The sequence below is a fragment of the Ruminiclostridium herbifermentans genome, from assembly GCF_005473905.2.
In the GTDB taxonomy this organism is placed as follows: Bacteria; Bacillota; Clostridia; order Acetivibrionales; family DSM-1351; genus Ruminiclostridium; species Ruminiclostridium herbifermentans.
In genome coordinates this window covers 1-57,671 of the sequence record NZ_CP061336.1, presented here as the reverse complement: position 1 = coordinate 57,671, position 57,671 = coordinate 1, and the positions used below count along the sequence as shown (strand labels likewise).

Genomic DNA, 57,671 nt, shown 5'->3' with positions numbered 1-57,671 from the left:
CATCAATTTTAACACTATGGATTATGTTTACACTTACTTTCTTTCTAATGCACTTTATACCTGGCAGTCCCTTCATTGGTGATAAAAAGATGACACCAGAAATACTTGCTAATCTAGAAGCAAAGCATGGGTTGGATAAGCCTCTTATTGTTCAATACGGTATATATCTCAAAAATGCATTAGTTGGAGATTTGGGGCAGTCCATTACTCTTATTGGTCAAGATGTAACTACTATTATCGCAAGAAAATTTCCGTACTCAGTTAGGTTAGGACTTTTTTCAGGTGTAATAGCAATATTAATGGGTACTTTTTTAGGAGTTATTAGTGCTCTTAGGAAAAATACAAGCCTAGATAGAATAATTATGCTTATTGTAACAATAGGTATTGCTGTTCCAAGCTTTGTTGTAGCCACAGTAGGTATGATAGTATTTGGTGTTCAATTAAAATGGTTGCCAACTATAAGCTACTTAGATTCATTAAAAAGTTATATTCTTCCGGGATTTGCTCTTTCCTTTTTCCCGCTAAGTTATATAACAAGAATAATGCGTTCGTCTATGCTAGATGTTATAAATCAAGATTATATCAGAACAGCTAGAGCAAAAGGGCTATCTGAAAGGGTTGTTATTTTCAAACATGGCCTAAGAAATGGCATCCTCCCTGTTGTGACTTATGTAGGTCCTATGTTAGCTGGTATATTGACTGGTTCTTTTGTTATTGAGTCTGTTTTCTCAATCCCAGGTTTAGGCAGTTCATTTGTTACTAGCATAACAGCTAGAGATTATCCTACAGTAATGGGTGTAACAATATTTTTTGGTGCATTCCTAATTCTGATGAATTTTATAGTAGATATACTTTACAGATTTGTTGATCCAAGAATCAAAATAATTAATTAAGGTGGATGAAAACAATGTTAGATACAAACAATACTTATGATATAGAAAAAGAATTATTTTTACCAGCCACGGATGAGGAGAAAGCTACAATTGAAACCATGCGCCCATCAATTAGCTATTGGAGAGATGCATGGAATAGATTAAAAGCCAACAAAGTCGCTATGGGTGGTCTGGTTGTTATTATATTAATTTTTATTGCTGCTATCTTGGGCCCAATTTTATCCCCTTATTCGTATGACCAAATAAATAAAGGCTGCGAGAATTTAGCACCAAATTCACAATTTATTTTTGGAACTGATAGTCTAGGAAGAGACTTGTTTACCAGAACAATGATAGGAGCTCGAATTTCCCTTTCCGTTGGACTTGTAGCTGCAGCTATGATATCTGTCATAGGAATCATATATGGGGCTGTTTCAGGTTTTTTTGGAGGTTGGGTTGACATTGTTATGATGAGAATTGTAGATGTAATATATTCAATACCAACGATTCTTATTGTTATTTTGTTACAGGTAGTATTAAAATCTCCTATTGAGAAATTTGTTAATTCCGGTAATGCCCCCACCTTTGTGAGTGGTTTAGGCGTTGGTTTGATTAGTATATTTGTTGTATTAGCACTTTTATACTGGGTTGATATGGCTAGAATTGTAAGAGGTCAAGTTTTAACTATTAAAGAACAAGAATATGTAATGGCAGCAAAAGTTTTAGGAGCTAATAATAAATCTATTATATTTAAGCATCTTATACCTAACTGTATAGGACAAATTATAGTAATTGCCACTCTAAAAATACCAGAGGCAATATTTGCAGAATCATTTTTAAGCTTTATAGGGCTTGGTGTATCATCCCCTATGGCTTCTCTTGGTTCTCTTTCACAGTCTGCTCTCAAAGGAATTTATTCATATCCTTATATGCTTATTTTCCCAGCAGCCACAATAAGTTTAATTATTTTGTCCTTCAATCTTTTTGGTGATGGACTTAGAGATGCTTTAGATCCTCGAATGAAAAATAAATAAAAAGAAGGAATAATAAACCACAAGTACTTTTTACTAGTGTTGCAGAACTCAAAATGTAAATTACACTTACGAAAAAGTTCTCCACAAAGTATTACTACTTAGTTTTCTGCCCGAAATCGGGCTGGGAGGTTTGCATGAATAATAATAACAAATTACTTGAAATAAAAGATTTAGAAGTATCATTTTTTACGCCTGCTGGTGAGGTTAAAGCTGTTAATGGAATTAGCTATTCCCTTGAACCTGGAAAAGTTCTTGGAATAGTTGGTGAATCCGGTTCTGGAAAGAGTGTGTCCTCTTATTCCATTATAGGACTTATAGATAAACCTGGTAAAATAATTGGCGGAAGTATTACTTTTGAAGGTAAGGATATTCCTACCATGACTAAATCTGAAAAACTGAAATTTGCTGGAAATGACGTCGCAATGATATTTCAGGACCCTATGACTAGCTTGAATCCAGTATTCACAATCGGCAATCAGATTGCCGAGTCAATACGTCACAAGTATGGTAATTTAAAAAAAGAAGAAATCAAGAAGCGTTCTATTGAATTGCTTTCCCTTGTAGGAATTAATGAGCCTGAAAGACGATTGTCACAATATCCTCACGAATTTTCTGGAGGCATGAGGCAAAGAGCAATGATTGCTATGGCTTTAGCTGGCTCACCAAAAATATTAATTGCTGATGAGCCTACAACTGCACTTGATGTAACTATTCAAGCGCAAATACTTGAGTTACTAAAAGATATACAGAAGAAAACAGGTATGGCAATAGTACTTATTACTCATGATTTAGGCATTGTTGCTGATATGGCTGACGATATCATTGTAATGTATGGTGGTAAAATTGTAGAGCAAGGCACTGTATATAACATATTTCACAATCCTCTTCATCCATATACAAAAGGCTTAATAAGGTCTTTGCCAGATTTAAATACTAAAGGTTCAAAACTTATTCCTATTCCAGGAAATCCAATTGATCTGCTTCATTTGCCTAAAGGCTGCCCATTTGCACCTAGGTGTGAATATTGTATGAAGGTTTGTATTAACCATATGCCTGCTAATTACGAAGAAGCTGATGGACACACTGCTTTGTGCTGGCTGCTAGATGAAAGAGCAAAAGCCAATGTGGAGGTAACAAAATGACAAATAAGAAAATCTTAATTGAAGTACGTAATTTAAAGCAATATTTTAGCATAAACAATCATCTGGGAGAAAAATCCTTTGTAAAAGCAGTAGATGATGTGACTTTTAATATATATAAAGGTGAAACAGTTGGTTTAGTTGGTGAATCTGGTTCTGGAAAAACAACGTTGGGTCGTTCAATTCTTAGAATTTATGAACCTACTAGTGGTCAAATAAAATTTGATGGCGTAGATATTACAAATTTTAATAGAAAAAAGCTTTTGCCATATAGAAAAAAAATGCAATATATATTTCAGGATCCATATGCATCCTTAAATCCTAGAATGACGGTTTCTGATATTATAGGAGAACCTATAGATATACACAATCTAGCAAGTTCAAAAAAAGAGCGAGCTGATAAAATTCGAGAACTAATGAGTCTTGTTGGTTTAAATACTGAACATGCATCACGTTATGCCCATGAGTTTTCTGGTGGTCAACGCCAGCGAATCGGTATTGCACGTGCTATTGCAGTAGAACCAGAGTTTATTGTTTGTGATGAACCAGTTTCTGCTTTAGATGTTTCTATAAGAGCTCAGATAATAAACACTCTTGAAGAAATGCAGGATAGATTAAAGCTTACCTATTTGTTTATTTCTCATGATTTAGGTGTGGTAAGACATACCTGTGATAGAGTAGGCGTTATGTATTTAGGGCATTTAGTGGAATTAGTTGAGACTGAAGAACTATATAAGAACCCTCTCCATCCTTATACACAAGCATTACTCACAGCAATACCAGAACCTGACCCTGATTCTGCAAAAAAACGCAACAGGATTATTTTATCTGGAGAAATACCCTCACCAGTTAATCCTCCATCAGGATGTACATTTAGAACAAGATGCCCATATGCAAAGGATATATGTGCTAAAAAGGAACCCCATCTTACTGACTACGGTAATGGGCACTTCGCATCATGCCACTTTGCGGGTAAGCTTAAGGAAATATCTAAATAGATTATCCTTTTATATAATGATTACCTCTGTTTAATTAGGTTGCTTCAAAAGGTTATGGCTACAATGAAAAGTACTGATATCCTCTTTTTTATAATCAATTACAATTATTGTAGTTATATATCTTTTGATTACAACCTAAATTAACTTACATAATATTCTTTCACAATTAAACATTATTTGTAATCAAAGGTATTCTGAAGTTTTTTGTCTTAGTTATACAGAATCTAACATTATTAGTTTGTCAGAATAGTTAAATATCCAATTTAATAGACTTAAATTTTATGCTGATGGTTATATTTTTTAGATTGTTGTTCCTTCTATTCTTAAAAATGTATTTCTAAAGTAATGAGGTCGACATTATTTTAGTAAAATTATCAAGGTATTAATGCCTTGATTTAATGAAAAAATACGAATAGTTAGAACTATCAATTTAAATATTTAAATTGACTTTTTCCTATAGCATAACATTTTATGTATATGGGTTAAAGCTACGCCACTGCATTACTTAATATATTGGAGTATCTAAAGCAATGCAAACTAATATTGTTATTAATACTTCTTTTGTTTAAAAAAAATAATAGGGAGAGTTAAAAAAATGAAAAGAATTGTAGCATTAATAGTTTTACTAGCGATTTCCTTAACTATGATTTCAGGTTGTGGAGGCGAAACAACAACTTCTAGTTCAAAGGCAATAGCAGCATCAATTGGTGCAGAGCCAAAAACTCTAGACCCATCTCTTAATAACGCTCTTGACGGAGGCACATATATTAACTGTGCTTTTGAAGGTTTAACAACCTATGACAAAAATTCAAAGGTTGTACCTGGAGTTGCTGAAAAATGGGAAGTAAGTGCTGATGGTACAGTTTACACCTTCCACATTCGTAGTGATGCAAAATGGTCAGACGGCAAGGATGTAACAGCCAAAGACTTTGTTTTCTCATGGCAAAGAGCAGTAGATCCAAAAACTGCAGCTGACTATGCGTACTATTTATATTTCGTAAAGAATGGTGAAGCCATTAATGGAGGCGAAGCCGATATTAGCACTCTTGGAGTTAAAGCTATAGATGATAAAACTCTAGAGGTAACACTTGAAGCTCCTTGCCCATTTTTTACTGAAATAGTTGCCTTTCCTACTCTTGTTCCTTTAAGAGAGGATATTGTTTCTGCAAACTCTGAAAAATGGTCTCTAGACCCTAAAACTTATATTGGTAACGGCCCTTATGTCCTTACAAGCTGGGAGCATGATTCTAAACTAATATTTGAAAAAAGTGATAATTACTGGGGCAAAAAGGATGTAGTAGCAGAAAAAATTGAGTGGTTCTTAATGAATGACCCAAATGCAATGCTTGGTGCATTTAAGAACGGTCAGATTTTACTAGCAAATGCTATTCCTACAGAAGAATATGAGGCTGAAAAATCTGCTGGAAACCTTCAAATTCTACCTATGCTTGGAACATATTACTTGGATTTGGTAAATACTAAAGCACCATTTGATAATCCAAAAGTAAGACGAGCTGTATCCCTTGCTATTGATAGAAACTATATAGTTGAAAAGGTTACTAAGGGTGGTCAGTTACCTGCCTCTGGATATGTGCCATATGGTATCACAGATGTAAATCCATCACCGGACTTCCGTACTGTAGGAGGAGATTTCTACTCAGTTAAGCCCGAAGATCTTGATAAAAATATTGCTGAAGCAAAGGCTCTATTGGCTGAAGCAGGATATCCTGATGGAAAAGGATTCCCTAAGGTTACTTTTGGTGTTAACACAGGAAGTAACCATGAAATCATTGCCGAAGCTATACAGCAAATGCTAAAAACTAATCTCGGAATTGAAGTAGAAATTCAAGCACAGGAATGGAATGTATTCCAGCAATCCAGAAAAGATGCTGTATTTAATATTAACCGTAATGGTTGGATTGGGGATTATATGGATCCTTCAACCTTCTTAGATATGTTTACTACTAATAACGGCCAGAATAATTCTAAGTATAGCAATCCTAATTATGATAATGCTATCAAAGCTGCAAGAACAGAAACAGATAATGCTAAACGTATTCAGTTATTCCATGATGCCGAAAAAATATTAATGGATGATATGGGTATAGTACCTATATACTTCTATACTAATCCGTTAGAAATCTCAAAGAATTTACAGGATTATGTTGTAACTCCACTTGGATTTATATACTTGAGATGGGCATACACCAAATAAGTATAATCGTAAAAAGTGACCTCATATAACGTGAGGTCACTTTTTTATTAAGTGTATATAAACAGGAAGGAAATTTATTCTTCATCTTGTAGGGCATCATATCCTTCTTCGCCTGTACGTACCTTAATTGCGTTTTCTACATCATAAACGAATATTTTTCCATCACCTATTCTACCAGTGTACAATACTCGTTTTGCTGTTTCAATTACTGTTGAAACTGGAACTTTACATATAACAATTTCTACTCTTATCTTTGGTAGTAAGTTTATTTCCATTTCAACACCACGATAGTATTCTTTGTGTCCCTTTTGAATACCACATCCCAAAACATTTGTAACTGTCATACCTGTTACACCAATACTATTCATAGCATCTTTGAGAACTTCAAATTTGGATTGTTTCGTAATTATTTCTACCTTTGTTATTTTTGCATCAGATATATTTGCTGATTCTGATTTTTTAATTACTGTAGGAACTGCAGTATCAATATCAACAGTCGCTCCTTCTCCTGAGCCAGGAGTAGAAAGTATAGGCATAAAGTCTGCATATGAACTTACAAGTCCATGTTCTTCAATATCCAAACCAATAATTTCTTCTTCTTTTGAAACACGTAGTCCGACTGTCTTCTTAATTAAACTAAATATAATTAACATTGTTATAGTAACCCATGCTGCAACTGTTACTACGCCTAATGCTTGAACTCCTAAAAGGTTTACACCTCCACCGTATAGCAGTCCTCCATCAAGAGCGAATAATCCTACTAATATTGTACCCACTGCCCCACATAAACCATGAACACCTATAGCTCCAACTGGGTCATCTATTTTTAAAACCTTGTCAATAAACTCTATACCAAACACAAGCACAAAAGCTGCTATTATGCCTATTATTAATGCTCCAGACGGGCTCACAGCATCACAACCAGCTGTTATTGCTACAAGACCACCAAGTGCTGCATTTAAAGTCATTGATACATCTGGTTTTTTGTATCTTGCCCATGTAATAATCATAGCAACCGTTGCTGCAGCTGCTGCTGATAAGTTTGTGGTTATAAATATGCTACCCATTTGTGTAAGTGTATCATCTCCTGTAGCTGATACTGTAGAACCACCATTAAAGCCAAACCAGCCAAACCATAGAATGAATACGCCTAATGCTCCCAAGGTCAAACTGTGTCCAGGTATCGCTTTTGCCTTTCCATTTTTGTCGTACTTTCCAATACGTGGTCCCAATAATTTTGCACCAATTAATGCTGCAATACCACCAACCATGTGAACTGCTGTTGAACCAGCGAAATCATGGAAACCTAATTCTGAAAGCCACCCACCACCCCATATCCAGTGGCCAGATATAGGATATACAACTGCGCTTATAGCTAAACTATATACAGTACGCTAAGAATTTTGTACGTTCTGCCATAGCGCCCGATACTATTGTTGCAGCTGTAGCACAAAATACAGTTTGGAATATAAGGAATACTGGACCCGGAAGACCTGGATTTACTCCATCTCCAGTAGCAAATAATCTTGGTATACCTATAATTCCATATTGGCTTGCACCAAACATAATTCCAAAGCCTAATACCCAAAATATAATGGAACCAAGAGCGAAATCCATTAAATTTTTCATTATAATATTTCCAGCATTTTTTGCTCTGGTAAAACCTGTTTCTACCATTGCAAAGCCAGCCTGCATAAAGAATACAAGTGCCGCTGCTATTAATGTCCAAATTACATCAACTGATTGAAACATAACCCCCATCTCCTTATCAATAATATTATAATTTTTAAGCAAGTGGATTTCTTTAAATAAATCAAAAAGACGCATACTCGCAGTTTGCTTGCGAATACACGTCATCGTGTTGGCTTCTTATAATAAATATAAACTTAATATTTATTATATTTATTATATTTATTTTATTGAAATCCGTTTTACTCAAATTGTAAAGTAAGTGTACTAATTTTATCTGCAGCACCTTTACTTTGTTAAAATTATATTAGCATATATAAATGCCTAAGTCAATAATTTTTGAAGGATTTTTTTCTATACTTGCAAATTTGTGTTATTTTTGTGCTTTGAAGGTGTTCAAATATATAAAATTTGAATAATTTTAACCATATATATTTCATTTTTTGAATTAAAAATAGCTATAATAATAATAAAATAATATATTAATAATTTAAGTCCCAACATTATGTTATAATTATATTATTATTAATTATTCATTATTCTTATATTTATTATAGTGAACAATAGAAATTAGGAGAGTCAAAAATGTATTTTGAGGATTTTAAGCCATTGTTATATTCTGACACGTCTGTGCCAGATATTTTTATTAGCCAGTATATGCCTTCTATGGATAGCAACAGTGTTAAGGTTTATTTGTATATGCTTTTTTTATGCAAACACAACAAAAAAGCCACAACAGATGAAATTGCAAAAACCTTAAACTTGACTAATGATGAAGTAAAGGCGTCCCTTACTAGCCTTGATAATCTTGAAGTTATTTCTTGGATAGAAGATAAGATTCAGATATTAGACTTGAAGGATGCTGAAGTAAAACGTATATATAAACTTAAATCTGTATCTTCTCCTGAACAGGCAAATGAAAACTTTGAAAAGAACAAAAGCAGGAATAGCACTCTTTCCGCTATAAATTCAAAGTTTTTTCAAGGTCTTATGCCTCCAAACTGGTACTTAACTATAGACAATTGGTTTTCTATCTATAAATTTGATGAAGATGTAATGTATACATTATTTAAATATTGCCATGATAATAACACATTTCACAAGAGTTATATTGAGGCTGTAGCAAATAGCTGGTATCGACGCGGAATTCAAAATTTCTTTGATTTAGAAAAGTATTTTGAAGAAATGACACATGTTCGTGGTATAAAGGGGACAATTATTAAAAAGCTGAGATTAAGAAGAGCATTGACTGAATACGAACATGAATACGTTGAAAAATGGGTTCTTGATTATAAGTATAATATCGACGTTATTGAGATAGCTCTTAAAAAGACAGTTGGAAAAACTAATCCAGACTTCAAGTTTTTAAACAGCCTTTTGACCAAATGGCATGACTTAGGTTTAGTTTCAGCTGAAGAAATAATTAGCTATGAAAATAGTATTAAATCTCAAGGGCAAGCAGCAAAAACAACTCAAAAACCTAAGGATTCACAAAGAAATAATTTTGATCAACGTCAATATGATGATGATTATTTTGATAATTTTTTTACCAATACCCACAAAACGTCTTAAGTATCTAAGGTACTCTACAGATTATTTAATTTCTTAGTGTACTAGCTACTTATTTTAGATTTTAGGTAGAGTTAAAGTGTAGCTTCTCCACTATTATGTAACTAGCAATAGAGTCTAATTGGAGAATAACTTAAATATGCGAAGTTTACATTTCGTGCATCATAATTTCTTTGCATATTAAAAAACTAGCAACTATTTTTGAAGTCAAGTAATTTTTGTACGAGCATTATAAGTTTATTAGTCATAGAAACCACAAGTGGTTTTTGGTGGTGTTTTTAAAATAAAATTCTCACAAGGAGGATATCTCCGCGAAAGCATTTTTATATGTTTTTAGAAACCAAGCAATATTTTATGCTCAAATGTGGCGCGGGAGGTTAGTATGAACAGAGATATTCATAATATAATTATCAGAGAATATGAGAGAAGACAAAAGAAAGCAGCTGATATTGCACAGCAGCATAAGGAAGAAATATATTCAAAAATACCTCGTCTCCAAGAAATAGATAACCAAATTAATCAATTGGGTATTAAATACAATAAATTAATTCTAATGGCTAAAGGTGACGCTGCTGAGCTTTCCTTAGAGCTAACTAATAGAATTGAGCAGCTTAATAAAGAAAAAAACTGCCTTTTAGAAATAAATGGTATTAACATTGAGTATCTTAAACCTCAATATCAGTGCATTAAATGCTCTGATACAGGTTATATGTATGATTCAGGCGAATATAAGCACTGTTCCTGTTACAAGCAACAGATGATTAGTCATTTGTTTTCAGTTTCCAATATTTCTTATGCAGGGCATGAGTGCTTCGAGAATTTTAATGAATTAATATACCCTGACGAAGTCAATCCTGATAAGTATGGAATACCAATATCCCCCCGTGAAAATATAAATAATATAAAAGAGAAGTGCCTTGAATTTACCAAAAATATAGATAATCCAAACCAGAAAAACCTATTCTTTAGTGGGCGAACTGGTGTGGGTAAAACTTTTTTGTCCTTTTGTATTGCCAGAGAACTGCTTAATCAAGGCAGAACTGTGCTATATTTATCAGCACCTATGCTTTTTGATACTATAACTGAATATAAAATGAAAGCTTTTAAAGATGATAATTTTAATGATGATAAATACCAAAGTATTTTTTCTGTAGAATTGCTTATAATTGATGACCTTGGCACCGAAGCCTTGAGCGATGCTAGATATGCAGAACTTTTAAATATTCTAAATACTCGGCAGACGCGAGACTTTGAATCTGCTTGTAAGACTATTATATCAACAAATATGGGGGCAAAAAAACTATTTGAGCTATACTCAGAACGTGTAGTTTCTAGAATAAATGGGCTTTTTGACAGACTTTTACTTGCTGGTAAAGATATTCGTAGTCTAAAATAAAATAAAGTAATGCCTAAACACAACAACTACTTTTTGTGCGCCTGACTCTACAGCCTGAACTGCCACCTTTCGCATAAAGTATTAAGCGTGAAAGCAAAAATAGTTTTTTACAATCACCTTAACCCACGAGAAACTCTCCTATTTCAGCATGGTTTTTATTAAAATGTCTATTTCCATAGAGTTATTTTGTTCCAAATTAGCTGCTGTACAAAAGCATTACTTTTGGCAGGGTAAGCCTTGATTTCTATAAAAGCCTAGTTAGGACGAATTATCCATAAAGCTTCTAATAAATCATATAGCATCCCGCTGTCAACATTCAAAAGTTCTAATAATTGACCCGCAAATATAAGAAAAACTAATATTAGTCCCGGAAGGACAGAGATAAATCCAGCTAGACTTAACTTTTTTCTACTTGCCTTGTCATAAATAAAAGTCTGCTCTATTTCACTTATCGCAGGATCACCTTGCGTTGAATTATATCCTGCTTGCCCTATTCCGTTACTGTTAGCTTCTAAATCATTCTGAAGAATACTTCCTGATATATAATCTTCACCTGTATAATTAGATATAGTTGTATAATTTCCAGATATTATTTCATCCTTATTGACTCTGCAGAATGCATACATTAATGCTGCAAATACAGAAGTACATCCTAAAAAAATCATAAAATAAATTATTATCGAAATTATCAATATTACCCTTGGTATACTTGAAAAATCAAAATTATCTAACTGCGTAATTCCCAGCTTCTCCATTTCCTCTAGTTTGCCTGAAGTTGAAAATAGCATGAACACTACTATTGCATTATTAGTAAAATGGGCTACCATACCTGTATATATACTTTTTGTTTTATATACAATAAAACCTATTAATCCCCCAATTAAAATTAAACCTAGGCTTTTTTGTAAATCCCTATGCAAAATACCAAATAAAATAGAGGTTATAAATAATGAAATTATGACACCATATTTTTCATAACCTTTGCTTATCAGACCTCTGAATAAGGTTTCCTCACATACCGCTGCAGAAACACCAACTACTAATAAAGCAATAAAAAGAGTCGGAACATCTAATACTTTTAGCTGCTCAATTGGAAGTGTTCTTCCAAATACTAGCCTTATTATTCCTAACGACATAGCATTTACTACTGCCACAATTGGTAAAGCAAAAATCATTAATAAAGGAACTATCAAGTAATTAATTGGTTTTGTTCTTCTCAATTGTAAAGTATTCTTAATATCATACCTTCCAATAATCAAAAAAATTAGCGCTGGTACCAATACGAATAAAACTTCACCTAACCCACTTCTTAAATAGTCATTTTCAATGGGTAAAAATATACCTCCATATGTTAAAAGAATTGCTGTTAATGAAAAAAATACACCTGCAGCTATTGGACCAGGAAATTTTTTATTTTTTTCTGCACTATGGCTGTCTACTAACTTCTCATTGATGTTGTTTTCCACGAAACATCCTCCTACGGTATTTAGTAAGTTTTATATACTGTAATAAACATTTTTAATTATTGAGGGCTTGAAATACAATTCCAAATTACCATTATAATACCTCTTAATATTACTATTCAAATTTAATAAATACAATTACTTTATATAATTTTACCCGAAAAAATATAGGTTAATTTACAATGAATAAATTGGGAGTTTAATACTAAGAATCATTGAAAATAATAATATAGTTAGTATTCAGCAGCTAAAAATACATTTTTAAATATATAAGAATAATGCTGAATGGTAACAATAAGAAGCCAATTTATCAAGTGAACAATTGGCTTTATTGAGATGGGATATTGGGCACTAGACAAAAAACAGTCTAGAAAGGGGTGCCCTTATGAATAGCGAAAACAAAATTGTAAAGGTAAAGAAGAATGAGCAAGGTGCTGTTACTGAAGTAATGTTTGAGAATGGTCGTGTTTGTCCCTTGAATTTTGCAATACTAATGGCAAGGAATGGCGGTCTTGACGGGTTTAATGTAGTTAGAGGTAAAAACGGCGGTGAATATCTCAGCGCTGACCCAAATTCTGATGTTGAAGACTTAAATAATTTGCCTAGGTTTAAATAAATTAGTATAAATAAATTAATTTAACTAGCTGCAAAATTTTAAGGAGCAGAAAGCCAAGCGTCTTCTGCCCCCAAACGTGCCTAATATCCCTCTTAATATCCATTTTACCCTCTTCAAAGTTAATAAATTTTTTGTAGATTTCTTTTCCTATAAGTGTATACAAATAAAATAACCGACCCTGCGATAGTTACAAACAATATAGCAAAGCATATTAAAAATGTGCTTAACAATTTCATGCCAAGCCCCCTGCCAATTATTAATACCGCTTCTTCACCTTCTCCCGATTCATATGAGGCATCTAATTCGTATGTACCAGCTTTATCAATAGTAAACCTAAATAAACTCCTTCCTTCCCTTCCATTAACTGAATAACTGGAGTTAACTTTCGAATTTTCTAGCCTTATATACTCCCCTGTATCAATGTTTTTAAGCTTACATACCAAACCATTTATGTTGCTTGTTTCAAAAACCCTTCCATCTACAACACTTCTATACTCAAAGTATATATTATAATCACCAGGTTCAATTATTTCGATATTCCTTTTAGCTGGAACTACAACCTGATTATCAAAACTATTTACACTTGATATAATGCCTGTAACTAATACAACAACAAACGAAATAATACCAATAACAAAAATTATACCTGAAATAGCATACAGCAATTTGCTTGGTACATTACCTTCCCTATTCATCTTATATTACCCCTTTAGCCTATATTTTTTTAATCAAGCTTAGTACATCTTATATCCACTACTTATCCGCATAACGTATATATAATATAGAATGGTTTGTATACTTAAAGGCTTTGTATAATTATAAAGATTTAAAGCATTCTACTAATTTGATTTTATGTTTTGTAACCATTTCATATAGTCCCCATAATTTATCATATGATCTATCATTTTTATGTCAATTACTATATCACATTAGGAAGATAAGACAAATAGCAATACTAAAAAAACAGCTATTATACCCCTGAATGTTGAATATTCGCTATGATTTACAATAGTGTCCTCTTCTCTATCCCATTTTGTTATTCCGTTATTTATCAATGCGTTGTATGAAATAATATATGCAATTGAACATAAAAATGGAAATTTTAACGCACATCCGTATACTAGTACTTTTCCAGTTCTTTTTAGTGCCTTTAAATATGTAAGTCTTTCACCATTTTTGCTTGTTACTTTAGCCTTTAGTATCCATTTACCTAGAGTATATCCAAATTTAGATAATAATAAAGCTTCTATAAATATCCATAAAATATAAATCAATATAATTACTAATGACTTAATCCATAAACTCTGCAATAAGTAATTTTTATAAGTAATAGGTGATAATATTGACCAAGATATGAACACTAGATTTCCCCAGATACTAAAATCAATATATCTAGCAAGGTAACGTACCCAAGGTCTAACTAGCGCAGTATTTGTTTCCTCGTCATCTATAAAATAATGCTTTGCTTTTGGCAAACCATCCATTATAAAAAGTCCACTTTTATCATCAGTCATTTGGGGATATAATGTTTGAAGATTTTTGATGTTTTCTCTCTTCTCTAAACATTTAAAGTTTTCTTGAATTTCATCCTTACTGAACCCCATTGCAGTCATTGCTCTCAAGCAGTACGCGATATATGTCTCAATACCAAACTTTTGAAGCTGTTCTTTTTTAACCTTAAAACCCAGCCATTCTGTTGGATAAAAGTAGTCTAAACAGATTTCATCTTTAGAGTTATCTTCTTTGCCAAATACGTTCCAGTTTTTATTTGCAAAATTCTTACTCGTGTCATCTATTATAATGCTAATATTTGAAGCATCAGTGTTTTCTGCCTGTACCTCAGCATTTATAAGATTATCAATTAATTTATAATACTCCTCTAGTGTGTCATTTTCCTCGGGAAATAATTTCAAAAAAGAGTATATTATCTCTTCATATTCAGCGTATCTTAATAAATCCTTCAAAATTATGTTATCACTCTCCCAAAGATGACCAGCCTCTCTGCTAAACAGTTCGCTTCTTGCTTTATCTATTGCTTCTTGCTCATACTCATTACTTTCAGAATAGATAATTTTCCTCAATTCTTCATCTTTCAAAACTGACAAATTTTCTTTAAATCCACTATTTTCAATAGACATGTCAATTCTCCATTCTATGTAATATTTTAAAACAAGATGCGATTACTAAAATACTAATTAAAGGACGTTATGAAATACAAATATGAATTCACTAAATCTACCTCCATAAATAGTCTATCCGTTCCTTTTGCTAACCTTAAGTATTTCATTTAAAACCATTTGTGATTGTGTATATAACAGCTGAGATTCCTTACTTTTATTTACTTCCCTTAAATCTATATCAATTGAAAAAATTCCAGCCTTAGTAAATAAATAATAAGTGTGGTGATTTTCCTTAGGTAGATCATCAATTCCATCCGCAATCCTAGTAATAGGCAATGCTTGAAAACAGTTTTCTAAAAATGATAATACGGCTTTGTTAACTGATTCATGCTGACCTGCACCAATAATCCCTCCGCCATCTGAAAAGTAAAGGCTAGTTGTCCCATCAATGAAACAAATCATTGTTGCAGTGTTTATATTATCAACTCCCATATCTACTACTGCTCCATACACATGATAGTCATTGCCCATCTTTGCGCCCATGTCTTTATGTGAAAAAGTAAACGCCAGTTTACGCATGGAGGCGTATGTATATTCACCATTCTGAGAATTTTGATTATTTGAATTTTGCTGATTATTCTTATCTTTGTTACTACTCTGTTTATTTGTACTTTCCGCCTTTTTTATTAATCGGAACAAGATAAACACTCCTTTCAATATTGAATATCTATATAACAGTTAATTAATATTGGACAACCTTTTACTGATTAAGCTTCTCAGCAGAGTAAGTTGAACTAGTTATAAATATATTATAGGTTACTTTTACGTTTTGTAAAAGTATTTTACTAAAATACATACGAGTTAATTTTAATTTGCTAGATAAACTAATATACTAGCAAGTTCAAATAGAGTACTAAAATTGTATTCTATACTAAAATTACCCTAGAAAATTTAATTTGTCTACAAATAATTTTTAATTATCGTTAAAAAACAATTTATTATTTACTATTCAGTCTATTAAATTAACTTAGTCTATGAGTTTATAAGTTTATTAAAGCTTGTCCTTTCTATTATCAAAGGACAAATAGTAATTTTTACTATTCTCGTTAAATTATTTAAAGAAGCACTTAAGCAAGTCAGACAAAAACCCCAGAATTCTCAAGTTATATTGTACTGAGTAATTCTGGGGCCAACAGCATATTTATAACTTTTATAAATAACATAGAAGCTTATAATTATTTTATATAAGGCTCAAAGTTATTCCATTTGGTTTAGAATACAATTTAATTAGATATATTACAACATTACATAGTCAGAGTTCCATTATCATCCTCAAGCAGCATTAATATATCCTCTTCTGCTCCAGTCATTGCATTAATGTATATAATAAAATGCCTTTCACCTATTTCACCAATAAATTCGTAACAGTATTTTTCTGTATTAAAATCAGTAGGAATTATAGCTTTTCCTTGACTTAATATTTTTAGTTTTTTATTAATCTGATTTCGAGCCTGCTCTAATGTTAATTTTGGCGCTGGTATTTCTCTTGTTCTATGGTTGTAAAGATATCCTTTGGACTCAATTCCTACAATTTCACCGTTATCAAGAGCTATTTTTACCTTAATTAGGTCAGGGTAAATCATAGTGTCATCTTGAAAATATGCGTAGGATATTACAGCAGTACCGTCTGTTTTTTGATAATACGTATCTTTCATATTTTTGAAGCCATTTTTATTTAAAAAAGCTATAGCTTTTTTCTTTGCCTCATCCATATTTAAAGTATCCTTGCCAAAATCTCTATTTCTAAGCATCCAGTATACTTGTCCGCCCTGCTGTGTTATATCAATCTCTGCCCCTTGTTCATCAGTGGAGTCCTTATATAGTACTTTAAAGCGAAAGGTTTTTATCTTCCCTACCTCATTACTGTCCAATTGCTGAATTTCTTGTACTCTATCCTCTCCAATAAACTTCTTAACAATCTTTTTTGCTTCTTCTACATTAACCTTTTTACTCTTCAATCCTAAAGGCTTAGCATTTAACATATGGTCAGAATATGGTCCATCATAGATAAGAGAAGGATATTCCTGAAAATTCTTATCTATATTCTCAATTGAACTTGACTGGGGATCATTGCTTTTTGCTACACTTACTGCTTTAGCTGCCCTTTCTGTGGCTTTGCTCCAATTCATCTTACCTGCGTTTATTTGCTCTTCAATTCCATGTAAGCTTTTCTTTAAGGATACTGCAAATCCATGTAATTTACTAAGGTTTTCATATTCTTCATCACTTAGAGGTGTACCATTTAAGGTTTTTGTATTTAAGGCATAAGCCAGATCTCCTACTTGGGTTAAATAATTTGAGGTTTTTTCAAGTATTGGAGGTGATACAGGCAGTTGACCCATATTTTCCTGAGCAAGATTTGACTGTCTCCAAACCTCCTCCAGCATTGCAGATGTACTTTTAGGAGTAGATGTAACTAAGGATTTTGCCAATAATACCTCTAAATCATCTACATAGTTGGTCAAATCTAAAAATGCTCTATTGTACTGGTTTTCGTTTTGTATTCTTAGAGCAGTTAGTTGCTTATTCTGATAATACCCCCAAGTTCCAACTCCAAACAGGGCTAATATAGCAATAATTGCAATGGGGACCGACCAAGAACCCCTTCTTCTATCACGCTTATCAGTATAATTATTTATGTTTCTTTTGTATTCATCATGTTCCAATTAAGTCACCTCCATTTTTTAAATTCCAAACCAGTGCTTTCCTATTTTAAGCTGAACCTTCCTTGACCAAATCCATTTGCTTGTTGCTGTTGCTGGATTCCAATAGTACAAACATCCTCCCGTAGGATCCCAGCCTGCTAACGCATCCCTAGCCGCTTTTACAACTGTTGATTTTGGATCAATAGGAACATTTATTTGTCCATCAGCTACAGCTGTAAATGCACCTGGCTGATAAATAACACCTGCAATAGTTTTGGGGAACTTTGAATTCTTAACTCTATTGAGAATTACGGCTCCAACCGCTACCTGACCTACAAAAGGTTCACCTCTTGCTTCTCCATTTATAGCTCTAGCTAGAAGCTGTTCATTAGAAGTCTGCTTGGTAGCAGCGTAAGCCTGCCCTGTTTCAATAATATGCCCTAGTCCCATTGTAAGAAGAGTAGTTTCATCTGCAATTCCATTTGCATTAAGTCCATATGTTCTCTGGTATCTGAGTACAGAAGCAAATGTGTTTGAATCAAATATTCCGTTAACTTTTCCATCATAATAGCCCCAGTTTTTTAATTCCTGTTGCATATCCTTTACTTCCTGACCCTTATCGCCTATTTTCAGAGATTGAGCGGTACTTACATAGTACTGTTGATCTTGCCCAATAGCTGTTACACTAAAAACTAGAACTAAACAAAATACCACGATTTTAATAAACGTTTTCAATCTTTTATCTCCTTCCAAAATTACTAGTATTTATAGTAATGTTATTTTTAGTAAATCATTAGCAAAATATTCGTTATCTACTAATTAACAATAAAATCCTTATACCCTAAATTCGAAGTGAAGCTTTTGAGTAAATTTTTTGATTATATAAAAATTTCATTTCATTGATTAAGCAGCGCATAAGCTAGGTAGTAAATATTCTCACTTGCTCAGAATAAATGCAGTACCCGCCATTTATTGAAGTGAAAAGGTATTTTCTTATCTCGGCATTACTCCTAGATTTAAAGAGGCAGAATATATTAAAACCGTTAAAAAGTTTAGCCTCACATTTAGAGGTATGGGTTATATTCTTGCCTTTTTATATTATCAATTGGATTTTCACTCAAACTACGTATTAATTTACTCCATAATGTCAAAAATTTATATTGAATATAATTAACTAAACTTTCTCCAATTCAACTAAATACAGCAAGTTGATTTTTAACAATAATCTTTAATATACCATTGATAATTCAAATATTACATTGAACTCTTTTCACGGGAAGGTTTAGTATTAACCAAAAAATGCAATTGGAGATTGAATATGAAGCTATTAATATTATACGTTTCTGTTGGAACTGGGCATCTGAAAGCAGCTGAAGCATTAAAGGAGTCCATAGAAAAAAATTTTAATGGATGGACAGTTGATATTTTTGATACATTAAAGTATATTAATCCAATAGTAGACAAAATAGTAGTTAACAGCTATCTTGGTACTTTGAAAAGAAATCCTAAGCTATATCACAAGCTTTATACCGCTTCAGGGACAAGTACTAGTATATATGACATAAGTAAAGCTATTAACAAACTTTTATCCTTTCGTCTCAAAAGCCTTGTAAGAGAATATGAGCCTTCAGCAATTGTTTGTACTCATCCTTTTCCAATGCAAATGTTATCATCTCTTAAAGAAAAAAATAAGTTACGCGTACCGACTGTTGCAATATTAACTGATTATGTTGTTCATTCTCTATGGCTTGATAGAGGTATGGACGCTTTTGTTGTTGCAAATGAAATGATGAAAACTGAAATGATAAGTCGCGGAATCCCTAGCAATATCATATTCCCTTTTGGGATACCTGTATCACCTAAATTCCAAACCAAGGCAGATAAAAAAACCTTACTGCATGAATTAGGACTTGATAATAAATTTACAATTTTGGTTATGGGGGGTGGAATGGGCTTTGGAAATATTGAAAGTACAATCGACTCCCTCCTAAAATGTGATGTAGACATGCAAATTATTGCCGTAACAGGTACTAATAAAAAACTAAAGTATCAACTAGAAAATTCAGCTAAAAACAGTAACAAAAAGGTACTAATTTTAAGCTATACTGACAGAGTGAATGAACTTATGGATATATCTGACCTTTTAATAACTAAGCCTGGAGGAATGACTGTTTCAGAAGCTCTTGTCAAAGGTCTTCCTATTTTTATAATTTCTCCTATCCCAGGGCAAGAGGAAGGTAACGCAAGCTATTTGATTCGAAGTGGAGTTGCAAATAGAGTTGATAGTTCTGATCAGCTTATAGAAGTTTTATCCCGTGTAGCAAATGACCCAGTTACCTTAAACACAATGCGTGAAAACTCAAAATTCCTTGGTAAGCCTCATTCAGCTCATGATATTGCAGCATTGCTGAATAAGTTGGTAAACTAGATATGGCATACTGAAAATATTCTATTGATTTTCTAGTATGCCTAATCTCACATATATCGGGATTTATAATGATTCACATAATCTGAAAGAAAATTTTCTTTTGAAGAAGCTTTCAAATTCGCTTTTTGATCCTGTAGTAAAAGAAAGTTTATACAAGAATGCTGAACGGCTGCAAATATATTTACATCATTAAAAAATTTATATAACAATAACAAGACTACTACCTGCCAGCAAATGCTTTCACCGTTCAGTTTATAACCATATTTTTACTAGTCAGTCTCAGCCCATCACTATAGATGAGTCTTTTCATATTATATTGAGTTTTTTTACTGCTAATTTGTATAATCCAAATAAATAATTTTAGAATATCCTCCTAATATAACATACTCTATCCTTAAAATAACTATCATTTAATGACTCTGTTATTACTCCTTTTGATGTACTTGAATGTATAAACTCATTATTTCCTACGTATACTCCTACATCATAAACGTCTTTTTTGAGGCTATCGGAACTAAAAAACAATAAGTCTCCATATTGAATATCTTCCTCATTTACGGCAGTTCCAGCATCCTTCATATCTTCAAGAAATCTTGGAACCTCCACTCCATTAATCTTACTACAAATATATACAAGCCCCGCTGAATCAATACCCCATCTGCTGATGCCACCTAAAATAAATATTGTTCCATCAAATTTTTTAATTGTTTGAACAAACTCATTGCTTGTTGTTTTAGGTATAAAATTATCATCAATAGGAATTGCAATAACACCGCCTTCATCTATCCAGCCTCTTTTATTCTCAGGAAGTAATACATCATACCCAGTTTTCGTCTTTCCAAATGAATATAACTCCGTACCTAATACTATTTTTTTATACTTTGCTCTATTATTAGTCCCAGAATAAATATCTGCAAGCTTTGCTGTCACAACTATTTTATTTTGAATGCTGCCATGTGTTACACTTTCTGTATTTCTACTTACATATTTACTCTTAACCCAGCCCGACGAACCATCTAATAGCTTTATATTTGTCCAAGCATTTTCTTCTTTTATTATTGATACAACCTGATTGAAAAGAACTTGTGTAATCCTTTTACTTAATATGTCCGGCTCATCAAACATATCTACTACTGCTTCAGTTATTACGGCTGCACTCTCCGGTGTTATTCCACTTAATAACTGCTCATTTGAAGTAATAGGAATCTCTCTATTTCCACATCCACTTAGTAATATAAAAAGCATCAGCATAATAATGCTAGTAATATTCAATAATTTTCTCTTGTTCATGATATCCACTATCTCCAAAATAATTTTAATTTTTAATTCAACTTTCACACATAAAATTCTATCGGTGAGGGAAAATTATTTATGTTTTTTAGCCGAAATAAATAAGAACTATTAATCACTAAAAACCAGCATTGTTTATTACTTTAGCCATTGTACACAGCTACATACTTAAACTATGAAAGTTAAATTCATATTATAATCCTAAAAATAAAATTATGTCAGTGAAAATACCTGACAGGGATATTTACTTTTAATTTGTTCAACCTCTCTCAGCTTACATGTAAAGAAAATAACCTGCTGCTTTTCACTAATATCATAGATACACTTAATCGCATTGTCTATTCTTTCATCATCATATTGTGAAAAGGGTTCGTCCATTATTAACGGTAAGCTTTCATTAATTTTAAGTACTGTCTCAGATATTGCAATCCTGAGTGCTAAGTATATTTGATCCAAAGTACCACTGCTTAATATAGTTGAAGGAACTATAATTTCATTTTTAGGATCACTTAGCATTATACTTAAATTCTCTCCTGCCCTAACATCAGAATATTTATTATTAGTTAATTTAGAAAATATGTTATTAAAAACTTTATTCATAACTGGTATGTATTTTTTCTGTATCTCATCAGAAGCCTCTCCTAATGTTTTTATAGCTAATTTCAAGGCTTCACCTCTTTGTTCAAGGCTCTCCTTTTGCTTTGTTAATAATAATATTTCACTTTCAATAAACTCTTTCTCATGATCCTCAGTCTTAATAATGCTAGCTTCTAACTTTGCTTTTTCAATAAGCTTCTTCTGCAGCTGAGCTGATAGAAATTCTTTTAATTCTGCTATTTTTGTACTTTCATTGCTGCTACTATTCTCAATTACATTATAATAAAGTTCCTTTTCAGCGCCAGATAAATATTCATTTACTTCCAGATTTAAAAATAAAATTCCCTCCGATAATCTATCAATTTCACATTCTAATTCTGAAATATCTAATTGCTTAAAACTTAAGCTATGAGTTCTTAGTCTTTTGTTAAGACTTTCATATTGTTCTCTTTCAGTACTAATCCTAGTATTTAGACTTTCCAACTGTTGCTTAAGTATGTTATCAATCCTTACCATATTATCATACTGATTCTTAAGTTCTTTAAGCTTTTCAGAATACATACTTTGTTTTTCTTTTGTTTTTTTTAAGTTTCTATTATTCAAAGCCCAGCAAATAGAAAAAATAAAAGTTAAAATTGCAGGAATTGATATGTACAATTTTTCTAATAAACAAAAAGCAAATGATAAACAGATAACAACTAAAACAGCAATAATTGATACAATTGTACAAGTACTAAGAGCTATTTTTATAGATTTATGCTTCTTAACTGCTTTTGCTATCTCTGTTGAAGTTTCAGCTTTATTATTATCACGTAGCTGTTCATTAAGAGTACAAATTTTATTCGAATTTTCTGCTATACTCTCTTCTAACTTGCACTTATCTCTATCTAAAGTGTTAAGTTCCCTTTGATAGTAGCTAATTCTTTCATTCAAAAAGGAGATTTCCTCTGACCTTTCCTTTTGTAGCTTCATCCTCTCCTTAGCCTCACTTAATTCTAACAATTTTGAAAAAAGCTTTACTTTTTCAGAGAGCTTATTTATTTCCAATGTCAGTTTTTCCTTATTTGATATTGTTGCTTTAAGTCTATCATCTCTTTCTTGAATTCTCAATTTGATTTTCTGTAAATCCTCAAGTCGTCTACTAATAACATCTAATGGTCTTACGGAACTTCTATCAGTTCCTACCTGTTTTTTTAGAGCATCTTTTAATGCAGCATCAGCCTTTTTAAATGAAATGTCCTCTGTGCCACTCTCTCTTAAATTAGAAATCCTATCAATTAAATCCTTAGAAGCAGAATTATCCAATCTAGTTCCAAATTGCTTTATATAAACCGTTCTTTCAAAAATATTTTCATTTACCCCAAATAAATTTTCTGCAATTCCACTTCCATCTTTACTATTTGTATAATCATTTGTTATTTCATTAAAAGAATGGTCATAGAGTTTTACAGCTCCATTGTCAAAATCCCTATCAATTCTAAAGGATTTTCCGTTATCTAGTTCAAAATTAATATATCCGCCATAGGCACTATTACTCCATGGTTTATATCTCTTAATCTCAGGTATTGTTCCGTCTCTTCCAGTTCTTCCACCCTTTAAACCATATACTATTGCTTTAATAAAAGCCATAAGAGTTGACTTGCCACTCTCGTTAGGCCCATATATTACATTTAAACCATCACAAAGAGTCATATCAAAATCTTCTATTTTTCCAAATCCTCTAACGTGAAGCTTTTTAATTTTCATCAATCTACCCTTCCATTTTCTAAAGCCTGAAGGCCGTATTGCAAAGCCATAAATAATGTTTCACGGCCCACTTCCGAGGTTTCTTTCACTTGCATATCCATTATTCTGCGAACAAATTCTCCTTTAATTCCAGGATCCTCAAGATACTTATCATAATCAAATTTTACTGATGTATTATTTTTTATTCTTATATAAAAACATTTCTTGTTTAAAGCATCTATAATATTTCTTATTTCTATTTTGTATTCCTTTGAAATAAAGCCTTTCAATGAAATACTATAAAAGTCTGCAGAAGACATCTTTACCATTAAATCTGAATTAATTCTATCAACAACCTCTATATCATTTAAACACTCACTAATATCTATTTCAACATTGTGATAATGTCTTGTTGCAAATGCTATAAATTCTGTTTCAACCCTTTTTTGGTTTCCTTCAGATAAAGTTAGCTTTCCTTGTACAAAGCCATGCTGACCCTCTTCATCAAAACCTAGGGGTTCAGGACTTCCCGGATTAATCATAACTGTTTTTCCATTATTATAATGAGAATAACAATGCATATGTCCTAATGCTACATAATCCATACCTAGTGAAAATATTTCCTTTGAAGTTATTGGGTTATAGTTATCCTCTTCAAAAGGCATATCCACAGTTCCATGAAATAGTAAAATATTAAATTTATCATTTGAAAGTTCTTTATTTAAAACAATTGAATAATCTTTTTTTACATTTCCTCTAGAACCTATATTATAAATACAGGTATTATATTTTTCCAAATACAATACCTGTTGGGAATCATCTAAGATATGAACATTGCTCCCCCATTCAGATGTTCTATAATAAGAATTTCCCTCTAATGGGTCATGATTTCCAGGACATATTATTACATCTGTTTTATATAGTTCAGAAAATAGATTTTTGACTGCCAATATTGTAGAACCTCTAACATACTTATCTTCAAAAAAGTCACCACTGATAATTAGCAAATCAATATTCTGGTCAATAATTCTTTCTGTAATAATCTGCAAGCATTTTATAAGTTCATTTCTTCTAATATTTGCCTTATTTTCATCTCCCAATGTGGATAAAGCTGCATCAAGATGTAAATCAGCAATATGTATAAATGATACTTGTTTCACGTGAAACTACCTTTCTTGTTAACATAAATTGTAACATATGCAATAGCATAGCTTTTACAATGAGATAATGAAATGGAGATTCCGGACGCACCTATTTTTTCATAGTATTCTTTGGCAGATCCATGTAATATTACATATGGCCTGCCTATATTATCATTTAATATCTCAATCTCATTAAAAGCAGCTTTTGCTCCAATTCCAGTACCAAAGGCTTTTGATACAGCCTCTTTACCAGCAAATCTAGCAGCATAGCTTTCAAACTTTGCAGCGTTTTTTTCTTCACAGTACTTTATTTCATTAGCTGTAAAAATTTTCTCTACAAAATGTTTTTTCTCACTTTTTTCGATAGCCATTTTTATTCTATCAATTTCTATAATATCCGTTCCTACAAATAATTCCAAAAAGCCACCGCCTGCTATATATCTTTTTTAAATTAGAAGTTCTAGTATATAATAATATTTGCCTTTTCATAAGTACAACTAAGCATACAGATTGCTTAATTCCGATAGCTTAGTTGTACTTGTTTAATATCTATTTTGTATAATTAATCAAATTTTATTATCTATATAACTCAAAGAACTCTGCAAAGTTCTTAAAATCTGTACCTAGCTTCATAATCTTTACTTTCATGTCTTCAAATTTAGTACAATCTTTTATTCTGCCAATTAATTCATCCTCATCAATAGAATTTTCAATAATAAATATATTATTGTATGAGAATGGGTAAACCTTTTTAAAGTTTTCTTTAATTCCATCAACAGCTGAATTCCCTTTAAATAAAAACTCTCTTTGATCCTCTACTTGTATAACAGATAAATCAATATCATATTCTAAAGCAGCATTAACCTCTTCCTTCAAATCTCTTTTAAACAGTTCAATATAGTTAGGTAGAGTAAATCTTTGGTGCATCTGAATTATCAATAGATTATTTAATACAGGAGCTATATTACCTGCGATGGTATCTATTATCAGCATATTTTCTTCATTATCAAGCTGTACATCTGAATATCCAAATATTATTATAGCACCAAGCACATCAATTTCCATCATATCGAGATATATAGGAATTATTAATACTCCTTGTACCTCACCGATAGCATCAACAAATTCTTCTCCAATATATTCAGCGACAGTTGACTGTCCTATACCATAAACACAGTCTCCCTCAAAAATACGTTTCCAATTTTGTTTCGGAGTTATAAACTTACCCTTACACGCATCAATGTTAATGGTACTTGAAAACTCAAACTCATTTGTTTCCTTTTTATAAAGACAAAATGCCCCCTTCACAACATTGAAAGAAACTTGCAAGGTTTTAGTAGCTATTTCTTGTAAAGTATCAATTCTAAGTGAACTACTAATATTTCTAGTTAAATAGTTAAGAGAAATTAGCTTGTCCACCTTACGTTGAATTAATGCCTTTTGCTCATTAACAGTTTCAAATAATTTAGCATTAGAAATGGCTGTATAAGTTGATGCCGCTAAACTTTCTATCAACTCAAAAATACCATCTCCATATTCAGTATTAGTTACCGTTTCACTTAATGTTACAAAGCCAAGAATTTGACGATTTTTTAATAGCAAAACAACATAAATAGCTTCTAATTGATCAAGCTGATTTTTTGCTATGACAATATCCTCTTCAAACAAGGAATAAAAGTAATCTCTATCCTTTTTATTTCTTAAATTAACTATTACCTTATTAGGATCTACTTTACCCGAGTTTTTATGAATAAGACTTATATTTACATTTTTTATATTATAGAATATATCCTTAAAGCTTTTTATTGTATATCTATCTCGTCTTTCATCATAAAGTACGAAACCAGTAACTTTACTGTGAGTCAACTCTGCAAAGACATCAACAGCTATATCATATAATGAATCTATTCGTAAATCACTAAGCAATACCTTTGATGATTGATTTATGGCAAATAAATTAAAAATCTTTTCATCTAGTTCAGTATTTACCTTAGCCAATTTTTCGTATCTATTAAAATTCTCCAAAGCGGTATTGATTAATCTCATCAATGCCTCAGATATTATATAGTCATCTTCACCAAAATTATTATTAGCATTCTGGAATACAATAATACCATATAAGCTATCTTCAATTATAAGAGGAACAACTGCATTTATTTCAAGTGAATCAATCAATTCTGGATCTAAGAACTTTATTAAATTTTCTCTTTCATAAAGTATATTTCCATAATATGTTGCAAGATCATTTAACTCAATAGAAAGTTCTATATTATCCAACTTTTTTGTGAATCCCTTAATTTTCTTTGGTACATAAGCATAATTTTCAAGGATATATATAGCTGACTTTTTTACTAGAAGTAACTCATTAATAAAATCAAAAGCTGCATCTACTATTTGATCGAAAACCAACCTTTGAGAAAAGAATTCTATTGCCTGCACTAACCCAGTATATCTATAAAGTTTTGCAGACAGGGCTTCGTCCTTCTTTTCCTTTTCTATTCTCTTTAATATAGAATCATAATCCATGTAAATTACCTCCAATTAGTTAAGTAGTTAATCTCACAAAATATATTTACATTTCCTTGATTGTTCCTTCATTATAATAATAACTTACTCTAATTACTGGTTTTTGAATTTCTTTTTGAATACCTTTTATTTCAATCATAGAATTTGGGAATGCTCTTTTTAGAATGGATATTTCACCCTCACCCTTTGTTCGAAGATAGCTAATTAATTTTTTTCTACTTTCTTCATACTCTAAGAGAACTATTTTAAGGTCATTATAGTGAGCGACTATCTTTTCATATTCAGCCTTCCTATTTTGCCAAGAATCATATGTATTTGCAAAAATAGCTAGCTGTTGTTTACATTTACTTACTTCTAACTTGATTTCATCTATATTGTGAGATATCTCATCAAGCTTGTCCTTATAATCACTTCTATCAAATCCCTTAACCTTTATGATGGTTCGCTTTTCACTTGAAGAACCTAAAATTGCAGTAACTACTCTTACTTCAGCATTAATGGTACCTCCCATTATCTGCCCTTTCATTGAATCAAGTATTACTTCCTTAGCTGTAATATTACTATTTAAGCAATAGAAACCCACATGAACACTTTCATCACAATATATATCAGCATCAGCTACATATTTGATATAGAGATTTTTTTTGCATCTGATAACTGTTTTCCCTTTTCCAACAATTCCACCCTTTATGTAAATATTCCCCTCATGGCTTTTAATTTCCTTTACATTTCCTACTCCATATTCACTTAGAATTTCTATATCCTTTGTAGAGGCTATAGAAAAATTGTCTTCAACAGTGCCCTTTACAGTAAGAAAACCATCAAAATTGACATTTCCCGTCTTAACACCTACATTTTCTTCTATTTCAAGATGATTGGATACTCCTATTCTATCTCCTTGAAAAAATACGGCACCACTTCTCTTTGCATATAAAACAGTTTTATTTCCTTCAACCACTTCTCTAACTGAATTTTTATCATACAAAAGTGGATAATTTTTACCTGGTAATGGCTTTAAAGGATCTCCAAAAACATTTCTGCCTTCCTTACCTTCATCGGCATCAATTCTTTCTCCTAGCCAATCCCCTTCTTTAACCATATTAATCAGATTTAACTCATAATGATCAACATTTCCATCTTCTTTTATTTCAGGCCTAACCTCTTTTAATTTATACATTTTATTAATAGAATCTTTACCTGGAATAGGAACTAGGCCTTCGGCTATTAGTATTGGTTGATTGGGAACTAAATTTAAAAATGCGTCACTTTTAATTCCATAAATGATACCCTTTTCATTTAATTTTTCTACTATTTTTGTAATAATGTCAGGTCCTGTTAACTCACTTTTATCCGCATATATTGTAACATATGCTTTTAATTTATCTCCAGAGACCTCTACTTTTATCTTTTCTTTTGTTGAACCAAATCTACGCGGTTCTTGTGGAGCAAATACCAAGGCTTCTTTTATAACAACAAAATTTGAGATCTGTATTTCAGGGAAAGAATTTAATATTTTATTAAACTCTCCAACACTTAATCCTTTCTTGAATGATTGTATGTAATAGCCATCGCCGCTTTTGCTTATTTCTATGTACGGAGAAGAATATATAATGGTATTTTCCATATTATGCCCCCTCAAATGTGTAAAATCTACAAATGCCGGTATCTAAATATTTTATTTCCACATAATACTAGTGCAATTTTATCTGATTTCTCCTTCGCTCTTGTAATACACTATCTAGCGCTGTAGCTTCATTAACTGCTGTCTCTAATTTTTCAACCATTTCCTCAGATTCAATACTTGATATAATTTGATGTTTAAACATTCCGAGCATACTTTCTATATAATCTAAACGAGCGCTAATTCTCTCTAGATCATTTTTTTCATCCTTTATTCTTTGAATAGTGTTTTCATCCATCTCTATAATGCTTTTTATGTCTTCTATCATTCTTTCATCTTTTAAGAAACTTAATTTTCTTCTATTAGCGTTTATTTTATTCATAATATCTTTAGTATTAAGTTCAGATAATTCTTTAATTCTTATAGAGTAGTTTGTCATAAGCTTAATATATGAAATAACTAAATTTAAACTCTTTTCTACTATTTTTTCCTTTAAGTAATTACGCTCATCTCCTCTTTTTAGAGAATTTAAAATATCGTCTTTATCCTGAATTATTTTCCTAAGCTTCTGCCTTTGAATAGGCGTTATTGACCCTCTTGCTTGAGATGCTAATTTTGAACACTGGCGATTTAAGTTATTTAGTTCTTTTTTCTTCTCCTTTATATTAACTTCTTCTCTATAATTACTGCTAAATAGACTTTGGATAACCATCCCAAGGTAAGTTAAGCCTCCTAAACCATATGCAGCTGTTAGCAATGTGTTTACGTCGGTACCAAAACCTAAGCTCTGAATATCAAGTGAACCACTAACTAAATAAACAACCAAAAACCAAACTATTAAGGTTGCAAAATTTCTAAATCTAAAAATAGCATTAAAAAACAAATTTCCGTTCATATTTCCCTCAACTATCTTCTATTTTATATCACTCTTAAATAAAAAGCTGATAGAATAAACAATCTAAATATCTTCCAAACTTAAAAGCAACCTGCTTAATATCACCACAAAGCACAAATCCAAATTTTTTGTGAATCTCTATACTAATATAATTGTCGGCAGAAATAACTGAAATAATAACATGAAAACCATTATCTTTGCCAAGTTTAATAATTTCCTCAATAAGGGCTTTACCTATACCACGGTTATGATACTCGTGGTCAACGTAAACAGACATCTCACAAGTACTATCATATGCTTCTTTGCTTCTAAATTCAGATAAGCTTGCATACCCTACAACTTTTCCTTCTAACTCATAAACAATTAATGGGTGTCTATCATCATGTTCTGCAAACCACTCAGTTCTTTGCTCTATTGTATGAGAGTTAATATCAAATGAGGCAGTTGTGTTCTCAACTGCCCAATTGTATATATCAGTAATCCGTGCCAAATCTGAAACATTTGCTTTTCTAATATTTTTATCCATATACAAACTTCCAATACTTAGAATTAATTTGACAACTTATTTTCTGTTTTTTCCTTAACTTCAAAGCCACCATTGTCTCCGCCCAACATAGCCTCTGCTCTTGCTTTTGCCCTGTCTCTTGCAGAATTCATATCAAGTCTCTTAAGCTTCATATCCATATTGTCCTGATTGAGTGATTCCATTGCATTTGCTCTTGCAGTCTTTTTATTTACAATTTCACGGGCTCTGTCGAGATTTTCATTCACACTACCAATACGGCTATTTTTTGATGTATATTGAGAATTAACAGAATTAATATTTTCACGTAAATTAGCCATTTTAGCCTGTGACTTTAAGGTCTTAAGCTCATTTAATTTCGCATTCATTTCAGATTCAAAAATCTTGTAGTCTTCACGTATCTTGTCAACTTGAATCATGGCATTGTCATAAGTAGCTTTATGGGTTTCATAAACAGTCTGATACTCTTCTTCCTGCACTAATAGTTCAACTAAAAGTTCTTTATCCCCAGCTCTTTGAGCAGCTTCAACTCTTGCTTTAATAGCATTTAAGTTTTTTTCGGCTGTTTTCATCTCTATCTTTATCATTTCAGCACTAGTTTGAATCTCTAATATCTGATTTTCAGCCTCACGTCTAGCTTTATTAATCTGATTTTTGATATCTTCAAACAAAGCTTCTGGATTTTTATCTTCCAAATTACCAACAAATAATCCGAAGAAACCCCTTACCATTTGTCCAAGTCTACTAAATAAACCCATATACTACCTCCTTGAATATTTAAATGTTCTGAAAAATAGTTCTTTATTTTATAAAAATACCCTATACAACTAATTTATAATAAAACTAATACAATGTAAATAATAAAATAATTAAAACTTGTAAATCCAGTTATTTTAATGTATTTTCAAATATATGCCAGTACTTTTTAGGTAATAAATCTATATCATCGCACTCTGCAATTGCAAGTTCTGTCATAAACTGTACATCCTTTGTGCTAGGTCTGCATTTCTTAAGCGCTTCTTTAAGAATTGGTCCAGTTATTACAGGATTTTCTTCCTTTTTGTTACATGCAATTTCATATGCTTTTCTAACTACTGTATCAATTTCTGCTCCAGTATAATTCTCTGCTAATTTTGAAATAGATAGAAAATCCTGTATATTTGTTTCTATTCCATATTTCTTTATGATTATTTTGAAAATTTCAGCACGTTCTTCTACCTCTGGCAAAAGTATAGGAATCTTTTTATCAAACCTTCCAGCTCTTTTTAATGCCGCATCAATAAGGTCTGGTCTATTTGTTGCTGCAATAAAAATTATTTTACCCCTATTATTAGTATTACTTGTAAACTGCAAAAATTCACTAAAAATATTCCTGCTTACTCCACTATCTCCAGAATCTCCGCGCCTGAAAGCTGTATCAATTTCATCAACAAAGACAATTACCGGCTCCTGTGATTTGGCTCCTAGCAGACACTTCTTAAAGTTTTTCTCACTTTCTCCAACATATTGTCCTAAAATTCTTGACATATCTATTTTTACGCAATTAAAACCACTTGCTTTAGCCAACGCTTCAACTAAAAGAGTCTTTCCGGTACCGGAGGGTCCACATAAAAGTATTCCCATTGGAACCCTTCTTAAATCACCCCTGCGTATTGGCTCAATAATATTTTTATTTAAATAGGTTTTAGCAAATTCCATACCACCCAAATTTTCAAAGCCTATTTCTGGATATATAAAATCTAAAACATCTCCATATTCCTTCTTTAGCACATCATGTTTCTTTTCTTTTATAAAATCAAAGCTAATAGGGACTCCCTCTGCCTCAGCTTTGAGCTTAATATCCTTTATGCTTTTTCTGTTCAAACCTGATGATAGCTTCGCAAATTCATCTACAGATATCTCTGACTTGATTTCCTTATCCTTCAACAAATACTCAATATAGCTCTTCCTTTCTGCTTCATTTGGAAGCTCAACTAAAATAGGTTCTATTCTATAGGCAGACTTTAAAAACTCATGACTAATCCCTGCCAGATTGTCTGCAAGCATAAATATTGTACTTCCAACAGCAGAAATTCTTGAATTAACAGACCATTCAGATAACCAAATAAGAGCCATTCTTTCTTCAAGTGTCATACTTCCAATATCTCCTGCAGGAACAATCTTTTCAGCATGATCTATAAACAAAGCCATTTTTGTATTTCTTAAAGCTATATCAATAAAAGGGAATATCCTAGATGGAAGAGTATGAAATAAATTTGCCACCTCATTACCTGCAATTTTGATGAATTCTCGCTCCATAGCAGGTTCTAAGAAAGTTAGTCCTCTTGATATGTCATAGAAAGCGACAATACCGAAATTTCTCTGTTTAATAAATTCATCGTCTATGTATCTAAAGAAATTTCTAGTATTGTCCATCATATCTTTAACATTGAAATAAAATAAAAATTCATGTGAAATGCCAGACTTGTATTTTGATAAAAATTCGTTAAACCACATTTTTGCTTATCCTTTTAAAATTATTTTGTATATATAGAATACATTAATAATATATTTTAATAATTTATAAATATATATTTTTGTATTCATAATAATTATATACAATAATTCTAAAAATGTCTGCTAACTTAGCTGAAAACATCCTATTTTTTCTGTATTTTTAAGGAATTCAAAATTGTAGCTTCTTGATTAACAATATGTGCTTTTGCAAGACTTCTTGCTGCTTCTGGATTTCTAGATTCCATTGCCGCAAAAATATCATTATGCTCTTTTATCAGATTTTTTGGACTGCTGTAATCCTTTATATAAATAACTCTAAATCTCTGAACTTGCTCCCTAAGATTATTTAGAATAGCTATCAACTTATCATTTCTAGATGCTTTATATATAATATCATGGAATTCTACATCCTTTTTAATAGAACTATTAATGTTCTCTTTTTCAATATATGAGGCAAATTGCCCATTAATGTACCTTAACTCCTTTAATTCATCATCTGTTATTCTTTCAGCAGCAAGTGCTGTTGCTAACCCATCTAGGGACGCTCTTACTTCTAAAACATCCATAATGTCCTTTACTGAAAGTTCAGCAACATGAGCACCCTTTCTTGGTATCATATTTACAAGCCCTTCAAGTTCTAACTTACGTATAGCTTCTCTTACCGGTGTTCTGCTGACACCCATTTTTTCAGCAAGCTGAACCTCCATTAGCCTCTCTCCAGGTCTTAGTTCACCAATAATTATAGCCTCTCTTAATGAATTAAATATTACCTCTCTCAATGGCTTATAGTCATTTAAATTAATTTTTGATAATTTACCTGCCATTCTCATAACCTCCACGGCCTCATTTGGGCACTAAAATATAGTAAATTTAAATTTTATGGTTATTGCCTGAATTTCTAAATGCGCAAAAAGCTGCTCTCAGCTTTCTAAGAGAACAATTAATGCAGGAATTTTAAACATCGCATTTTTCAAGCAAACCTAAATAGTCTCCATCAGGGCAATTATTATTACTAAGTTTCGATTAAGAATCTATATTGTAAAAGTTAAAATGCATTCATTCTTACTTTTTTTTATTTTATTATAAGCACTTATAGCCTTATTCTTATCATCAAATATACCAAAAACCGAAGGTCCGCTTCCACTCATCATACTTCCGATAGCGCCTTCTTCTAAGAGATTTTTTTTAATCTTTTTAATTATTGGGTGCTTTATTACTGTTACACTCTCTAATACATTTCTCATATTTTGGGCAATAAAGCTGATATCTCTATTTTGAATTGCAGAAATAAGAGCCTCTGTATTAGGCCTATCAACAATCTTATCTAAATTTAAGTTTTTATAAACCCAAGCAGTTGACACACCTATTCTAGGCTTTACAATCAAAATTGGGACATCCTTAAGTAAGGATATGGATGTAAGTTCTTCCCCTTTTCCTTCTGCTAAAGCAGTACCGCCCATAATACAGTATGGCACATCTGCACCTATAGTACTTCCTGTTTCCATTAGCTCATTTTGGGAAATGCCAAGGTTAAAAAGAGTATTAATACCCTTAATTACTGCTGCAGCATCTGCACTCCCTCCAGCAAGTCCTGCAGCAACAGGTATTCTTTTATCTATTTTAATCCTTACACCAGCATTTAAATTATATTTGCTAATCATAGCCTCTGCTGCCTTACAGGCTATATTTGAACTATTATTTGGAACATATGAAGCAACACAATCTATTTCAACTCCTGATGGAATTTTTTCAATAGATATAGTATCATGTAACTGTACAGTTTGCATAATCATTCTTAGATTATGGTAGCCATCGTCTCTTTTATTTAATACATCCAAAGATAAATTTATCTTAGCATGTGCCTCTAATGAAATCATCTATATAATCCTTTGTTTATTATTTAAGTATATTATATACAATATACATTTTAATATCAATAAAAATCAATAATCATGTGGTTTACAACTAAACAGCATATAAATTTTTTTAATAAAAATACATATAAATATTCAATAAAAAAAGCTCTTGATTATTTGTCAAGAGCCTTTTTTATTAAATATTATGTATATTTATTAATTAAACTGCTTTTTTGAGAATTAGAATTTGCTGTCCGGGCATTAATATATCATTTTCAGAAAGATTATTTATCTTCATCAATTCATCCACAGTTGTTCCATATTTCTTTGCTATTTTCCACAAACTGTCCCCTGGTTGTGTAATATACACAATTATACTTGGGAGAGATAACTGCTTTTTATCATCTATAAGATTCTCAATTGCCTTATTAATTATTGGTATATTTTTCTTAGATTGAACCTTTGTGCTTACCCCTAAAACATTTCTAATTTCAACCTGATCAGAGGTTAACATGCTATAATTACAATGTTCCACCTCTAATGAGATATCATACGGCATATCACTTCTAATTCCCTTTATTTCAATTTCATGTGTAAAGGGTATTTCTTTTTTGAAGCAGAATACTGGCTGTTCTTCATTATTTGCTAAATATAAAATATTATTTTCAACCGAACCCTCAATAATAATTTTATTATCTTCTATCCTACTATCTGAAACACTATGCTTGCATAAAACATTGAATATTTCTGAAACATTAGGATTACATTCATCAAGAGCAACAGTATCTTTAATGACTATTTGACTTCTGTTTTCAGAAAAAAGTTCATCTATATTTATCTGCTGCCTCTCTAAATTAATCCTTGAATTGGTGCTATAAGCATCAGATAGAACCTCTATTGTTTTTTGACATACTCCTTGAGCATAAATATTTAATGCTATTTCTGCTCTAATTAATCTTAATTCTCCGTCCGTATCCTCAACAGCATCAATTTTGTAGTCAATCAATTCATAGTCAATATCCAAAATTGTGTCTTCGTCCACATTTTCTAATTCAACAAATTGATTGAAAACCAATTCATTTTCCATGAACTGCAGACTTCTCTCTTCATCATCAGCAACATAAAGTGTAGATATATTTATATCACTATTTACAAATATCTTTCCATCAGTAATTTTATAGTCTTTATTTGATATTTTTACATCATTTCTAACAATTTCGCCAATGGTAGGTTTACTAGTTGGAAGTTCTAAGTCTTCTTTAATTATAAAATTAACTTTATTGCTGCCTAAAAATGTATTTAGTACAACAGATTCTCTTAAAACTTGAATATTATCTATTCCAGTTATATCACATGATATTTCCCTTTCAATCTCGTCATATACTTTAACATTTTTAGATAGTATTGCCTTTACGTTTATCTTTCTCCCATTAATCAAGTTATAATCCATGTGTTCTATTGCAGCCTTAGCTCTGCATTTCATTCCACTTCTAACATTTTGAATATCACTTGTTTCAGAAAACGGAATATTTGAAACAATTCCTTTTATGCTTTTTGATTCATCATCAGATATATAAAGTATTTTACATACGATACAACCAGATGTAACTACTCTATCAGTACCTGTATCGCAACCAGTAATGAAAACATCACCATCAAGAAGTAATACCCTGGCTATATCCGGCTTTGTATCCGAAACAATTATATCATTATCGATAACTGTCTGAATTGTATCCTCACCCAATAAATTATTTACCTTAAAGGCCTCTTTTATCAATTCCAGAGACATTTCTCCATCCTCCCTATTTCAAAAAAATTACATTTCGTATTTTTAGATGAAATAACCTAACAAACAAAATGATTCTGCTATTTAATATATATTAACAATTTACAAATATATACCAATAAAACCAAAACTATTAATAGTATTATCCTTTAATTTATTGCAAAAAAGAGACTTAATATTTATAAGTCTCTTTTTTGATAAATTATATTATTAAGTTTTCTCAGAAAGCTTATGATAATGAATCATACGAATATTAATACTAATACAACTGTAATCAAATAATTTCAACTAATCTTAGCATACCTGAATCTGTTTATCATCTTTATATACAACTAATTCTACTGCTTTTGTAAGAACATCTGTGTAGCTATATGAAACCCTTCTGGTATTATCATATGCATTTTCGAACTTAACAACAAAAATACTTGGATAAGTATTTTCAAGAACACCTTCTCTAATAAAAGATTTCTTGCGCCCTTTGTTCGCTCTTAGCTGTACCTTTTCACCGATACAACCTTCAATATCTCTTTTTATCTGAAAAAGTTCTCCTCTATCTATCATGATATCACCTCTTCATCAGTTTAGTTAATTATATCACAATATTTGCTTCTTGTCAAAAATATTATATTATACAAGTGAACAGCTCTCATGTCAAGTATTTTTTTGGTGAATCTACCTGATATTGCTTATTTTCATAGCCTTCAAGGAGATTTTATAAAATATTTCCAGATATTTTATTCTTATCATATTCAATTATATCTAAATCTTCTTCTTCAGCATCTGCTTGCAATCTTACGTTTACACCTTTTAATATAATTATTTTTTTACCATGATCAAATATTATGTCTGCCACCCTAAAAAGTACATCTTTTTCATAGGATTTTCTATAAACTAAATTTCCAATTTCAATCTGCTTCATAATTCTTTCTTCCCCTCTAAGTTTAGTATGTCAATTTTTTTAAATAATATTTAAAAATTATTTATTAGTTAGAAATATTATTAATTTCTGTTACACTTTAGTCTCTCGACTGTTGAATTTTTGTATAAATCCAACTTTCGCAATTGAAAATTTTGAGTGTAGAAAAAAGTTATCAGATGAAAATTCAAATAAATATACTGAGAATCATCCTTGTACATATATCTTTTAAATATGCTGTGTTTTGAAGAAATATGTAAAAGTATAAAATTATAAATATCTTCCTAATTCCATTTTATGACTTCTGACTAATCATTGTGAATGGTATCTCACCAAATTACTTAATTTTGTTGAATTAACCATATATAAAGATATATAATATTTTCTATGAAAGTATATTATTATACAATAAGGTATTAGTATATTATATTAGGAAATATATGAATTCCGTATGACTAATTCCATTATAGATCAAAATTTATGAAGTAAAAAAGAGACTAAAAAATATACTTTGATTATTTTTAGAAAAACATAAGTGGCTTATATTTTCAATAATTATTTGCATTTATACAATAAATATTTTCATTTATAAGAGAGGAGAATTATATTGCTTACAGATATACAAATTGCCCAAAACTGCAAACTTCTTAAAATTAATAAAATTGCAGAAAAGCTAGGAATAAATGAGGAGGACTTAGAATTATACGGCAATTACAAAGCTAAACTTTCAGATAAATTATGGGATAAAGTTAAAGCTAAAAAGGATGGTAAGCTTATTTTAGTTACTGCTATTAACCCAACTCCTGCTGGTGAAGGTAAAACTACTACTACTGTTGGTTTAGGACAAGCTATGGACAAGATAGGGAAAAATGCTGTAATAGCACTTCGTGAACCTTCATTAGGACCTGTAATGGGAATTAAGGGAGGTGCTGCTGGCGGTGGTTACTCCCAGGTTGTACCTATGGAAGATATTAATCTTCATTTTACGGGTGATATGCATGCTATTACTGCTGCTAATAACCTTCTTTCAGCAGCTATAGATAATCATCTTCAGCAAGGTAATTCTTTAAATATAGATCCTCGTCAAATTGTATGGAAACGCTGTATGGATATGAATGACAGAGCTCTTAGAAATATAATTGTTGGACTTGGCGGAAAGGTTAATGGTGTTCCACGAGAGGATGGTTTTAATATAACTGTTGCTTCGGAAGTTATGGCAATACTATGTCTTGCTTCTGATATTACCGATTTAAAAGAAAGACTTGGAAAAATAATTATTGGTTACAACTATTCTGGAAATCCTGTTACTGCAAGAGATTTAAAGGTTGATGGCGCAATGACGCTGCTTCTAAAGGATGCAATTAAGCCAAATCTTGTACAAACACTTGAAGGTACTCCTGCTATCATGCACGGTGGCCCTTTTGCAAATATAGCACATGGATGTAATAGCGTTACTGCTACTAAGATAGCTCTAAAGCTATCCGACTATGTTATTACAGAGGCTGGTTTCGGTGCTGATCTTGGCGCAGAGAAATTCTTTGATATAAAATGCCGATTTGCTGGTTTTAAACCTGATGCAGTAGTTTTGGTAGCGACAATAAGAGCACTCAAATATAATGGCGGCGTAAAGAAAGAAAACCTTAAGGAAGAGAATATAGAAGCTTTATCAAAGGGCTTCTCCAATGCACAAAAACACATAGAAAATATAAAACAATTTGGTGTACCTGTTATTGTAGCTATTAACCACTTTGATACAGATACTGAAAAAGAGATTCAATTAGTTCATGATAAATGTAGTGCTTTAGGAGTAGAAGTTGCCTTTTCAGACGTATTCTTAAAGGGCGGAGAAGGCGGTATAGAACTTGCAAATAAGTTAGTTGACCTTTTAGATTCTACTACTTCAAATTTTGCTCCATTATATGACTCAGATGCTCCTATTAAAGATAAGGTACACACAATTGTATCTAAGATATATGGTGGAAAAAATGTAATATACACTGCTGCTGCTGAGAAGTCTATTTCAAAGATTGAAGAAATGGGTCTTGATAAACTTCCAATCTGTATGGCCAAGACTCAATATTCTCTTTCAGATAATGCTGCTCTGCTAGGCTGCCCAAAGGACTTTGATGTCACTGTCAAGGAAGTTAGAATATCGGCAGGTGCTGGTTTTATAGTTGTTTTAACAGGCGATATTATGACAATGCCTGGGCTCCCAAAGGTACCGGCAGCAGAAAAGATAGACATACAAGAAGATGGAACTATCGTTGGATTATTTTAATTCTTTACTCAACTAAACATTTCAAGCTAATGCAATAGTATTTAGATGGCAATAAAATGTACAAGTTTACTTTAATTGAAACATTTTATTGCCATTTAATATTTTATTCACACACTATATACATAATCTATAAAATAGATTTCTTATGTTTTATTTTAATTCCATCTAAAAAATTTTACTTATACTATAAATTTTAAATAAAGAAATAAGAGATTGACTTCCCAAGCCTGAAGATTTATATTTAGCTTTAAAGTTTTATAAATAAAAATGAACCTCTTTATAATTAGATGTCTCTTATATTATGTGTTAACACAATTAAAGAACTAATGAAGGGATGATCTATGAACCTTAATGATATCATAGGTCGCTGCCAGCTGGGTGATATTGACGGCTTTAAAGAAATCTATAAACTATATTAATATATACTTGAATGGGTAGATAATGATCTTCTATATATGCTGACAGCACTTTAGGATAAGTTAATTTCAAAAGAAGAAGCCATTAAAATAGCTGAAGAATTTCAAGCAGCTCAGCCATAAAATTGTAAGTTTGTATTTATAATATAATTCAACTTTCAATTGATAATTTTAACACCTACGATTTTTAACTGAAAAAGTTGAATTATAATAATAAAATTCTTTAATCCTTTGCTCTGTATTGCTATATTCTAATTCACATATTAATAATATAATACTGACTGGTGTGGTCCAGATCAGATAGACACAAGGAACACCTAAAAAGAGAACCTCGGATATATTTTCCAGGTTTTCTTTTATATTTAAAATGACTGAAAATCGTTTAAAAAAGCCTTGAGATACTGTATCTCATCAATTACCTCTTGTAGGCGATTTATATAGCTTTTTTCTGTGCATCCTTTTTTACTATTGTAGTATTTATTCACAATTCTCCAAAACTTCTGTGGAAACATAAACATTATTTTCATTAGTTCAAACTCACTCTCACATAAAGTTTCAATTTTACAATACTCATTAATTATTAAATCTGCTTCATTAATATTCCACTCACACTTTCTCATCTTTCGTCTTAATAAGTTTACTAAATCGTATATTTTTAAATCATAACAGCAATACTCAAAATTAATTAAATACATATCATCATTTTGAACATAAATATTATGATGATTAAAATCATGGTGAGATATATTTTTGATCTTTTCTGCCTCCTCGACTAATTCGTAATAGTCCGAAGAATCCAACATATTTATAGCTTTTTCTCCCATTTCATAGAAATAATCAACATACTGACACATCAAATTATCAAATTTAAGTTTACCTTTTAAAGCATTCTTTTTAAGCTTCTTAATTTCATCTAATCTTTTTTTATAGCAACTTGGCAATCTTCCAAGTTCACTCCTTGCCTTACTATTTTCCGAGCAAATAAATCCTTTTGATGCCTTATGCATATTTGCAAGTAATCTAGCACATTTTACTGTTTCATCTTTACTGTCAAGGTTGCATTCTCTGCCATCAATAAAATTGCTCATATATATAGTTTGATAATTATAAGTAATAAATGATTTTCCAGAATTAGTATAAATATTTCTATCAATATTTATAAAGCCATTATTAATCAAATGCTCCTTAACTTCTGCAATAAAACACACTCTTTCAGGCTTTAATGTAGTTATTTTAATAAGCCTTTTCCCATTATTGGTATTAGCAACAAACATATCCCTATAATTTGTAATGCTATTTATTTTAATATCATAGCTTTCCTGCAATAGATTTTCCAATTCATGCATTTTGACCTCCATGAGCCGAATAACGGCAACTAAATGTTATACAGTATAATCCTATTTATAAGCCGCATATTGGTCATAAATTAAAATCTCTAATCTAGTTACTAAAGTTATTTCGGTACAAAGCCATTATCTTATTTGATCTCAAATGCTTTATTCCACCATATTAATCAAATAAGCCACTCTAGAGTTTATGATAATGTGGTTCAAGTAAACATTGTTATATTTATATAGAGATATAATATTTATAATTTTGTATTAGCTTTAAAACCAAACTTTTATCCGATAGTAATTGACCTTTGTTATTAATTTATTTTTTTGTAAGCATGCGCTAATAAAGTATATGATTTTCAATACAAATATAGAATAAAATTTAAACTCCTATTGGATAAAATTATATAGAAAAATCATACTTTAGAATTTAGGGCTTTATTCTATGTTAATATAATGCTACTTAAAAATTTATTGAACAGATTAGTATTATTTGCTTTACTAGCGGTTTCTAATCTAACTAGTATAATTAATTTGAAAATAATTACTTTGTTTTTATATAATAAGAAGCTTCCGGATGAAAAGCATATCCATTATTAATATACCAAGGGTTAGTTGTACAGCAACCTAATTTATATTATTTTTATATTTTAACTTTACATTTTATAATACAACTCACCTTATATTTTTTGGCCTTAAGCACTATACTTACCTTTGAAATTTGAGTTTTTTTATATAAATATAAAAAAAATAATATTTAACTTATATAAATTAAATACTATTTTATACTGTTTTAAACCATAAATTTTAAAAATATAAGAAGAATTAAACCTGGAACACCTAAAATACCAATAATTAATGCAGAATATATATTTAATGCTATATAAAAATTAAAATAAATACCAAAGAAATTTATTACGGATAGTAGTACTGCACCTAATACTGTATTAATTAATAATTTTTTTACTAACCTGACAGCATTCATTTTTTCACCCCTTTAAGAAAGTCAATTAATATATCAAATCAAAAATACTCTAAATTTTGCATATCGGTAAATTCTGCCTCCAACCGAGAATTTATAAGTTAATTGACTTTTATTTAATATATTTATTCTGTTATATACTAAATATATTTAAGGGATGTATAATATATTCTATAAAAATTTTTTTGATGGCTTATACTAATTAGACTAAATATTGGTAAGTCCTATTGATTTTGCTAACCTAATAAGATACTCATATTGCGTTTCTAATGTTTTAATCTGATAAGTATAATAGTCAACAAGTAAAAAATCAGATACAAAGTTAAAGTTGTTATATGCACCTTCTAACTCTTCTTTAGCCTTTTTTATTTCTAATAAGAGATTATTTTTTTCAGTTTCTATAATATCTGTTTCCACTATGTTGAATACTCTATTTAGTGTTTTATTCAAAGATATTTCCATAAAATTCTCCTTTGGTCATAATATATAATAAATGATTGACCTTTTATTATAATATTTATACATTTATGGAAATATTCTATATATTAATTTGTCTTGTTATGCTAATTTTTTAGTTGATTATGCATGTAAATTATTTTTTTATACTAGTACTCAGGAAAGCTTATAAAATTTAAATTAGATCTCTTAGTTAAGGATATTTGTTATTAATTTATAGGTAAAAGAGTAATTCATTATACCATAAAACTTACACAGTGTAAGTTTTAGTATATGAATTATACATGAATTTTGAATGTTGTAAGGCGGTAAAATTTAATATTATGAATTAACCCTAATTCATCAAATTTCTTTTAAGTAACCTCTTAAATAAGCTTGTACAAAAGTACCAGTATCTCAACACTATAATTTAAATTTATAAGATATATAAATAATTAGCAAAACATATTATTTTAGTACTTTTCTACTAACAATGCGCCATTTTTTTCTATTATTTCAATTATTGATTCTATTCTATCCTCATCAACCTTCATACTAAAAAGTGCATTACCCTTTGAAATTAAATCTTCATACACCCTTCTTTTTTCTTTTGGTATTTTAGCATCTGATATACCTCCTACAATACCACCAAATATAAAGCCAAAAATAAGTCCTGAAATAGGCCCAACAGCTGCAATAAAACCAAAGTCCTGCATAAACATACTTACTGCGCCAATTACTATTCCAACAACTCCTCCTAATATTCCACCTGTGACTATTCCATCTGAAATTCTTTCTCTCTTGCTAAAAATATATTGTAATGATTCACTTTCTATTAATTTTATATGTTCATCCTTATTATTTGATTTATAATATGCCTCATTACCGCTGTCTTTAACTAAAATAGATATATTATCTGTTTTAAGACCCTTATCTCTGACGTCAAAAGCTGCTTTTTCTGCATTATCAAAAAATTCAAAAATAGCTACAATCGTCTTAGCCAATAAAATCACTCCAATAAAAAGGTGTAATTTTATAATTAGCCTAAATATATCTATTTATTCAACATATATAGTTCTTAATTTAAAATACATATTTAATCAAATCCATTGGTTTTTCAATAAATATATCTGGTTTTACCCTTTCTAATTCATCAATCGGACTGTACGTCCACGCAACTGCAGCACTCTTAACTCCTGCATTCTTAGCACACAATATATCTAAAGGACTGTCACCCACATATAAAACTTCATCCTTATTTTTTACATTTGCCTTTTCCATTGCTTTTATCAGTGGTTCACCATCGGGTTTGTGTTTTGTTGAAGCTTCAGAGCCATTTACAAATAGGAAATAGTCCATTAAATTAAAAATTCTTAATCCTCTAATTGCGAGTTCTTGACGTTTTGAAGTAACTACTCCTAATACTATACCCTTTTCATATAAAGTCTTAATTAATTGATGTATGCCTATAAAAATTGCTATACTTCTGTCATGTTTTTTTTCATTATACTCACGATATGTTTTAGCCAATTCTTCTTCTTGTCCTGGATAAATATCTTTTAGGTGATTCATTAATGGCATACCTATATATCGGATAATTTCTTCTTGGGGTCTAGTAACACCAAAGTGGTGCATAAAAGTATAGTTAAATGATTCCAATATAAGAGGAACTGTATCAATTAGTGTTCCATCCAAATCAAAGAAAACATATTTAAATTTGTTCATATAAAATTTTACCCTTTAAATAATCCTTTCTATTTTTAATAACCCTTCTAGTACATAATTAAAATTCGAACATTTTAAATTAAATAAGCGTATAATATATTGCAATGTATGACTAATTTAATATATAAATTTATTTACTTGTTAATTTTATTAATATTAATTATAATCTATATTATATATAAAAAGAATATATAATATAGATATATAAGTACCTGTGTTATATACTTAGATTAGTGTTAATTTTACTATCACAAAGTAGATTATCTATCTAATAAGTTATAGTACATGTTTAATATGTTTTAGAGATAGTAAATTAAGGTTCATTTTGCGATACAAATTATTTAAAAGTTGAGGGTGAATTTATTGAAAAAAAAAATTATACATTCATTACCCAATCTACTAACATTTATGAATTTATCACTTGGTATTATTGCTTTATTATTTGCAATAAAAAACGAATTAATTCAAGCTTCATTATTAGTAATGGTTGCAGCTCTAACTGATAGATTTGATGGTAAGGCTGCTAGAATGTTGGATTGTACAAGTGAATTGGGTAAAGAATTAGATTCTTTATCAGATGTAATTTCATTTGGTGTATCACCAATAATAATTGCTTGGAAAATTAGTTTCTTCAATCTAGGTATTTTAGGATATTTACTTGCTGTTATATACCCTATAGCAGGAGCATATAGACTTGCAAGATACAATGTTACTCCATTTAACAATGTATTTTCTGGAGTACCAATAACGATCGCTGGTGCATTTTTATCTATTGTTAATTTATATAACGGATTTTCTCTTATACGTAACACTTATAGCAATATAAATACTATAGTTTGTGGTCTAATTATAATTTTATTATCATATTTAATGGTTAGTAATATACAAGTCAGAAAAAGATAATTTAATCCACAATTTATCTCTATAAAATGCTCATTTATTCACATTCTTGTGTAGATATGTAGATTATTAATATAAGAATCACCTATTGATATATATAGTTGCTTGCAAATCTTCATATTAATCAATAGGTGATTTTGTTTTCTTCTAAAGAACCTTACACAATGGATAATTATAATTTGTATACAGATTTTTTTAAGCTAATGTACTAAACAAATATAAAATAGCATCCTTCGAATCTTGAAAGATGCTATTTTGGCGGAGAAGAAGGGATTCGAACCCTTGCTAGGATTGCTCCTACTAACGGTTTAGCAAACCGCCCCCTTCGGCCTACTTGGGTACTTCTCCATTTATAATATGCTGACCACAATATAATTGAGCCAGCATATATTTGGCGGAGAGACAGGGATTCGAACCCTGGATAGGCTCACACCTATGCCGGTTTTCAAGACCGGTGCCTTAAACCAACTCGACCATCTCTCCAAAACTTTTCTTACGCGACGAACTTTATTTTACAATGAATCTAGTGATTTGTCAATACTTTATATGAAAAACTTAAATATTAAATATTTCCAAAAATAATTATCTATCAATTTATGAAAATTTAATAAAATATTTTACATTTGTAGATGCCCTAACTGCACAATAAATCAAATTTTTAAACATATAAATATCATTAAAATTACTTATATAAAATTATATTATAAATATTTTCAGTAGAAAAACTAATGAAGCCTTATAATTATATTTATTATAACAATAAAATGAATGGAATATTTATTGTTTATTCCATCCACTTATTTACTTCTTAATTAGAATAATAATTTTTAGTTCATAAATACATCATATGTAAATAAATCAATACAAACATATATTTAATAAGTTCTGATTCATTATGGGATCTGAGCATTTAATTTTTTTATTTGTCCAATAAATGTGCTATTTGGATAGTTACTTATAAATAAATTAATTATTTTTTTTGCTTCATTGTATTTTAATTCTTTATAGTAGCTGTTAGCTAAATAAAAATATGCATCATCCATAAAATATTCATCTTTTTGACCAAACTCAATAGCTCTATTAAAACTTTCAATAGCATCACTATATTTTCTATTTTTATAACTCTTATAACCATCTGAATAGAGCATTTTTGCAGCTTTATTAAAACTCTTTGAAACTAAAAAATCATATATTTCTTTAGATTTAATACTTAATAATGCAGTATTTATATCATATTTAAGTTTAATTGCACAATTAACATAATCCCCTTTATTATAAAACTCATAAGCAGCTAGTAGTAAATCATTACATACGATAGTATTATTATACTTTACTTCTGCTTCAAGAACTTTTTGTTCTTCTAATGCTAAGTTTTGCTCAGATTGAATTAATTTATTTCTAATACTTTCAATTTCTGCTGTTAGTCTGTCAATTTCTTTTACTGCTGCATTATAATCAGTAACTACGTTAATCTTTGCTTTTTCTTCTGTTGAAAGCTTACTTTGATATTCACTAATATTATTTTGAAACTTTACTTGGCTATATGCAGTCAATAATAAAACTATAAATGCACCAGTAAACAATACAAGTGCATATATCCATATTTGTTTCTTATCATTTTTACTATCACTATGATTATTAAATTTTAAGTTCATGACAAAATTGCCTCCAAATTCCATTAAATGGAACAGTATTTATTCGATTATAAGTTAGTATAATTTCTCTCAATATTCGTTTTTTTCGCAATATCTATTGCTTGAATTTCTTCAGCAGATAATGAATACTTTGACTTACCGGATATAATAGGTTTCGCATAAGTGGATGAACTATCTCTTGCATATATTCCACTAATAACAATGCCTGTATCATTATTATCTAAAAGAGCAATTGCAAAACTCAAATCACTCCCTACATTATCAAATGCATTAAATCTGATTATTCCTACCTTTTGTATGCACTGAATTAAATTTCTTTCTATATCATTTATTTTAACTTCAATATCTTTGTTTTTAGCACTAACATTATTTATATTTGTTAAGCAAGTATCCAAAAGTTCTTCCATATTTCTGTCACTTAAACCATTCATAAATCTAGCATACTTTGTTTTTAATTTATTTGTCTTTTTAATATTACTAATTAACAATACACAATTTATTAATATAAAAATAAAACCAACAATAAATAAGAATTGAATTTCAAATTGTATTTTAAGTATGTTGTTAATAAAATCATTCATTTCTTATTACTCCTTATTATTAAATTCTTGATTTATAAATAAAATATTTATCATAAAAACTAAAAATTTGATCCTATATCCTATTTGCTTGTATTTTAACTTTTAATAAGTTTTTACATTTAATATACATATTATATTGGCACCTATAAAAAAAGTCTTTAAAATCCATTTTATAAGGTACCTTTTTTAAGACCTTTTGTAAAAAAAATCCAATAACCTATCTAATTCTTCATTTGAATAATATTCTATCGTAATTTTTCCTCTATTTTTATTAGCGTTTAATTTTACTTTAGTTCCTAAAATATTTTTAAGTTTATCTTCAACATATTTATATTCTGGATTTTCTAATTTTGATTTTGTATTTCTATTTTTATCCTTCTTGTTTAAAAGATTCTTTATATAATCCTCAGTTTCTCTTACACTAAGTTTATTTTTAATAATGTATTCGGCAGCGGACTTCTGTAATTCTTCATTTTCAATAATAACTAAAGTTCTAGCATGTCCACTCGTTAAATCACCACTTATTATAAATTTCTTAACATCATTGGTAAGACCTAATAACCTAATCGTATTTGCAATTGCAGATCTGCTTCTACCTATTTTTTCTGCAATTTGCTCTTGTGTTAAATTAAATTCATTCATTAAATTCATAAATGCATTAGCTTCTTCAATCGGATTAAGGTCCTCTCGTTGAAGATTTTCAATAAGAGCAACCTCCATAACTTGTAACTCAGTAAAATCCTTTACTAATGCAGGTATAGTATTTAAACCAGCTAATTTTGCAGCTCTCCATCTTCTCTCTCCAGCTATTATTGTAAATATATTATTATCTTTTTTTACAATAATAGGCTGAATAACACCATGCTGTTTTATTGATTCTGCTAATTGTACTAATTTTTCATCATCAAATAATTTTCGTGGCTGAGCTGTATTTGGTTCAATATCATTTATTTTTAATTCTAAAACACCAGTATTTTCTTCAATTGCTTCATTATTAATTAGTGCACCTAATCCTTTACCTAACCCCTTTTTCATCATATGACCTATACCACCTCTTCAGAATACTCAATTACTTCTTCTGCTAAATCAATATAACACTCAGCACCCTTTGATTTCGCATCATATAAAATTATGGGCAATCCAAAACTAGGAGCTTCGCTTAATCGAACATTTCTAGGAATAATTGTCCTATAAACTTTATTTTTAAAGTACTTTTTAACTTCCTCTACAACTTGTATTGACAAATTTGTTCTAGCATCAAACATAGTAAGAACTACACCTTCCACATCTAATTCTGGATTAAGATGTTTTTGAACAAGCTTTACTGTATTCATCAATTGACTTAGTCCTTCTAATGCATAATACTCACATTGGATTGGAACTAATATTGTATCTGATGCAGTTAATGAATTAATTGTGAGAAGTCCTAACGAAGGTGGGCAATCTATAATTATAAAATCAAATTCTTTCTTTATATAATATAAAGCTGCCTTTAATCTATTCTCTCTTGATATAACAGAAACAAGTTCAACCTCAGCTCCTGCAAGTTGAATATTTGAAGGGCACAACATTAGATTTTCTACACATGTTTTTACAAGAGTATTTTCTATAGATTCGTCATTTATTATAACATCATAGACTGACTGATTTAAAGACTGCTTATCAACTCCAAGCCCACTTGTGGTATTTCCTTGAGGATCTATATCTATAACTAAAACCTTTTTACCCTTGTAAGCCAAACATGCACTTAAATTAACTGCAGTTGTAGTTTTACCAACGCCACCCTTTTGATTAGCTATGGCTATTATTTTTGCCAAAAATATCTCACTCCTATCAATTCTAAGTAAATTAATAAATACTAAATTATTAATTTAAATGAATTTAAGCTTATCATACAAAATTCTATTTTATGTTAGATATTATTTAAATAATCTTCTTTTGAAATTATATCATAGTGCTTATAATAATACAAAGTTTTTATCTTCTAATAATGTTTCACGTGAAACATTATTATCATTTATCCATTTATATATTGTCTCTTAAACCGTTTGATTTACTTTTCTATTTAAATTTTTCTTTATGATATTAGTTCTATATATTTTATTTCATATAGCAATTAAATTACTTTATTATTTTGAACTTGCTTTAAATTATTATTTAATTGAAAACTAAAAAATTCAACATCTATATCTCAGCTTTCCTTAAAATCAATATTTATAGTATTTACATTAAAATCAAATTCTCTTCATCTACAAATTGGAACTAATATTATGACAAATTATCAAATTGTTAATTTTACTAACTTTCTAGTTTATAAACAAATAATTCTCTTTTTTTGAACGTAAGATATTATAACAGCAAAAATACATACAACATTAATTTTTCTTATATAAGTACCTTTACAAGAAAAATTTATCATAGGAATAGATATTTTTTTCTGTGATGTCCACTAAAATATTAAAATTACATATATTCTTTCTTTTAAATTAACCATTTATTACTAATAATAAATCTATAATCTTATATTCATTCAGACCAAAATCTATTACTTATAACTTACCTTATTAAACAATTTAATGGACTGTTATATATAATAAAGACTCATTGAGTAGAAATAATGCTATAAAAATAATAAGTGCATTAAATCATTTCTTAGAGAAATTCTATAAATATTTTTTGTAATTATTTAAAAAATGCTAAATTATTATATTTTTAAATAATTACTTTATATTTATAAATAAAACTGATTTTTTAGTTTTATTTATAATAAACAAAGATAGAATAGCTTGTTTGTTAAATTTATATTATAAATAAATATTTATATTCAAACTAATTATTGATTTAGTAGTGAAATGTTTCACGTGAAACATTTTTTTAGCAAAAAAGATATAATAAAAATTCTACATTTATATATATTTACTATACTTACTATGTATTAAATTCAACACTCTTAATTAATAATAAATAATAAGCTGATATCATCACTCTACTTTATTTTATTCTATATATACTAATTAATATGAATTTATTATGTCTTAATCAATCTTGTATAATCAAATTCAAATCCATATATTTTCTTCTGTATAATATAACTTTAAAATTCTCTTATTCTATTTATTAATATTTAATATTAAATTTTTAGATTACACATTCTTCTTATTTAATTAAATCCATCACACACATTTTCGAAACTAATCTCATCATAGTAGACCTTTTAAAGATAATAAGATTATCTATATATAAAAAATTTATAAAATTATAATAAAAAGCCTATATCAATTCAGATATAGGCTTTTATTTATAATTCTTATATTCCAATTATTATCATAAAACCTTAAAATACTTATATATCAAGATTTGTTACATCCTTAGCATGAGCATGTATATATTCTTTTCTTGGTTCAACCTTATCACCCATAAATGTTACAAAAACTTCATCAGCGGCAATTGCATCTTCAACACTTACCCTTTTAATCATTCTTGTTTCTGGATTCATTGTAGTTTGCCATAGTTGTTCAGGATTCATTTCACCTAATCCTTTATATCTTTGAATATTTACACTTGAATCTTCTTTACTCCATCCAGTTTCTTTAAAAACACTTTCGAGTTCCTTTTCATCAAAAGCATACCTCTCTTCTTTACCCTTTTGTATCTTAAATAAAGGAGGCATCGCTAAATATACATGACCTTCTTCAACTAATGGTCTCATATATCTATAGAAAAATGTTAATAATAACATTCTAATATGAGCACCATCTACATCAGCATCAGCCATAATAATGATTTTGTTATATCTTAATTTACTTGTATCAAAATCATCTCCAATACCAGCACCAAGAGCTATAATAACGGGTAAAAGTTTTTCATTATCAAATACTTTATCCACTCTAGACTTTTCAACATTAAGCATTTTACCCCAAAGCGGAAGTATAGCTTGAATTCTTCTTTCTCTTCCCTGTTTTGCAGAACCACCAGCAGAGTCTCCTTCGACAATAAATATCTCTGTCAATGAAGCATCCTTTTCTGAACAATCTGCAAGCTTTCCAGGAAGTGTACTAGTCTCCAATGCGCTCTTTCTTCTAGTTAAATCTCTTGCCTTTCTAGCAGCTTCTCTAGCTCTTGCAGCAGTAAGAGCTTTTTCTAAAATGATTTTTGCTATACTAGGATTTTCCTCCATAAAGATAGTAAGTTTTTCAGTAACTATACTCTCAACAAATCCTCTTATATCACTGTTTCCGAGCTTTGTCTTTGTTTGACCCTCAAACTGTGGATCTAGAAGCTTTATACTAACTATTGCAGTAAGACCTTCCCTAACATCTTCTCCAACAAGATTCTTATCATTTTCCTTTAAAAAGTTAAATTTCCTTGCATAATCATTATAAACTTTAGTAATAGCTGTTCTAAAACCTGTAAGGTGAGTTCCACCTTCTGAAGTTGCAATATTATTAGCATAACTAAATACAGTTTCAGTATATCCAGTATTGTATTGTAATGCTATTTCAGCAATATTCGAATCTTTTTTCCCATAAATATAAATAACATTATCATGTACTACATCTTTATGCTTATTTAAATACTCAACAAAAGAAGCAATTCCACCCTCATAATGTAGATCTTTTACTATCTTTTCTTCAGTTCTTTCATCAATAAGCCTTATTCTAACTCCGCCATTCAAAAATGCCATTTCTCGATATCTAGTAACCATAGTATCAAAGTCAAAATCTATTACATCAAAAATTTCAGGATCTGGCTTGAATGTAGTAGTAGTCCCGTGTTCATCTGTATCACCAATTATTTCAACTGGTGTAACAGGTGTACCTCTAGAATATTTCTGTCTATAAATATGTCCATCTCTACAAACTTTTACTTCCATTGTTTCTGATAAAGCATTTACAACTGAAGCTCCAACACCATGCAGACCTCCAGAAACACTGTATGCTCCACTTCCAAATTTACCACCAGCATGTAATATTGTATGAACAACTTCAAGTGTAGGAATTCCCATTTTAGGATGGATTCCAACAGGTATACCACTTCCATTATCAATAACAGTTACTGACTTATCTTTATGGACTATAATTTCTATTTTATCACATCTATCAGCCAAAGCCTCATCAATACTATTTGCAACTATCTCATATATTAAGTGGTGTAATCCTTTAGTAGAAGTACTTCCAATATACATACCTGGTCTTTTTCTTACAGCTTCCAAGCCTTCAAGAACTTGAATTTGACTCTCGTCATATGAAGAATCAATATGTGTATTATCACTCATAATATTATGTTTACTTCCTTTCAAAAATCATTTATTATTAGTAAAATATTAGGAAAAATCACAAAATTATATGTAGAATATTAAATAAATACTCTTATAAATTAGCAATTTCACTTATATATTGTGATCTCTTTTTAAGAGTAACAGATGATATAGGCGATAAATAAATTATGCTTTTTTTATCTACTTCTGTAATTACATAAGATTTTGGAAGATCATCAGATATACTTCTAATAAAGCCTTCTTCTTCAGCAATCTTTAAAAATTCTTTTGTATCTTTTGATATAGTTGTCGTATCTATATCCATAATAGCTATTACATCCTTTACTGGAATAACAATATCTCCACCAATATGCAAAAACATTTAATATGTCCTCCCATTAACTTCTACTTGTAATTTTACATTATTAACATACTTAATGCAAATGTTCATTTTCAAAACAATTTATTACAGAACCACTTTCAATTAAAAAGTATCTTGCAGAATTATTTAAAATATTTTTAAATTTAGAATCATTAGTACAGGTAATAAATGTTTGAACATATTTTATACTTTCCATCAAATATTTTTGCCTATTTTCATCTAATTCAGACATAACATCATCCAAAAGTAAAATTGGATATTGACCAGTTTCTTTATTTATAAGTTCAATTTCTGCAATCTTTATTGATAAAACAGAGGATCTCTGTTGTCCTTGAGACCCATATAACTTAAGACTTTTATTATTTATTAAAATATCGTAATCATCTCTATGTGGACCTATTGAGGTATAACCTAGAGAAATATCTCTATTTAAGCTCTTCTCTAATAACTTTAAATATATATTCATAATTTCAGTTTTATTATCTGAATTTTGATAATTAAAGTTACATTCATAATTAAATGTTATTATTTCACTATTATTTGATATATATTTATGTTGATTTTGCGCAAATTCAGAAAGAGCCTCTGAAAATTTTCTTCGTTCTATTATAATGTTTGCAGCTACCTCTGCTAATTTGTAATTCCAAATGTCAATTGTATCAACTAATTCACTTTTTGAATACAAATTCTTTAATAGTATGTTTCGCTGCTTTAATATTTTTGATAGTGACTGAAGATTATAAAAATAAGTAGGCTTTATTTGACTCAAAGTTATATCTACAAATCTTCTCCTTTCACCTGGTCCCTGTTTTATTATAGATAAATCTTCAGGTGAAAAAAGTACGGCATATAAATTTCCCATTAATGAACCAATTTTCTTTATTGGTATTTCATTAATTTTAATTTGTCTTTTTTGATTGTTTAAATACTTTATGTTAATATTTCTTTCTAATCCATTATTAAATACTTGAGTATTTATATTAAAATAGTCAGAATTAAACATTACTAATTCATTATCTTTTGAGGTTCTGTGAGATCTTCCAGAAGCACATAAATAAATGGCTTCAAGAATATTAGTTTTCCCTTGGCCATTATTTCCATAAATAATATTAAATCTATCAGAAAAATCAATTTTTGTATCTCTATGATTTCTAAAATTATCTAAAAATAAACTTTTTACAATCAATTTGATACCTCATATTTTACTTTGCGATGACTTCAAATTTTTTATTTTCAAACTCAACTATATCGCCGTTTCTTAATTTTTTCCCTCTCTGTACCTCAACATTACCATTTACCTTTACAAGTCCATCTAAAATAAAACTTTTTGCTATCACACCATTATCACATACTCCAGACCATTTTAAAAATTGATCTAGCTTAATATATTCGGTAGTTATTTCAACTTGTTCCATAATTCCTCCATAATAAATGAATATATTATATTCTTACTGCTTGAACTAGATAAGCAAAAGCATCGCTATTCTCAATTACAGGTCTGAATGTACAAGGAGCATTCGTAGTTATAAAATATATTGCTGATCTTTCATCGTCAATAGCTTTTAATGCATCAATCAAATATGTTGGATTATATCCTATTTCTAAAGAATTACCAACCATTTCACAATTTATTTCTTCTCTTACATTTCCCAATTCTGCATTTGAAGTAATAACAATTTTATCATTGTTAATAAATAATTTTACAGGACTATTTTTATCATTCATAGAAATTAAAGAAGCTCTTTCTAAACTAGATTGAAATTCCTTGTTGTTAATGATAACTTTAGTCTCAAATTCTTTATTTAATAAACTATTATAATTTAAAAATTTTCCTTCAATTAGTCTAGATACAATTCTCCATGATTTTGCATCAAATACTATTTGATTATTAGAATTATAAACAAGTACTTCCTCATCTGTTGATTGAAGAATTTTAGATATTTCATTTAAAATTTTTCCTGGAACAATAACTGAAAAATCAGATAAATCTGTATCTATTAATTTTTTTCTTAAAGCTAGTCTATAACCATCAATAGAAACAAAAACCAACTCGTTATTTTTAACTTCTATAAGTGTTCCAGTTAATACAGGTCTATTTTCATCAGAACCAACAGCAAAAACAGTTTGCCTAATCATATCCTTTAAGTCAGATTGAGTCAAACTTAAAATATTTTCCTTTTCAACTACAGGTAAACTTGGATAACCAGAAGGATTTATTCCTTTAATTTCAAAGTGTGAATTTTCGCATTCAACAATAACAAGATTATCTTCATTCACTTCTATTAATACTTCTGAATCAGGTAATCTTCTGACAATATCACCAAACATTTTAGAATTTATAACTATAGAACCTGTATTTCTAATATCAGCTTCTACAAAACATTCAATACCAATTTCTAAATCATTTCCAGTCAATTTAAATTTGTCATCAACATTTAATAGTATACCTTCAAGTATAGGTAATGTTGTTTTAGTTGATACTGCTTTTTGAACTATATTTATTCCATTTAGTAAGTTTTCTTTTGAGCAAATTATTTTCACGGTAACCTCCGTTTTTTATATATTATAAAAATATAAATTTAGTAAAAATAGTAGTAAGTGTTGTTAAAACTGTGTATAACTCTTAAGATCTAGTGATATAAATGGATCAAGGCTGTTTATAACATGTTGAATAGTTGTAACAATTTATTAACATTAAATTAGATTAAATATTAAATCAAAGTTATTCACAAAATATAATCACCAAATCAACAGAAACTGTGTATAAAATTATAAAATTTTAAAAGTTATCAACCTATTATATTTTTTTTAATATCTTCAATAGTTCTTCTGAGTTCCGCACTGCTTTCAGCATCACTTTTAATTTTTTCACAAGCGTGCATTACTGTTGTGTGATCTCTTCCTCCAAAGTCATCTCCTATTTTAGGAAGAGACATATCTGTCATTTCACGGCATAGGTACATTGCTATCTGCCTTGGGATTGAAACATCTCTAGATCTTTTCTTAGATTTAAGTTCATCAGTTTTTAAATGAAAGTACCTAGAAACTGCTTCTTGTATTGTTTTTGAATTAATAACAACAGTTTTGCTATTGTTAAACATATCTTTAAGTGCTTCAATAGCCATGTCTACGTCAATTTTATGTTCGGTTAATGTTGAATAAGCAATTACTCTATTTAGTGCGCCTTCTAATTCACGAATATTTGAAGCAACTTTATCAGCTATATAAACCATAACATCATCTGGAACATCTAGCTTTTCAAGTTGAGCTTTTTTTCTTAAAATTGCAATTCTAGTTTCTAGATCGGGTGGAGCTATATCGGCAATAAGACCCCATTCAAATCTAGATCTAAGTCGGTCCTCTAGAGTATTGATATCTTTTGGAGGTTTATCGCTAGATACGATAATTTGTTTATTTGCTTCATATAAAGCATTAAATGTATGGAAAAATTCTTCTTGTGTTCTTTCTTTTCCAGCAATAAATTGAATATCATCTATAAGTAAAACATCTATATTTCTGTATTTATATCTGAATTCTTCATTCTTATCATCTTTAATAGCATTAATTAATTCGTTAGTAAATTTTTCAGATGAAACATATAAAACTTTTAAAGATGGATTTTGACTTAAAACAAAATGACCTATTGCATGCATAAGGTGAGTTTTACCAAGCCCAACTCCTCCATATAAAAATAAAGGGTTATAGGCTTTAGCAGGTGCTTCGGCAACTGCTAATGAAGCTGCATGGGCGAATCTATTACCATTTCCAATTACAAATGTATCGAAAGTATATTTTGGGTTTAAACCCAAACTTGAAGTATCTTCTGAATATTCTTGAGCTGCAGGCTTTGTTTGAGTTTGTGAAGGTATGATAAAATAAATATTATAATCCTTGTGAGTTATTTGTTTAAGAGAATTTTTAATTAAATAAGAATATCTAGATTCAAGAATTCCCTTCTGAAAATCAGCAGGAACTCCCAAAGTTATTGTATTGGAGTCAATAGAAATTGGTTCTATTGTTAATATCCAAGTATTATAACTTATGTCTGTCATTTCATCCTTAAGTAATTCTAGAGTTTTATTCCATATATCATTTAACTGCAAGCTCAT

47 protein-coding genes, 2 tRNA genes and 1 pseudogene (1 of these 50 running past the window's edge) are annotated in these 57,671 nt (G+C 29.9%); 11 read left to right on the top strand and 39 right to left on the bottom strand.

Features of this window, described 5'->3' with window-relative positions; all coding sequences use genetic code 11:
* The 5 genes from EHE19_RS00250 to EHE19_RS00230 all read left to right on the top strand — a co-directional run.
* A protein-coding gene (locus EHE19_RS00250) for an ABC transporter permease (protein WP_137697094.1) crosses the window boundary here: on the top strand, positions 1–893 show its 3' portion. 31 nt of this gene lie to the left of the window's left edge; 893 of the gene's 924 nt are visible here — the last part of the coding sequence; the start codon falls outside the window, past its left edge; it ends in the stop codon at positions 891–893.
* 14 nt (positions 894–907) lie between these two features.
* Complete coding sequence (locus EHE19_RS00245) at positions 908–1,906, top strand: ABC transporter permease (protein ID WP_137697093.1); 999 nt, start codon at positions 908–910, stop codon at positions 1,904–1,906.
* 134 nt (positions 1,907–2,040) lie between these two features.
* The gene (locus EHE19_RS00240; RefSeq protein WP_137697092.1) at positions 2,041–3,048 is read left to right on the top strand and encodes an ABC transporter ATP-binding protein; all 1,008 of its coding nucleotides are present in this window, start codon (positions 2,041–2,043) and stop codon (positions 3,046–3,048) included.
* Positions 3,045–4,043, top strand: coding sequence for an ABC transporter ATP-binding protein (locus EHE19_RS00235; RefSeq protein ID WP_137697091.1), 999 nt, complete (start codon positions 3,045–3,047; stop codon positions 4,041–4,043). Before EHE19_RS00240 ends, EHE19_RS00235 begins: the two co-directional genes overlap by 4 nt.
* A 595-nt stretch (positions 4,044–4,638) precedes the next feature.
* On the top strand, positions 4,639–6,258 hold the full coding sequence (locus EHE19_RS00230) for a peptide ABC transporter substrate-binding protein (RefSeq protein ID WP_137697090.1): 1,620 nt from the start codon (positions 4,639–4,641) through the stop codon (positions 6,256–6,258).
* Positions 6,259–6,332: 74 nt separating this feature from the next.
* On the opposite strand, the pseudogene EHE19_RS19895 reads toward EHE19_RS00230, so the two are convergent.
* Positions 6,333–8,010 (bottom strand): annotated as a pseudogene (locus tag EHE19_RS19895) (ammonium transporter).
* A 522-nt stretch (positions 8,011–8,532) separates the two neighbouring features.
* On the opposite strand from EHE19_RS19895, the gene EHE19_RS00220 reads away from it, so the two are divergent.
* Both EHE19_RS00220 and EHE19_RS00215 read left to right on the top strand, forming a co-directional pair.
* A complete protein-coding gene (locus EHE19_RS00220) occupies positions 8,533–9,519 on the top strand; it encodes a DnaD domain protein (protein WP_137697088.1) in 987 nt (328 codons plus the stop codon).
* A gap of 379 nt (positions 9,520–9,898) precedes the next feature.
* Complete coding sequence (locus tag EHE19_RS00215; RefSeq protein WP_137697087.1) at positions 9,899–10,912, top strand: ATP-binding protein; 1,014 nt, start codon at positions 9,899–9,901, stop codon at positions 10,910–10,912.
* A 254-nt stretch (positions 10,913–11,166) separates the two neighbouring features.
* On the opposite strand, the gene EHE19_RS00210 is transcribed toward EHE19_RS00215, so the two are convergent.
* A complete protein-coding gene (locus EHE19_RS00210) occupies positions 11,167–12,378 on the bottom strand; it encodes a type II CAAX endopeptidase family protein (protein WP_244648296.1) in 1,212 nt (403 codons plus the stop codon).
* A gap of 382 nt (positions 12,379–12,760) precedes the next feature.
* Here EHE19_RS00210 and EHE19_RS00205 point away from each other — a divergent pair, with 382 nt between their 5' ends.
* The gene (locus EHE19_RS00205) at positions 12,761–12,991 is read left to right on the top strand and encodes a DUF3892 domain-containing protein (RefSeq protein ID WP_137697086.1); all 231 of its coding nucleotides are present in this window, start codon (positions 12,761–12,763) and stop codon (positions 12,989–12,991) included.
* A 119-nt stretch (positions 12,992–13,110) separates the two neighbouring features.
* Here EHE19_RS00205 and EHE19_RS00200 read toward each other — a convergent pair whose 3' ends face one another.
* The 5 genes from EHE19_RS00200 to sleB all read right to left on the bottom strand — a co-directional run bounded on the left by EHE19_RS00200 (position 13,111) and on the right by sleB (position 18,551).
* Positions 13,111–13,686: a hypothetical protein gene (locus EHE19_RS00200; RefSeq protein WP_137697085.1), complete on the bottom strand. Its 576-nt coding sequence runs from the start codon at positions 13,684–13,686 to the stop codon at positions 13,111–13,113.
* Between the two features lie 234 nt (positions 13,687–13,920).
* Entirely contained in the window at positions 13,921–15,129 is a 1,209-nt protein-coding gene (locus tag EHE19_RS00195; RefSeq protein WP_137697084.1) for an RDD family protein, read from the bottom strand.
* A 114-nt stretch (positions 15,130–15,243) separates the two neighbouring features.
* Positions 15,244–15,810: a hypothetical protein gene (locus EHE19_RS00190; protein ID WP_137697083.1), complete on the bottom strand. Its 567-nt coding sequence runs from the start codon at positions 15,808–15,810 to the stop codon at positions 15,244–15,246.
* A 605-nt stretch (positions 15,811–16,415) separates the two neighbouring features.
* Entirely contained in the window at positions 16,416–17,837 is a 1,422-nt protein-coding gene (gene ypeB, locus EHE19_RS00185; RefSeq protein WP_244648295.1) for a germination protein YpeB, read from the bottom strand.
* 18 nt (positions 17,838–17,855) lie between these two features.
* Complete coding sequence (gene sleB, locus EHE19_RS00180) at positions 17,856–18,551, bottom strand: spore cortex-lytic enzyme (RefSeq protein ID WP_137697082.1); 696 nt, start codon at positions 18,549–18,551, stop codon at positions 17,856–17,858.
* A gap of 583 nt (positions 18,552–19,134) precedes the next feature.
* Here sleB and EHE19_RS00175 point away from each other — a divergent pair.
* Positions 19,135–20,244 (top strand): MGDG synthase family glycosyltransferase, encoded by a 1,110-nt coding sequence (locus tag EHE19_RS00175; RefSeq protein ID WP_137697081.1) that lies wholly within the window; start codon positions 19,135–19,137, stop codon positions 20,242–20,244.
* 360 nt (positions 20,245–20,604) lie between these two features.
* Here the strand turns inward: EHE19_RS00175 and EHE19_RS00170 are convergent, their stop codons facing one another.
* The 15 genes from EHE19_RS00170 to EHE19_RS00100 form a co-directional block, all read right to left on the bottom strand.
* The gene (locus tag EHE19_RS00170) at positions 20,605–21,534 is read right to left on the bottom strand and encodes a C40 family peptidase (protein ID WP_137697080.1); all 930 of its coding nucleotides are present in this window, start codon (positions 21,532–21,534) and stop codon (positions 20,605–20,607) included.
* A gap of 213 nt (positions 21,535–21,747) precedes the next feature.
* Positions 21,748–23,877, bottom strand: a complete 2,130-nt coding sequence (locus tag EHE19_RS00165) for an ATP-binding protein (RefSeq protein WP_137697079.1) — start codon at positions 23,875–23,877, stop codon at positions 21,748–21,750.
* A complete protein-coding gene (locus EHE19_RS00160; RefSeq protein ID WP_137697078.1) occupies positions 23,877–25,016 on the bottom strand; it encodes a metallophosphoesterase family protein in 1,140 nt (379 codons plus the stop codon). Before EHE19_RS00160 ends, EHE19_RS00165 begins: the two co-directional genes overlap by 1 nt.
* Positions 25,013–25,417 carry a holo-ACP synthase gene (gene acpS / locus EHE19_RS00155; RefSeq protein WP_137697077.1) on the bottom strand — a complete coding sequence of 135 codons (405 nt, stop codon included), beginning with the start codon at positions 25,415–25,417 and terminating at the stop codon, positions 25,013–25,015. Before acpS ends, EHE19_RS00160 begins: the two co-directional genes overlap by 4 nt.
* A 157-nt stretch (positions 25,418–25,574) precedes the next feature.
* A complete protein-coding gene (locus tag EHE19_RS00150) occupies positions 25,575–27,524 on the bottom strand; it encodes a GAF domain-containing protein (protein ID WP_137697076.1) in 1,950 nt (649 codons plus the stop codon).
* Positions 27,525–27,570: 46 nt separating this feature from the next.
* Positions 27,571–29,148 carry a flagellar assembly protein A gene (locus EHE19_RS00145; protein WP_137697075.1) on the bottom strand — a complete coding sequence of 526 codons (1,578 nt, stop codon included), beginning with the start codon at positions 29,146–29,148 and terminating at the stop codon, positions 27,571–27,573.
* A 67-nt stretch (positions 29,149–29,215) separates the two neighbouring features.
* Complete coding sequence (locus EHE19_RS00140) at positions 29,216–30,040, bottom strand: hypothetical protein (protein WP_137697074.1); 825 nt, start codon at positions 30,038–30,040, stop codon at positions 29,216–29,218.
* A gap of 34 nt (positions 30,041–30,074) precedes the next feature.
* On the bottom strand, positions 30,075–30,566 hold the full coding sequence (locus EHE19_RS00135) for a GNAT family N-acetyltransferase (RefSeq protein WP_137697073.1): 492 nt from the start codon (positions 30,564–30,566) through the stop codon (positions 30,075–30,077).
* Between the two features lie 23 nt (positions 30,567–30,589).
* The gene (locus EHE19_RS00130; RefSeq protein WP_137697072.1) at positions 30,590–31,321 is read right to left on the bottom strand and encodes a PspA/IM30 family protein; all 732 of its coding nucleotides are present in this window, start codon (positions 31,319–31,321) and stop codon (positions 30,590–30,592) included.
* A 130-nt stretch (positions 31,322–31,451) separates the two neighbouring features.
* Positions 31,452–33,059: an AAA family ATPase gene (locus EHE19_RS00125; RefSeq protein ID WP_137697071.1), complete on the bottom strand. Its 1,608-nt coding sequence runs from the start codon at positions 33,057–33,059 to the stop codon at positions 31,452–31,454.
* 143 nt (positions 33,060–33,202) lie between these two features.
* Positions 33,203–33,883 (bottom strand): GntR family transcriptional regulator, encoded by a 681-nt coding sequence (locus tag EHE19_RS00120; RefSeq protein ID WP_137697070.1) that lies wholly within the window; start codon positions 33,881–33,883, stop codon positions 33,203–33,205.
* Between the two features lie 207 nt (positions 33,884–34,090).
* The gene (gene ispE, locus EHE19_RS00115) at positions 34,091–34,933 is read right to left on the bottom strand and encodes a 4-(cytidine 5'-diphospho)-2-C-methyl-D-erythritol kinase (RefSeq protein ID WP_483314010.1); all 843 of its coding nucleotides are present in this window, start codon (positions 34,931–34,933) and stop codon (positions 34,091–34,093) included.
* Positions 34,934–35,135: 202 nt separating this feature from the next.
* Positions 35,136–36,704, bottom strand: a complete 1,569-nt coding sequence (locus EHE19_RS00110; protein ID WP_137697068.1) for a DUF3794 and LysM peptidoglycan-binding domain-containing protein — start codon at positions 36,702–36,704, stop codon at positions 35,136–35,138.
* 291 nt (positions 36,705–36,995) lie between these two features.
* Complete coding sequence (locus EHE19_RS00105) at positions 36,996–37,262, bottom strand: Veg family protein (protein WP_110460908.1); 267 nt, start codon at positions 37,260–37,262, stop codon at positions 36,996–36,998.
* Positions 37,263–37,413: 151 nt separating this feature from the next.
* Positions 37,414–37,620, bottom strand: a complete 207-nt coding sequence (locus EHE19_RS00100; RefSeq protein WP_137697067.1) for a sporulation peptidase YabG — start codon at positions 37,618–37,620, stop codon at positions 37,414–37,416.
* Positions 37,621–38,224: 604 nt separating this feature from the next.
* On the opposite strand from EHE19_RS00100, the gene EHE19_RS00095 reads away from it, so the two are divergent.
* Positions 38,225–39,895 (top strand): formate--tetrahydrofolate ligase, encoded by a 1,671-nt coding sequence (locus tag EHE19_RS00095; RefSeq protein ID WP_137697066.1) that lies wholly within the window; start codon positions 38,225–38,227, stop codon positions 39,893–39,895.
* A gap of 778 nt (positions 39,896–40,673) precedes the next feature.
* On the opposite strand, the gene EHE19_RS00090 is transcribed toward EHE19_RS00095, so the two are convergent.
* The 5 genes from EHE19_RS00090 to EHE19_RS00070 form a co-directional block, all read right to left on the bottom strand.
* Positions 40,674–41,657 carry a CotS family spore coat protein gene (locus tag EHE19_RS00090; RefSeq protein WP_137697065.1) on the bottom strand — a complete coding sequence of 328 codons (984 nt, stop codon included), beginning with the start codon at positions 41,655–41,657 and terminating at the stop codon, positions 40,674–40,676.
* Positions 41,658–42,438: 781 nt separating this feature from the next.
* Positions 42,439–42,630, bottom strand: coding sequence for a pro-sigmaK processing inhibitor BofA family protein (locus EHE19_RS00085; protein WP_137697064.1), 192 nt, complete (start codon positions 42,628–42,630; stop codon positions 42,439–42,441).
* A 204-nt stretch (positions 42,631–42,834) separates the two neighbouring features.
* Positions 42,835–43,089 carry a DUF2508 family protein gene (locus EHE19_RS00080; protein WP_137697063.1) on the bottom strand — a complete coding sequence of 85 codons (255 nt, stop codon included), beginning with the start codon at positions 43,087–43,089 and terminating at the stop codon, positions 42,835–42,837.
* A gap of 446 nt (positions 43,090–43,535) precedes the next feature.
* On the bottom strand, positions 43,536–44,075 hold the full coding sequence (locus EHE19_RS00075; RefSeq protein ID WP_244648294.1) for a hypothetical protein: 540 nt from the start codon (positions 44,073–44,075) through the stop codon (positions 43,536–43,538).
* 70 nt (positions 44,076–44,145) lie between these two features.
* Entirely contained in the window at positions 44,146–44,787 is a 642-nt protein-coding gene (locus tag EHE19_RS00070; RefSeq protein WP_137697061.1) for an HAD-IA family hydrolase, read from the bottom strand.
* Positions 44,788–45,150: 363 nt separating this feature from the next.
* Here EHE19_RS00070 and pssA point away from each other — a divergent pair, with 363 nt between their 5' ends.
* Positions 45,151–45,690: a CDP-diacylglycerol--serine O-phosphatidyltransferase gene (pssA, locus tag EHE19_RS00065; RefSeq protein WP_137697060.1), complete on the top strand. Its 540-nt coding sequence runs from the start codon at positions 45,151–45,153 to the stop codon at positions 45,688–45,690.
* Positions 45,691–45,943: 253 nt separating this feature from the next.
* On the opposite strand, the gene EHE19_RS00060 is transcribed toward pssA, so the two are convergent.
* The 12 genes from EHE19_RS00060 to dnaA form a co-directional block, all read right to left on the bottom strand.
* Positions 45,944–46,035, bottom strand: a tRNA-Ser gene (locus EHE19_RS00060).
* 44 nt (positions 46,036–46,079) lie between these two features.
* Positions 46,080–46,170, bottom strand: a tRNA-Ser gene (locus EHE19_RS00055).
* A gap of 410 nt (positions 46,171–46,580) precedes the next feature.
* Entirely contained in the window at positions 46,581–47,342 is a 762-nt protein-coding gene (locus EHE19_RS00050; RefSeq protein ID WP_137697059.1) for a tetratricopeptide repeat protein, read from the bottom strand.
* 47 nt (positions 47,343–47,389) lie between these two features.
* Positions 47,390–47,923 carry a DUF4446 family protein gene (locus EHE19_RS00045; protein ID WP_137697058.1) on the bottom strand — a complete coding sequence of 178 codons (534 nt, stop codon included), beginning with the start codon at positions 47,921–47,923 and terminating at the stop codon, positions 47,390–47,392.
* A 186-nt stretch (positions 47,924–48,109) separates the two neighbouring features.
* Entirely contained in the window at positions 48,110–48,961 is an 852-nt protein-coding gene (locus tag EHE19_RS00040) for a ParB/RepB/Spo0J family partition protein (RefSeq protein WP_137697057.1), read from the bottom strand.
* 5 nt (positions 48,962–48,966) lie between these two features.
* Positions 48,967–49,740 (bottom strand): ParA family protein, encoded by a 774-nt coding sequence (locus EHE19_RS00035; RefSeq protein WP_137697056.1) that lies wholly within the window; start codon positions 49,738–49,740, stop codon positions 48,967–48,969.
* A 1,526-nt stretch (positions 49,741–51,266) separates the two neighbouring features.
* Positions 51,267–53,198: a DNA topoisomerase (ATP-hydrolyzing) subunit B gene (gene gyrB / locus EHE19_RS00030; RefSeq protein WP_137697055.1), complete on the bottom strand. Its 1,932-nt coding sequence runs from the start codon at positions 53,196–53,198 to the stop codon at positions 51,267–51,269.
* Positions 53,199–53,292: 94 nt separating this feature from the next.
* Positions 53,293–53,562 carry an extracellular matrix regulator RemB gene (gene remB, locus EHE19_RS00025; protein WP_137697054.1) on the bottom strand — a complete coding sequence of 90 codons (270 nt, stop codon included), beginning with the start codon at positions 53,560–53,562 and terminating at the stop codon, positions 53,293–53,295.
* Between the two features lie 52 nt (positions 53,563–53,614).
* The gene (gene recF, locus EHE19_RS00020; protein ID WP_137697053.1) at positions 53,615–54,748 is read right to left on the bottom strand and encodes a DNA replication/repair protein RecF; all 1,134 of its coding nucleotides are present in this window, start codon (positions 54,746–54,748) and stop codon (positions 53,615–53,617) included.
* Between the two features lie 16 nt (positions 54,749–54,764).
* Positions 54,765–54,977, bottom strand: a complete 213-nt coding sequence (locus EHE19_RS00015) for an RNA-binding S4 domain-containing protein (RefSeq protein WP_137697052.1) — start codon at positions 54,975–54,977, stop codon at positions 54,765–54,767.
* A gap of 25 nt (positions 54,978–55,002) precedes the next feature.
* Positions 55,003–56,103, bottom strand: coding sequence for a DNA polymerase III subunit beta (gene dnaN, locus EHE19_RS00010; protein ID WP_137697051.1), 1,101 nt, complete (start codon positions 56,101–56,103; stop codon positions 55,003–55,005).
* Between the two features lie 248 nt (positions 56,104–56,351).
* The gene (gene dnaA / locus EHE19_RS00005; RefSeq protein ID WP_137697050.1) at positions 56,352–57,671 is read right to left on the bottom strand and encodes a chromosomal replication initiator protein DnaA; all 1,320 of its coding nucleotides are present in this window, start codon (positions 57,669–57,671) and stop codon (positions 56,352–56,354) included.

Bases quoted from the DNA above. Each gene is read 5' to 3' on its own strand.
- EHE19_RS00245 (WP_137697093.1), top strand. From the start codon at position 908: ATGTTAGATACAAACAATACTTATGATATAGAAAAAGAATTATTTTTA.
- EHE19_RS00240 (WP_137697092.1), top strand. From the start codon at position 2,041: ATGAATAATAATAACAAATTACTTGAAATAAAAGATTTAGAAGTATCA.
- EHE19_RS00235 (WP_137697091.1), top strand. From the start codon at position 3,045: ATGACAAATAAGAAAATCTTAATTGAAGTACGTAATTTAAAGCAATAT.
- EHE19_RS00230 (WP_137697090.1), top strand. From the start codon at position 4,639: ATGAAAAGAATTGTAGCATTAATAGTTTTACTAGCGATTTCCTTAACT.
- EHE19_RS00220 (WP_137697088.1), top strand. From the start codon at position 8,533: ATGTATTTTGAGGATTTTAAGCCATTGTTATATTCTGACACGTCTGTG.
- EHE19_RS00215 (WP_137697087.1), top strand. From the start codon at position 9,899: ATGAACAGAGATATTCATAATATAATTATCAGAGAATATGAGAGAAGA.
- EHE19_RS00205 (WP_137697086.1), top strand. From the start codon at position 12,761: ATGAATAGCGAAAACAAAATTGTAAAGGTAAAGAAGAATGAGCAAGGT.
- EHE19_RS00200 (WP_137697085.1), bottom strand. From the start codon at position 13,686: ATGAATAGGGAAGGTAATGTACCAAGCAAATTGCTGTATGCTATTTCA.
- EHE19_RS00195 (WP_137697084.1), bottom strand. From the start codon at position 15,129: ATGTCTATTGAAAATAGTGGATTTAAAGAAAATTTGTCAGTTTTGAAA.
- EHE19_RS00175 (WP_137697081.1), top strand. From the start codon at position 19,135: ATGAAGCTATTAATATTATACGTTTCTGTTGGAACTGGGCATCTGAAA.
- EHE19_RS00170 (WP_137697080.1), bottom strand. From the start codon at position 21,534: ATGAACAAGAGAAAATTATTGAATATTACTAGCATTATTATGCTGATG.
- EHE19_RS00165 (WP_137697079.1), bottom strand. From the start codon at position 23,877: ATGAAAATTAAAAAGCTTCACGTTAGAGGATTTGGAAAAATAGAAGAT.
- EHE19_RS00150 (WP_137697076.1), bottom strand. From the start codon at position 27,524: ATGGATTATGATTCTATATTAAAGAGAATAGAAAAGGAAAAGAAGGAC.
- EHE19_RS00145 (WP_137697075.1), bottom strand. From the start codon at position 29,148: ATGGAAAATACCATTATATATTCTTCTCCGTACATAGAAATAAGCAAA.
- EHE19_RS00140 (WP_137697074.1), bottom strand. From the start codon at position 30,040: ATGAACGGAAATTTGTTTTTTAATGCTATTTTTAGATTTAGAAATTTT.
- EHE19_RS00135 (WP_137697073.1), bottom strand. From the start codon at position 30,566: ATGGATAAAAATATTAGAAAAGCAAATGTTTCAGATTTGGCACGGATT.
- EHE19_RS00130 (WP_137697072.1), bottom strand. From the start codon at position 31,321: ATGGGTTTATTTAGTAGACTTGGACAAATGGTAAGGGGTTTCTTCGGA.
- EHE19_RS00125 (WP_137697071.1), bottom strand. From the start codon at position 33,059: ATGTGGTTTAACGAATTTTTATCAAAATACAAGTCTGGCATTTCACAT.
- EHE19_RS00120 (WP_137697070.1), bottom strand. From the start codon at position 33,883: ATGGCAGGTAAATTATCAAAAATTAATTTAAATGACTATAAGCCATTG.
- EHE19_RS00110 (WP_137697068.1), bottom strand. From the start codon at position 36,704: ATGTCTCTGGAATTGATAAAAGAGGCCTTTAAGGTAAATAATTTATTG.
- EHE19_RS00105 (WP_110460908.1), bottom strand. From the start codon at position 37,262: ATGATAGATAGAGGAGAACTTTTTCAGATAAAAAGAGATATTGAAGGT.
- EHE19_RS00100 (WP_137697067.1), bottom strand. From the start codon at position 37,620: ATGAAGCAGATTGAAATTGGAAATTTAGTTTATAGAAAATCCTATGAA.
- EHE19_RS00090 (WP_137697065.1), bottom strand. From the start codon at position 41,657: ATGCATGAATTGGAAAATCTATTGCAGGAAAGCTATGATATTAAAATA.
- EHE19_RS00085 (WP_137697064.1), bottom strand. From the start codon at position 42,630: ATGAATGCTGTCAGGTTAGTAAAAAAATTATTAATTAATACAGTATTA.
- EHE19_RS00080 (WP_137697063.1), bottom strand. From the start codon at position 43,089: ATGGAAATATCTTTGAATAAAACACTAAATAGAGTATTCAACATAGTG.
- EHE19_RS00070 (WP_137697061.1), bottom strand. From the start codon at position 44,787: ATGAACAAATTTAAATATGTTTTCTTTGATTTGGATGGAACACTAATT.
- EHE19_RS00050 (WP_137697059.1), bottom strand. From the start codon at position 47,342: ATGAACTTAAAATTTAATAATCATAGTGATAGTAAAAATGATAAGAAA.
- EHE19_RS00045 (WP_137697058.1), bottom strand. From the start codon at position 47,923: ATGAATGATTTTATTAACAACATACTTAAAATACAATTTGAAATTCAA.
- EHE19_RS00040 (WP_137697057.1), bottom strand. From the start codon at position 48,961: ATGATGAAAAAGGGGTTAGGTAAAGGATTAGGTGCACTAATTAATAAT.
- gyrB (WP_137697055.1), bottom strand. From the start codon at position 53,198: ATGAGTGATAATACACATATTGATTCTTCATATGACGAGAGTCAAATT.
- remB (WP_137697054.1), bottom strand. From the start codon at position 53,562: ATGTTTTTGCATATTGGTGGAGATATTGTTATTCCAGTAAAGGATGTA.
- EHE19_RS00015 (WP_137697052.1), bottom strand. From the start codon at position 54,977: ATGGAACAAGTTGAAATAACTACCGAATATATTAAGCTAGATCAATTT.
- dnaA (WP_137697050.1), bottom strand. From the start codon at position 57,671: ATGAGCTTGCAGTTAAATGATATATGGAATAAAACTCTAGAATTACTT.